Genomic DNA, 57252 nt, shown 5'->3' on the forward strand with positions numbered 1-57252 from the left:
AACAGCCTGTCAGCCATTTATACCTATTTTGACCCGGATGAAGAGAAGCGATCACTGGGAAATCTGATGGTGTTACTCCAGTGTCGGCTGGCCAAATTGTTGGATAAAGAGTTTCTTTACCTTGGATATCAAATCGATGCCAATGTGAAAATGTGTTACAAACGTCGTTATCAACCTTACCAGTTGTTAACCGGACAAGGTTGGCAATATGGCAGTTAAGCCAAAGCGTTACTCTTTACAGCACGTCAGATTTACGGCATGATACGGCAGTTTTTAGATTCGAGGCTAACGGGATTTATTATTAATGGCGAAAGAAGACAACATTGAGATGCAAGGCACCATTCTGGAGACCTTGCCTAACACAATGTTCCGCGTAGAACTGGAAAATGGTCATGTGGTTATTGCTCACATCTCCGGTAAAATGCGCAAAAACTACATCCGTATTCTGACTGGTGACAAGGTTACCGTTCAGCTGACTCCATACGATCTGACCAAAGGTCGCATCGTCTTCCGCGCGCGTTAATATTACCCAGTCCGAAAAACCCGGTTTTCACCGGGTTTTTTAGTTGGTAAGCGGATAAAAAATGGCTGCCCTGGGGCAGCCATTTTCATTTTGTGTTATCCAAACAACGGATTAATTGGTTACCGTTTCCAATGACTTGCTTTCGATAACAATCTCACCTTGCTTAACATCCACTTTGGCAATACCGCCTCGCTCAAGCTCGCCAAACAGAATCTCATCCGCCAATGGGCGTTTAATCAGATCTGTCACCACACGAGCCATTGGACGGGCGCCCATGGTCTTGTCGTACCCCTTCTCTGCGAGCAAGGTTCTGGCCTCATCGGTCACATCCAGGGTCACACTCTTGGAGTCCAGCTGCGCCTGCAGTTCAACCAGGAACTTATCAACCACCTTGGCAATCACTGTCATATCCAGGTGATTGAACCAGATGATGGAATCCAGACGGTTGCGGAACTCAGGAGAGAACACTCGGTTGATCTCTGACATGGCATCCTGACTGTGATCCTGCTGCTGGAAACCAATCGACTTGCGAATCGTTTCCTGGACACCTGCGTTGGTGGTCATCACCAGAGTCACATGGCGGAAGTCCGCCTTACGACCGTTATTATCAGTCAGGGTACCGTGGTCCATTACCTGCAGCAGCAGGTTGTACACATCCGGGTGAGCCTTTTCAATCTCATCCAGCAAGACCACACAGTGTGGGTTCTTAATCACGGCATCGGTCAGCAAACCGCCCTGATCATAACCAACATAACCCGGAGGTGCGCCAATCAAGCGGGATACGGTATGACTCTCCATATACTCCGACATATCAAAGCGTACCAGCTGCATACCAAGACAGGACGCCAACTGATTGGTCACTTCTGTCTTACCCACACCCGTTGGGCCCGCAAACAAGAAGCTACCGACAGGCTTCTTATCCGTCCCCAAACCGCTGCGAGACAGGCGAATGGCCGCACTCAGGGTCTCAATCGCCTTGTCCTGACCGAACACCACCATCTTAAGATTACGTTCAAGGTTCTTGAGCGTGTCCTTCTCAGTGGCGGATACCGATTTCTCCGGGATCCGGGCAATACGCGCAATAATAGACTCAATCTCAGACTGGCCAATGGTCTTCTTGCGCTTGCTCGGTGGCTGCATCGCCATTCGCGCACCAGCTTCATCAATCACATCAATCGCTTTATCCGGCAGTTGCCTGTCATTGATATGCTTGGCAGACAGGCTGGCTGCACTGGACAAGGCTGCGAGTGTGTACCTGACCTTGTGGTACTCCTCATACTTGCTCTTCAGCCCCTGCAGGATCTTGGTGGTTTCATCCACGCTGGGTTCATTGATATCCACTTTCTGGAAACGACGGGCCAGTGCCCTGTCCTTCTCAAAAATAGTCTGATATTCCTGGAAAGTCGTTGACCCCATGCATCTCAGACGACCGCTGGACAGCAAAGGTTTCAATAAGTTGGAGGCATCCATCACGCCACCGGAAGCCGCACCGGCACCGATAATCGTGTGGATTTCATCGATAAACAGAATACTGTTCTCGTCTGCCGCCAGCTCTTTAAGCAGGTTCTTGAATCGCTTCTCGAAGTCACCGCGGTATTTGGTACCGGCCAGCAGGGCTCCCATGTCCAGAGAATAGACAGTAGTCTGTGCCATCACCTCCGGCACCTGCTGATTAACAATACGGTAAGCCAGGCCTTCGGCTATCGCGGTTTTACCAACCCCGGCCTCACCCACCAGCAGAGGGTTATTCTTGCGACGACGGCAAAGGATCTGAATGGCCCGCTCGACTTCCTGTTCCCGACCGATAAGTGGATCAATATGTCCCTGCTCTACCATTTCGTTCAGATTGGCAGAAAATTGCGACAACATGCTGCGCTCTTCGCTCAACTCAGCGGAATCGTCATCCTCACGCTCCTGCTCCAGTGAAGACATATCCTCATCTTCAGATTTGCTGAAACCGTGGGAGATATAATTGACTATATCTAAACGGGTAATGTCACTGCGACGTAACAGGTATACAGCCTGTGATTCCTGCTCACTGAAAATGGCGACCAACACATTGGCGCCAGTCACTTCCTGACGACCGGATGACTGCACATGGAATACTGCGCGCTGCAACACCCGCTGGAATCCCAGTGTTGGTTGAGTCTCCCTTCCATCTTCAGGCTCTGGAAGAATAGGAGTGGTTTGACTGATAAATGTTGCGACTTCATCCCTGAGTTTATCGAGATTGGCACCACATGCGATCAGCGCTTCCTGCGCCGCCGGATTATCGATCAGTGCCAACAGCAAATGTTCCACCGTCATATACTCATGACGGGAATCTCTGGCCTGCTGAAACGCCAGGTTCAGGGTTACTTCAAGATCTTTATTCAGCATAGGCCCCCCTCAATTGTACTCAGCGCTGAAATCACGCCTTCTCCAATGAACACAGTAACGGATGTTGGTTTTCCCTTGCAAATTGATTGACCTGGATCACCTTTGTTTCTGCAATGCCAAACGGAAATACACCGCAAATAGCTTTGCCCTGATAGTGAATGGTCAGCATGATATCGGTCGCTTGCTGTTCATTCATGTTGAAGAACATCTGTAAAACCTCGACGACAAAATCCATCGGGGTGTAGTCATCATTATTAAGTACCACCTTATACATAGAGGGTGGCATCAACTCGGTTTCGGACTTTGACTCAACCCGTTCGATATTTCCTGTTTTACCCATGCGTTTATTTTAGCCTCTGAAATACGCCGCCACCAATTGACAACAAAAAATTAACCAAATGTTGTATTTATGTTAATTTACCCTTGACATCTAATTTGGCTGCTCTCATTCTGTTCAATGAGCGATGATTAGGGAATCGCTCATCAGGTTTTACTATCTTACTGGGAAGTAGACAACAGAAGGAAGTGGAAGTATGGCAAGCGGAACTGTTAAATGGTTCAACAACGCCAAAGGATTCGGGTTTATCTGCCCTGATGAAGGTGGTGAGGATGTCTTTGCGCACTATTCTACGATCGAAATGGAAGGCTATCGAACTCTAAAAGCAGGCCAGGCAGTTCAATTCGAAGTGGAACAGGGTCCCAAGGGCATGCATGCATCCGCCATCAGTCCGGTTAAGTGATTGAGCGAAGAAGATGTGAAAAGCAGGACACTGTCCTGCTTTTTTTTATGTCTGAAAACAACAGCGTACCTATGCGCTAACACCATTCACTCTGTTCAGATACACAAAGTGCAGATACAAAAAGAGCCGGCTTAACCGGCTCTTTGTCATTATCTAACCTCAGGCTTACTGAATAATGCTGTTCAGTGTCGCGCTTGGGCGCATCACAGTATTGGCCTTGGCGTCATTCAGACGGTAATAACCACCCAGATCCACAGATACACCCTGAGCTGCATTCAGCTCATCGACCACTTTAGTCTCATTAGCAGCCATTGCTTCAGCAACCGGAGCGAAGTGAGCGGCCAGCTCGGCATCTTCTGTTTGTGCCGCCAGCGACTGTGCCCAGTACAGACCCAGATAGAAGTGGCTGCCACGGTTATCCAGCTCACCTACACGGCGGGATGGAGACTTGTTCTCATCCAGGAACTTACCAATGGCCAGATCAAGGGCATTAGCCAGCACCAGAGCACGGGCGTTATCTGCATAACGGCTCAAATGCTCCAATGAAGCACCCAGTGCCAGGAACTCACCCAGAGAATCCCAACGCAGGTGGTTTTCCTGCTCTACCTGCTGTACGTGCTTCGGCGCACTGCCACCGGCGCCGGTTTCAAACAGGCCGCCACCGTTCATCAAAGGCACGATAGACAACATCTTGGCACTGGTACCCAGTTCCAGAATTGGGAACAGGTCAGTCAGGTAATCACGCAGCACGTTACCTGTCACAGAGATGGTGTCTTTACCCTCTTTGATACGGGCCAGAGAGAAGCGAGTCGCTTCAACCGGCGACAAAATACTCAGATCCAGACCATTGGTGTCATGGTCCTGCAAGTAAGCTTCAACCTTGCGGATCAGCTGAGCATCATGGGCACGGTTTTTATCCAGCCAGAACACCGCAGGAGTATCGGACAGGCGTGAGCGGTTTACTGCCAGCTTCACCCAGTCACGGATTGGAGCGTCTTTGACCTGACACATACGCCAGATATCACCTTCCTCTACCTGATGAGACATAAGCACATCACCGGCAGCATTCACCACTTTCACGGTACCAGCGGCAGGAATTTCGAAGGTCTTATCGTGGCTGCCGTACTCTTCAGCTTTCTGAGCCATCAGACCAACGTTTGGCACACTGCCCATGGTAGATGGATCGAACGCGCCATTGTCTTTACAGAAGTTGATAGTTTCCTGATAAACACCGGCATAGCAGCGATCAGGGATCATGCACTTGGTGTCTTTCAGCTTGCCATCCGGGCCCCACATTTGGCCGGAAGAACGAATCGCCGCAGGCATGGACGCATCAATAATAATGTCACTTGGTACATGCAGGTTGGTAATGCCCTTATCAGAGTTCACCATGGCAAGTGGTGGCTGCACGTCATAGACAGCATTCAGATCCGCTTCTACTTCGGCACGCTTGGCATCGTCCAGCGTCTGGATCTTGGCATAGGCATCGCCAATACCATTGTTCACGTCTACACCCAGCTCTTCAAACAGGGCGGCGTGCTTATCAAAAGCCGCTTTGTAGTAGGCCTTCACACAGTGACCAAACATGATGGGGTCAGATACCTTCATCATAGTGGCCTTCAGGTGCAGTGACAGCAGTACACCTTCTGCCTTAGCCGCCGCAATCTCTTTTTCGAAGAAGGCATTCAGGGCTTTCTTGCTCATCACTGCAGAGTCAATAATCTCACCGGCCTGCAGTGACAGACCCTGCTTGAGAGTCTGAGTGTTGCCATCAGCCCGCTCCAGCACAATTGAAACTTCTGTTGCAGCATCAACAGTCACAGACTGCTCGCTGCCATAGAAATCACCGGCTTCCATATGAGCCACGTGAGACTTGGAGTCAGACACCCACTTACCCATGGAGTGAGGATTCTTGCGGGCATAGTTCTTGACTGAACCTGGGGCGCGACGGTCTGAGTTACCTTCACGCAGTACCGGGTTTACCGCGCTGCCCTTCACCTTGTCATAGGTCGCCTTGATGGCACGTTCTTCATCAGTCTTCGGCTCATCAGGATACTCAGGCAATGCATAGCCTTTGTCCTGCAACTCTTTAATACAGGCTTTCAACTGAGGAATAGATGCAGAGATATTTGGCAGCTTGATAATGTTGGCGCCAGGCGTTTTCGCCAGTTCGCCCAGCTCTGCAAGGTGGTCACCGATACGCTGCTCTTCAGTCAGCAATTCGGGGAAGCAGGCAATAACACGACCTGACAGGGAAATGTCGCGGGTTTCGACATTAATACCCGCAACCTGAGTAAAAGATTTAATGATGGGCAGCAGAGAATACGTCGCCAGGGCTGGAGCTTCATCCGTCTCCGTATAGATAATAGTTGGGTTATCTTTCATTTCTCGTCCTACAGTACAGTGATTGTAATAAATTGTATGACTTGCGATTTTTATGTAGGAAGTGACGCAGCAGTCCTTCCATTATTATTGCTGGACCAGTCGGGAAAGGTTGCCTGAAGGCTATGGTGTCTGTGACCCCAACCTACCCTGGTCGAGTCTCGCAAAACAGCAGCTGTTCTCCACAGAGATCACATTTGTTGGCCGTCATCATAGAGCATTCAACGCCAGATTCAAATTCCACAACTTCAATCGTCATAAGAAAATGTTCTACTGCCCGTAACTTGCAGTATCCATGGGTTGGCTTCGCCCTGTATGACGGCCCGTAAACTCTAATTCAAATCCACGCCAGGGTAACTATGACCAAAGTGGAATCGAACAAGAGCAACTGCTTAGCGCCGAATACCCATTTGCTAAGGCCCAATAGACCAATAACTTTGGTATTCACACTATTGACGGGTAAACTGTACAACATTCCTGTTCATCACTCTTCGTCCAAACGTGCAACACTCTCCTCGAGACAAGCGCAGTCATCAAAATAAGCGCAGTGCCGGATTCGGCAATAAAAGTAACCAGTCCAAATCGCCAACAGGGCGTACCTCCAATACCAGCCGTCCTTCAGGCAACAGGACAAGCGGACCTCGCCGGGCAGTCAAACCCAGGGTAGAAAACCCTGTCATCGTGCTGTTTAACAAGCCTTTCGATGTACTTTGCCAGTTTACCGACGAACAGGGCCGCCAAACGCTGAAAGATTTTATCGATGTGCCAGGGGTTTATGCTGCGGGACGTTTGGACCGGGACAGTGAAGGTCTGTTACTGCTGACCAATGACGGTCTGTTGCAATCCAGGCTGACCGAGCCGAAAAAGAAAACCTACAAAACCTATTGGGTTCAGGTTGAAGGCATTCCCACCGAAGAGGATCTGGATAAACTGCGCCAGGGCGTCGAGCTGAAAGATGGTATGACGCTACCGGCGAAAGTACGATTGATGGATGAGCCTCAGGTATGGCTGCGCAACCCTCCTGTGAGGGAACGCAAGTCTATTCCCACCAGTTGGCTGGAAGTGCAGATATGCGAGGGCCGTAACCGCCAGGTCAGACGTATGACCGCCCATATTGGTTTCCCTACCCTCAGGCTTATCCGCTATGCCATTGGGCAGTACCGTCTCGATGCATTGGAAAATGGCCAGTATAAGGTGATAAATATATAAGTTGCTCACCCATTGCTACGAACGGAATCAACTCCAGCTGAGCAGATAAAAGGAACAGACCATGACTGACAGATACAGACCTAATGTCACCGTTGCCTGCGTGGTGCATTGTGATGGTCATTTCCTCATGGTCAAAGAGCTTATCGAAGGTCAGGTACGCTGGAACCAACCTGCAGGCCATCTCGAAGCCAATGAAAGTCTGGTTCAGGCCTGCCGCAGAGAGCTGTTTGAGGAAACCGGACTTGACCGTGAACCGGAGAAACTGATTGGGATTTATCAGTTTTCGGCAAAACAGAATTTAGCTTTTCTGCGTTTTACCTTTCTGGTGGAACTGGAATCTATGCCTGTCCCCTGCCCTCAGGATGCACAAATCCAGCAGGCATGCTGGTTATCGCTGGATGAACTGAATGCCTGCCGCGATCAACACAGAAGCATTTTAGTGACACAATCTGTTCAGGATTACCTCCAGGGCAAAGCAAGCCCATTAGATCTGCTCAACGCCGACTTCCTCCAGATAGCGACCCCTTCTAAAGCGTGATAGAATACGCACCCGCATAAACAGCCGGCGATTATTTAGGTCACCTCAAAAGCCTTGAACTTCCTGAGGAAAGCCCAATTGCCGGAAGCATTACTATTTTTTCAGGTTTAAAACTATCTATGACATCGATTGTTCCTGCTCATCAAGGCAAAAAAGTCATCGTCGGTATGTCCGGCGGTGTTGACTCCTCAGTATCAGCCTATCTGCTTAAACAGCAGGGCTATGAGGTGGAAGGCCTGTTTATGAAAAACTGGGAAGAAGATGACACGGACGAGTACTGTGCTGCTGCGGAAGACCTCAAGGATGCTCAGGCAGTTTGCGACAAGCTGGGCATAAAGCTGCACACAGTAAACTTTGCTGCCGAATACTGGGACAACGTATTCGAATACTTTCTGGCTGAATATAAAGCCGGTCGTACCCCAAACCCGGACATCATGTGCAACAAGGAAATTAAGTTCAAAGCTTTCCTTGAATTCGCCGATGACATTCTGGATGCCGACTATATCGCCATGGGCCACTATGTGCGCCGCCATGATACCGAGGACGGCCAGACGTTGATGTTGCGCGGTTTGGATGGAAACAAAGATCAAAGCTACTTCCTGTACACCCTGAGCCACGAGCAGGTTGCCCGCAGCCTGTTCCCGGTAGGCCACCTGGAAAAGCCGGAAGTGCGCCGCATTGCTGAAGAGCAAGGCCTGATCACTGCCGATAAAAAGGACAGCACAGGTATTTGCTTTATTGGTGAGCGTAAGTTCAAAGACTTCCTGGCCAACTACCTGCCAGCGCAACCCGGCAATATTGAAACTGCCGAAGGTGAAGTCATCGGTCAGCATCAGGGCCTGATGTACCACACTCTGGGCCAGCGTAAAGGTCTGGGTATCGGTGGTATGAAAAACAGCTCCGAAGACCCATGGTTTGTGGTGGATAAAGAGATGGACCGCAACGTACTGGTTGTGGGCCAGGGTCATAACCACCCTCGCCTGATGTCCAAAGGCATGACGGTAAACCAGTTGCACTGGGTAGATCGTAAAGGCCCAACCGAAGGTGCCCGCATCACAGTGAAAACCCGTTATCGCCAGAAAGATATCCCCTGTACCGTGCATATTGCCGGTGAAGGTGAGATCAGGGTGATTTTCGATGAACAGGTAGAAGCAGTAACACCGGGACAGTCCGCCGTATTTTACGACGGTGAAATCTGTCTGGGTGGCGGCATTATCGACACATTGATAAGAGAATAAATCTTGAGTAACCCATTGTATGAAAGGACCATGGCATTTGCCGGCATTTTGCAATGTCTGGCACAGGTCCAGAAACTGGCCCGGCACGGGGAAGCCGATATCGACGCCCTGGCGGCCAGTTTAAATACGATTAACGTCACCAACCCTGATGCCGCGGCAGATGTGTATCCGGATAAGTTTGCACTGCAGACCGGCTACCGACTGGTGTTGGATCAACTGGGTGACGGCAACCGCAAAGATATGGAAATCACCCGCTATTTGGTGGGCGTACTGGCGCTGGAACGTAAGCTGAGCGCTTCAGGCAATGCCATGGGCATGCTGTCTGAGCGAATTAATCAGGTACAGCGCCAGTTGAATCACTTCCAGATCACTGACGAGCAGGTTATCGCCAACCTCGCCAGTATCTACAGTGATGTGATCAGTGAGTTGGGGCCGAAAATTCAGATTACAGGTAATCCAACCTGTTTGCAGCGGCCACTGGTACAACAAAAGATTCGCGCCCTCTTGTTGGCCGCCATGCGCAGTGCAGTGCTTTGGCGTCAACTCGGCGGCAAACGCAGACATTTAGTGTTCTCGCGCAAAGCGATACTGGATACAGCTAAAAACAGCCTCACCCTATAAATATCAGCCAAGTTCATCAAGGAGCTTTTAATGGATCTTTCCGCACTGACTGCGATCTCTCCGGTAGACGGTCGTTATGGTAGTAAAACCGCCTCCCTGCGTGGGATTTTCAGCGAGTACGGTCTTACCAAGTATCGTGTTCAGGTCGAAATCAACTGGTTGAAACTCCTCTCCAGTTGCCCTGAAATCACCGAAGTCCCACCATTCAGCGAAGAAGCCCTGGCGCAGCTGGATGCCATCAAGGACAACTTCAGCGAAGAAGATGCGCTGCGGGTGAAAACCATTGAAGCGACCACCAACCACGACGTAAAAGCGGTTGAGTACTTTATTAAAGAGAAAATTGCAGACAATGCAGAACTGGCCGCTATCGGTGAGTTTGTGCACTTTGCCTGTACCTCTGAAGATATCAACAACCTGTCACACGGTCTGATGCTCAAAGAAGCCCGTGAGCAGGTACTGCTGCCATATTGCCAGCAGTTGGTTGACGGCATTAAGCAGCTGGCCCGTGACTACCGTGACGTACCACTGATGTCCCGTACCCACGGTCAGCCAGCCTCTCCTTCCACTCTGGGTAAAGAGATGGCTAACGTTGCCGTGCGTCTGGAACGTCAGGTCAAGCAGATTGAAGCTGTAGAGATCATGGGTAAGATCAACGGCGCAGTGGGTAACTACAACGCTCACCTGTCTGCCTACCCGGAAGTTGACTGGCATGCTCTGTCTCAGCGCTTTGTGACCAGTCTGGGCCTGACCTGGAATGCTTACACCACTCAGATCGAGCCACACGACTATATCGCCGAGCTATTTGACGCCATTGCCCGCTTCAACACTGTGCTGATCGACTTTGACCGTGATGTATGGGGCTACATTGCTCTGGGTCACTTCAAGCAAAAAACGGTTGCCGGTGAAATCGGTTCATCCACCATGCCGCACAAGGTTAACCCAATCGACTTCGAAAACTCCGAAGGCAACCTGGGTATCGCCAATGCCATCATGCAGCACCTGGCTTCCAAACTGCCTGTGTCCCGCTGGCAGCGTGACCTGACTGACTCTACCGTGCTGCGCAACCTGGGTGTGGGCATGGCTCACTCTTTGATTGCTTACCAGTCCACCCTGAAAGGTATGAGCAAGCTGGAAGTGAACCAGGAGCACCTGCTGGCTGAGCTGGATCAGAACTGGGAAGTACTGGCAGAGCCCGTACAAACCGTTATGCGTCGCTATGGTATCGAAAAGCCATACGAGAAGCTGAAAGAGCTGACCCGTGGTAAGCGCATTGACGGCGCCCAGCTGGCTGCCTTTATCGACGCTCTGGAACTGCCGGAAGATGTGAAGGTAGAGCTGAAGAAGATGACTCCGGCTAACTATATTGGCCGCGCCGCTGCTTTTGTAGACGACCTGAACTAATCACAGGTTGTAGCTAACAAGCAATTCTAAAATCGGCATCCTCAGGGGTGCCGTTTTTGTTTCCAACACGCTTGATTGAATCACCAGTTCACCACAATATCCATGCCTGCCTGTGTTACACTGCCGTCAATTTGTGCAGTGACAGGATGTAGCATGCCCTATTCTCTAAACCTTGATATCCCCGCCTTCCTCCAACACTACTGGCAGCAAAAGCCCCTGGTCATAAAAGGAGCCTATAGTGACTTTATCGACCCTCTATCCCCGGATGAACTGGCGGGTATGGCGATGGAAGCCGAGATCAGTTCACGCATCGTCGTCACCAAAGCGGACGATTGGCATGTCGATCAGGGCCCATTCGAGGACTTTGCTGAATATGGCGACAGCCACTGGCAACTGCTGGTGCAGGCAGTAAACCATTATTTGCCGCAAACTGACGAATTGATGGATAGCCTCAGGTTTCTGCCTGACTGGCGACTGGATGACCTGATGGTGTCTTTTGCCACGCCTCAGGGCGGCGTCGGTCCCCATATCGATAACTATGATGTGTTTATTCTGCAGGGGGAAGGTCGCAGACACTGGGTTGTAGGTGACAAGGGGAATTACAAACCCCGGGGCAATAACCCCCAGTCCCCACTGGTGGAAGACTTTGAGCCAATGATTGACGTGGTCTTGGAGCCTGGTGATCTGCTGTATATCCCCCCCGGTTATCCCCACAGAGGCAACACGCTGGAACCTTCCATGAGCTACTCCATAGGTTACCGGGCGCCATCACAGCAGGAACTGTTTGGCGAAGTTGCCGATTTTCTGCTGGATCACTCCCGGGGACAACAGCGCTTTACCTCTGCCATCAAAGAGGACACTCAGGGACAGGTGTCACTCTCTACTCAGTCCGGCATGGCGCAGCTGCTAACAGCATTAATCGAAGACAAGTCCACCTATAACGATATTCTCGGCAGGCTGCTCAGCCAAAACAGATTTGATTTGGATATCAGCCCTTCAGATCCCGCCTACAGCAGCGAAGAGTTGGCGAAGTTAATTGCAACCGACAACCACCTCAGCCGTATTGGTGGGCTTAAAGTGCTGCGACTGGAGCAGGATGTGCAACCAAGACTCTTTATCAATGGCGAAGCCTGGTTGTTTTCAGAATTGGACGAGGCAACACTAAGCGAGATAGCCAACAGCAAACAACTGTCTCCACAACTTGCGACAGCCCTTTGCAACAATCAGCATAACGCGGCAATCCTGCTTGACTGGGTTAACCAGGGACTCTATTACTTTGATGCAGACGAAGCGTAATTCTCACTGCGAGCCAGGCACATTATAGACAGAGTTTACTGAATACAAGAAAGGCACCCTCATAACAGGTGGGTGCCTTTTCAATTTGGTGCGAGCGCCTTGACTCTAAATCTTCAGGCTTGAGCTTGCTGTTCGCCCCACAGCTTTTCATCTTGCTGCATTTGGTACAGGCTCTGGGCACGGGAGACCAACATATTGGCGAATTTCGCCTGTGTTGGGTCTTTAACGGCTCCGGTCTGGATCAGGTTTTCTGCCTTTAATTGCCAGGTCAGAGAGAAGTGTTTAATGGCTTCACGTGCACTTGGCGCAACATCCGCAGGCACATAATCTGTTGGCAGGTCACCGGAAATCACCCAAAACTGCTTTTTCTTTGGTTGAGAGGATTCCATCTTCCATACGGCAACATAAGGCACCAGATAACGGCTTTGATCCGTTAATACCTTTCCGGGAATGACTCCCTTTTCTGCCAGGAATTTGTTGGCTTTCTGGAACTGTTCACGCACCCATTCCTGCTGCATCTGGGCAGCCTGTTCTGGTGTCAATTGAGGGGCTTCGGAGGTAGGTGGTACTGTCTGCTCAGTCATACTGCTTCCTAATTCTTGTGTTCTTATTGTTTCATGCTGCTTCACTGCTTAGAGCGGTCAGATTAGATTATTATTGTTTACCTCTGACATACTCATCGCCTGCCGAATGTTGCCGGGTCGTTTCAAGCTATATTAACTTGTCCGACCAGCTTTACGTTAACGTAAAGTGGAAAGCAAAATTGCCACACAGATCACATTCAATATACAGGCTGTCTTTGGTCGAGCTTATCCCGAAATGCTATGTTTTCGCAAACAATATCACTAAGTCCGGCCCCTAAGCACCGCGTTGCTGGCCAAGGACACACTCTCAGTGGGGACAAGCAAGTGGCTGTATTCAATCACCCTTCTTTTGACAATCACGAACATGTCATGTTTTGCCATGACGAAGAATCCGGCCTTAAGGCCATTATCGCCGTCCATAACACCAATCTTGGCCCTGCCGTTGGCGGCTGCCGCATGTGGCAGTACGAGTCAGACGATGAGGCCCTGACCGATGTGCTGCGCCTTTCGCGGGGCATGACTTATAAAAATGCCCTTGCAGGCCTGAGCATGGGTGGTGGAAAGTCAGTGATCCTGGCAGACCCTAAAACTGCCGACAGAGAAGCACTGTTCCGAGCATTCGGACGTGCCGTAGACAGCCTGGGTGGCCGTTACTACTCTGCAGAAGATGTGGGCGTGTCCACTTCAGATATCATGATTGCTCACCAGGAAACGCCTTATATGGCAGGTCTGGAAGGCAAGAGCGGCGACCCCTCTCCATTCACCGCACTGGGTACGTTTCTGGGTATTAAGGCCGCGGTAAAGCATCAGCGAGGTCTGGATACGGTAAAAGGTCTGAAAATCTCAGTACAGGGCATTGGCCATGTCGGTTATTACCTGTGTAAACACCTGCACGAAGAAGGTGCCGAACTTATCGTCACAGACATAAATCAAGAGGCATTGGACAGAGTTAAGAACGACTTTGGTGCCATTGTGGTTGCTCCTCAGGATATCTACACTCAGGATGTCGACATCTATGCCCCCTGCGCTTTGGGTGCGACCATCAATGACCATACCCTGCCGCTGCTGAAAGCCAGCATTGTGGCCGGTTGTGCCAATAATCAACTAGCAGAACGTCATCATGGTGAAGCGCTGAAAGAGATGGGTATTCTGTACGCGCCGGACTATGTGATAAATGCTGGAGGCATTATCAATGTTTCCTTTGAAAATGAATATGATGCGGCAGCTTCAACGGCCAAGGTTGAAAAGATTTATGATACCTTGAGCACCATTTTCAAACAGGCTGACGAACAGAACCGCACCACAGGTGATGTCGCAGATGAGATGGCCCGCACCATTATCAATGCAGCAAAATAAGGCACATCAAGACCTTATTTGATTCGATAACGGGAGCTTATTACAGCTCCCTTTTTTATTTCTTCTTGCTATAAAGTAATTTTCCCAATAGCCACAAAGCTATACCTACAATCCGGAATTTATACGCTGGAAAACTTCAACTTCCTTTGCTTAATTTAGTACTCCATCATCACGCAAAGGAAGGCACTAATGATCAGTTTTCTCCATCAGGATCGCGGTCATACATTTAAGTTGCAGGCAAGCAACTGGGCTGGATGGGAGAAACTGTGGGTCGACGATAAACTGGTATCACAGCGATTTAATATTTCCGGTCAGACTGAATATCAGGTCAGTACGGAAAGTGGTAATGATTATCGCCTTACGACTTTGGTGGAGCCGGACAGCCAATTGATAATTTGCCGCTTGTACCGCCACCATAACCGGGACTTTGAGCATGTATGCTCACTGAAACAGGGAAAAAACCACCAGCAAAGGCAGGCTCGCCGACTCTATCTGCTGTCAGCGGCTGCCATGGGTTCAGCACTTACACTACTGATCTGGTAACTCTGGAAGAATGGGCCCTTTGCCGGGCGAATGTTCAGATTGTCACTCCAAACCGGCATCACACAAGTTAAGGGACGCTTTGCCAATGCAGATATAGTATTCCTGCAAGTAACTGCCGCTGCCGGCGCTGGTTGTCGTCACTTTTACCTTTCCCGGTTGTTGCAGTACAGCGTCAGTCACAAAGCCTTCCCGGGCAAAACTCAGGCCCGTTTCAAAGTCGCCAACGTCCAGATTACGGTATAACAGCGCCGTCACGCTGCCGATAGATCTGGGCTCATCACTCCCTTCTGTAATCACCAGGTCGCGACCATCATCAAGCTTGATCACCTGACTGAATATCCCTGACCCATGGGTCGATATATTAGATTGCGAAAGAGCTGGACTGCTCGCTGACACGTTAATGGCTGACGGGTCAGATGTCAGATGACCACAACCACTCAACAGAATTGTCGTGAAAACCGTGATCAGGGGGAGTTTGAAGCTGTACATATCCAGCACCATAAGTAAGCCAGTGACACTATTTGCACTGTATCACTGGCAACAGAATAATGTGAGGTACAGTTTAGTCAGGAAGACGATTGATTTTATTGAGCAAGCGCATAAACACTGCCTGCTCGTCCTCAGAAAGCTCCTTCAGGAACTTGTCGTTCACCCGCTCAGCTTCCCGAATAACGTCCTGCTCCATGGCTTTGGCATTATCGGTGAGGAATATTTTGAATACCCGACGGTTGTCGGCAACCTGGTTGCGGGTAATAAGGCCCTGACTTTGCATTTGGTCCAGCAGACGGGTCATTGTGTAGCTGGCAACATCACAGCGTTTGGAGAGCTCAGTTTGAGTCAGCCCTTCCTCCTGCCACAGCGAGAAAAGGACAGGCCAGACTTTAATATCAAGGTCATAACGGTGCAAACGCTCGTTCAATTCATTTTGCAACGAGACGTTAAGGTGACTGACCAAATAACCCAGGCTTTCAGAACAATCCAAACTACTACTCCTCTTCCAGCGAATGCCTGCAAAACCAAGGAATCTTGCAGGGCACTATTTAATACTACCACCTATTTGCCATTACTCTAGTTGAGGTCCACTTTAATTTTGACCGTGGCAGCCGGGTTTTAGTTGCAGCCAGCTTGTCGTTAACTCTCCCCCAACACAAAGTCATTGATGAAGCGGTAATAACTGGCCCGGTTAAACCTTGCACTCAAACCATCAGGCAAACTGCAAATGATGTTCTCATCAAGACAGCTTATCGCCTGCTCCTCCACGATGAACTCAGTTCCCAGGGAGGTCATCACTTTGAACTGACTCCCCTGCTTGTCATAATCCACCAGGATCAGAGGATACAGCTCGACCTCAACCAGCACTCTTTCAACCGGAGTCACCAGTTGATAGACCCCATCCACACACTTAAGGATGGAGGAGAACAAACGCGCAAACTTAACCGGCAGCGGGGACTCCAGATACTGCCACCGGCCTTCGGCATCAATATGAAACATAGGTTTGTCTGCATCACACCACTCGGGTAAAGCACCACCGGAAACGCCGGCTCCCTGTCGGAATGAAGAGAGTGTTTCTGATGCCAGATCGCTTTTGCTCATTCTGCTTTCCTCAAGCTGACTATCAGCTGAATCAATCACAGGAAGGTCGAAGCAATTCAAGTAACGCCTCGACCGGATGTTTGGGGCGGAAACGGGATAAACGCTTCACCTGACTGCGACAGGAGTACCCTGATACCAGGATCTGCTCTCTGGGTAAGGCGTCTATTTGCTTCTCCCATGACATCTTATACAGCGTCTTTGAACGTTCGATATTCTCCAGCTCATGACCATAAGTACCTGCCATTCCACAGCATCCCAGATTTGCTGTTTTTAAAGAAGCGCCCAAATGACTGAATATTTTCTGCCATTCTGCCCCTGTCGATGGTTTGGCTGTGGACTCAGTGCAGTGGCTGAACCAGGTGAACTGCTTGCCTGATGCCGGTTGTGCATCGGTATCAGCCAATACGGTCAGCAACCATTCGTTAATAAGACTGACTTCAAACTGACCACGTTGCAGTTCCAGCACATGGCGATATTCATCTCTGTATACGAGTACCAGCGCAGGATCGATCCCAACCATAGGCATGCCCAGGCGGTGAACCTCATTCAGGAACCCGGCACTGGTTGCTGCCTGGCTGGCGAACTTTTCCAAAAAGCCTTTAATATGTGCAGGCTTACCATTTGGCTTGAATGGGAGGAGCACTGGCTTATAGCCCAATGCTTCAATCAAATTCACCAGTGCCAGAATTAAAGGTGCATCATAGAAGCTGTTAAATGGATCCTGCACCACCAGCACATATCGGCTGCGTTCCTCTTCGGCAATGGCTTTCAAGTCTTCCAGTTCATAGCCCAGACAGGCATGATTCTCCAACTGTTGCTTCAGCGTTGGCACAGACAAGAGCGGCGCATCCACATAACCCAGAGCCTTTTTCATCACCCACTGACTCAGCTTGTTGCCACTAAGGGCGTTAGTGGCTCTGGGCATTTTTGCCATCAATGGCAAAGAGTCTTCCAGACCGGCCACCAGATAATCTTTCACCGGCCGCAAATATCTTTGATAGTAAGCCTGATAGAACTGGGCCCTGAACTTGGGCACATCCACTTTGACCGGGCACTGACCGCTACATGCCTTACAGGCCAGACACCCTTTAAGAGACTCCATCACCTCATGGGAGTAGTCGTAATCCCGCTGGGCATGGTAGGAGTTACGTGCCCGCGCCAACCAGCTTTGAGGTTTTTGTGTGCTCAGGGAGTTGGCGTCTACGCCCTGTTGCTCCAGCAGTCTTAGCCACTCGCGCATCAGGCCTGCCCGTCCCTTGGGAGATTGAACCCGGTCGCCGGTCACTTTAAATGATGGACACATGGGCGAGTAGTGACTGTAGTTGAAGCACAAGCCGTTACCGTTACAGTTCATGACATCAGGGAAGGCCTCTCTGACACTCACCGGGATCTGGCGGTCGAAACTTCCGCGCTTGGCACTGTCGACGTCGTAGCACAGTTCATGGTCCCTGGGAGCAACCAACTTGCCCGGATTGAGTTTGTTGTTGGGATCGAACCAGGTCTTGATATCCCGCAACATGTCATAGAGTTCGTCACCAAATACAGACGGCGCATACTCACCACGAACCCCCTTGCCATGCTCGCCCCACATCAGACCACCATATTTACGGGTTAACCCAGCCACTTCGTCAGACAATGTGCGCAGCAGTTTTTCATCATCAGGGTCACACATATCCAGCGCCGGACGCACATGCAATACCCCCGCATCCACATGGCCAAACATGCCGTACTGTAGCTGCTTGTCATCCAGCAGCGCACGGAACTCCATAATAAAGTCGGCCAGATGCTCAGGGGGGACTGCCGTGTCCTCAGCAAAGGCGATCGGCTTACGGCTGCCCTTGGTCGCACCCAGCAGACCCACCGCCTTTTTACGCATGGCGTAGATACGGTTAATGCTGGCGGCATCATGGGTAAACTGAAAGCCCACCACGCCGCTGCTGCCTGATGTTTCACCGCTGGCAATTTCAGTTTCAAGTCTCTGTATCAGGGCAGACAGGCGACCGCGTACATCCGCTTCTTCACCGGCGAATTCCACCATGTTGAGCCCCATGATGGTTTTACCCTCAACCTCTTCAATCAAGGCTGACACCGAGTGCCAGATAATGTCTTCCCGGGCAAGGTTAAGCACTTTGGAGTCAATGGTTTCCACCACGGTGGCATTGGCCTTGACCAGCTCTGGAGCATGACGCAAGGCAGACTCAAAAGAGTCATACTTGATGTTCACCATGGCACGGCATTTTGGCAGCGGCGTGATATTGAGTTTCGCCTCGGTAATGACTGCTAAAGTCCCCTCTGAGCCCGCCAGAATACGGGACAAATCAAAACTGTCGAGTCCATCATTCCACACGTGCTTGAGGTCATAGCCGGTTAGAAAACGGTTGAGCGGAGGAAAAGTCTCAATAATCTGCTCTCGTTTGGCCCTGGTCGCCTCTGAGATTTGAGTAATGATACTTTGGCCCAGCGAGCTGCTGGCAAGCGCCATAGGGTGATGCAGCTCTTCGATTCCCACAGGCCGGGTGTCCAGCTGACTGCCATCCACCAGCACAGACTTAAGTTCAAGCACATGATCAGAGGTCTTGCCATACACCAAAGAGCCAGCACCCGATGCATCGGTATTAATCATGCCTCCCAGCGTCGCCCGGTTGGAAGTGGACAGATCCGGGCTGAAAAAGAAACCGTGGGGACGCAGCGCATCATTCAATTGATCTTTAACCACACCGGCTTCCACCCTGACCCAGCCCTCCTCGGCATTGACCTCTATCACCCGGTTCATATGGCGCGACATATCCAGGATCAAACCATGGGTAAGCGACTGACCATTGGTGCCGGTGCCGCCTCCCCGGGCGGAAAAGACAACCTTTTCAAATTCAGGTTTGGCCGCCAGCTTCAATGCCGTTTGCACGTCAGCCGTGGTTTTGGGGTAAAGCACAGCCTGAGGCAGAAACTGGTATACAGAGTTATCAGTCGCCTGCGCCAAACGGGCGTTGTAGCGAGCATCGATATCGCCGGAAAAAGAGGAGGATTCAAGAGCCTCGAGGAACGCCAGATAGACAGGTTCCAGGGTCTGTTCATGGGTAATACGGGGCAGCATAGGGTGGCAGCTCGACTTCTAATTCGTTGTAATAATGTTGAATATGATACCAGTAATACGCTGCCAGTGATCAGTAGGTAAGACAAGTTTCATATTGGCCACAAAATCGAAAAACTGAAGCCATAAAAAAACCGCCCTGAGGCGGTTTTTAATTTATCTACTGAGTAGATTAAGCGTGCTCTTCAGCCAGATACAACCAAGTATCAATCACGGTATCAGGGTTCAGCGATACAGTGTCGATGCCCTGCTCAACCAACCAGGCCGCGAAATCAGCATGGTCTGAAGGGCCCTGACCACAGATACCTACATAGGCACCTTTAGCCTTGGCTGCCTTGATAGCCATCGCCAGCAGCGCTTTCACCGCTTCGTTACGCTCATCAAACAGGTGGCTGATAATGCCAGAGTCACGGTCCAGACCCAGAGTCAGCTGAGTCAGGTCGTTGGAGCCGATGGAGAAGCCATCGAAGTGCTCCAGGAACTGATCTGCCAGCAGGGCGTTGGATGGCAGTTCGCACATCATGATAACGCGCAGACCGTCTTTACCACGCTCCAGACCTTGCTCTTTCAGCAGTTCAATCACCTGCTCAGCTTCAGACAGAGTGCGAACGAATGGGATCATGATTTCCACATTCTTCAGACCCATGTCGTTGCGAACACGCTTGATGGCTTCACATTCAAGTGCGAAACAATCGCGGAAAGACTCGGAGATGTAACGACTGGCACCACGGAAGCCCAGCATTGGGTTCTCTTCCTCTGGCTCGTAGCGGTCACCACCGACCAGGTTGGCGTACTCGTTTGACTTGAAGTCAGACATACGCACAATCACCTTCTTCGGATGGAAGGCTGCCGCGATAGAAGCAATACCTTCCACCAGACGGGCTACATAATACTCAACAGGAGAGTCGTAACCGGCGATCATCTCGATGATCTCTTCCTGCAGCGCTGGCGTCTGCTGGTCAAATTCCAGCAGGGCTTTAGGGTGAATACCGATCATACGGTTGATGATGAATTCAAGACGGGCCAGACCCACACCTTCGTTTGGCAGACGGGCGAAGTCGAAGGCACGGTCAGGGTTACCCACGTTCATCATCACCTTCATAGGCAGTTCAGGCATGGAGTCCACACGGCTGGAAACCACTTCGAAATCCAGCTTGCCGTCATAGATGTAACCAGTATCACCTTCAGCACAGGATACCGTGACTTCCTGACCATTCTGGATACGGTCAGTCACATCACCACAACCCACTACCGCAGGTACACCCAGTTCACGGGCGATAATCGCAGCGTGACAGGTACGGCCACCTCGGTTGGTCACAATGGCGCTGGCGCGCTTCATGATGGGTTCCCAGTCCGGGTCAGTCATGTCGGTAACCAGTACGTCGCCTGGCTGGATCTTGTCCATCTCGTCGATGGATTTCAGTACCTTGGCAACACCAGAACCAATCTTGTGACCGATTGCACGACCTTCAGATACCACTTCAGTCTTGGCACTCTTCAGGTGGTAGCGCTCAATCAGCTGAACATCTTCGCGTGAGCGTACAGTTTCAGGACGGGCCTGAACAATGTACAGACGGCCATCGTTGCCATCTTTGGCCCACTCGATGTCCATTGGACGACCATAGTGCTTTTCAATGACCATCGCCTGCTTGGCCAGTTCCATCACCTCTTCATCAGAGATGGAGAAAGTACGGCGCTGCTCGGCGGCTACATCTTCAATTTTCACCTGCTTACCGTGAGAGGCATCGTCTGAGTACACCATCTGGATCAGCTTGCTGCCGATGTTGCGGCGTACCACAGCCTTGTGGCCTGCAGTCAGGGTTGGCTTGTGAACATAAAATTCGTCAGGGTTTACTGCGCCCTGTACCACCATTTCACCCAGACCGAATGAAGAGGTCACAAATACCACGTCATCGTTACCGGATTCAGTGTCGATGGTAAACATCACACCTGAGGCAGCTTTGTCGGAACGAACCATGCGCTGCACGCCAGCGGACAGAGCCACACCACGGTGGTCATAACCCTGGTGCACACGATAGGAGATAGCACGGTCGTTAAACAGGGAGGCAAATACGTGTTTGATGGCAACGATAACAGAATCGTAGCCTTTCACGTTCAGGAAGGTTTCCTGTTGGCCGGCAAAAGAAGCATCCGGCATATCTTCGGCAGTCGCGGATGAACGAACAGCGAAGGAAGCGTCGAGGGTTTCAGAGGACAGCTTGTCGTAGGCTTCGTGAACGGCCTTTTCTAATTCTGGCTGGAAAGGGGTATCGATAACCCATTGTCTGATCTGTGCACCGGCCTTGGCGAGTGCGTTGACATCATCCACATCCAGGGTGTCAAGCGTCTCGTAAATCTTTTGGTTAAGTCCACTTTGTTCCAAAAACTCATTGAACGCATGGGACGTTGTCGCAAAGCCACCAGGTACTTGAACACCGGCATTGGAGAGATTGCTGATCATCTCACCCAGAGAAGCGTTTTTACCGCCAACAGTGTTGACGTCGCCCATGCCTAATTCCTGATACCAGAGTACATATTGCTGCACAGTTCTATCTCCGCAAGTTTTTATTTCAATGGCCCCTTCACACGAGGGCACGGGCATTCTACACTCCCGAAAAGTTAGCGTAAATGCATAATTTTATTTGTAATTTTATTACTACAAGAGGTCAGAATGGCTCGCAATGTGTTTTATATTTCCGACGGTACCGCCATCACAGCCGAGGTGTTTGGCCACGCAGTTCTCTCTCAATTTCCGATGGAATTTGAATCACTTACCATCCCTTTCGTGGAGACAATCGATAAGGCTAATGCTGTAAAAAAACAGATCAATGATTGTTTTATTACAACAGGAGAACGCCCTTTAGTGTTCCATTCCATTGTTCAACCGGAAATCAGGGACATTATCTACTCAAGTGAGGGCCTGGATTACGACTTCCTCAACACCTTTGTTTCGCCACTCGAACAACAACTGGGTATAAAAGCAACGCCTGCACTGCATAGAACTCATGGTATGGCCAACGCAGGTTATGAGTCCCGAATCAACGCCATCAACTTTACCCTGGATAATGACGACGGCCAGACCATGAAGAATATGGACAGTGCAGACATTATTCTTATTGGAGTATCCCGTTGTGGCAAAACCCCATCCAGCCTGTACCTCTCAATGCAGTTTGGTATAAAAGCAGCGAATTATCCATTTACCGAAGAGGATATGGATAACCTCAAACTACCCGAAGCGCTCAAGCGTAATAAACATAAGCTGTTTGGCTTAACGATCGACCCGGCCCGTCTGCATGAGATCCGCCAGACCCGCATGGAGAACAGTCGATACTCCTCCATGCGCCAGTGCCGTATCGAAGTGAAAGAAGTGGAGATGCTATATAAGAAGGAACGTATCCCCTATGTGGATACCTCCAACCACAGCGTGGAAGAGATTGCCGCAAAAATCATCGATATTGCCGGCCTGAAACGCCATATGTTCTAAATTTTCAGAACTCTCCCCAGGGCATAAAGGTAACTTTTTGCCCTTTTTTATGCTGATTGGCCCTGAATCCGCTGGCTAATCACTAAAAATTCCAAGTTAAAACAAAATCATTAGCCAGTTGGTGAATATTAGTGCACTTGCCCCTGTGCACACTGACTGGATTCGTTATAATCCTTCTCAAGTTGGCGAAAAAGCGCCTGATAACGAATGCTCCGGTACAGTGAATGACCATTAAAACCGACGAACTACGTACATCCTTACTCTGTAAAGTGATCTCTCCTGCCCAGTTGGCAGCGGAATATCCACTCACTCAGGAAGCTGCCGACTACCTGGTGCAACAACGCCGGGAAGTGGAAGCGATTCTGGAAGGCAAAGATCAGCGCTTGCTGGTGATTGTTGGCCCCTGCTCTATCCATGACACCAAAGCTGCGTTGGAATATGCCGAACGCCTATCTGCTATGCATCAGGAATTGAAGCAGGATCTGTGCATTCTGATGCGTGTGTACTTTGAAAAGCCACGCACTATTGTTGGTTGGAAAGGCCTGATCTCTGATCCGGATCTGGATGGTTCTTTCAGCCCCAATAAAGGACTGCGTCTGGCCCGTCAGTTGCTGCAGCAAATCACTGAGCTGAAACTGCCAATCGCCACCGAGTTCCTCGATATGGTAAACGGTCAGTACATTGCAGACCTGATCACCTGGGGCGCTATTGGTGCCCGCACCACAGAAAGTCAGGTTCACCGCGAAATGGCATCTGCCCTGTCCTGCCCGGTTGGCTTTAAGAATGGTACCGACGGCAATATCAATATTGCTGTTGATGCTGTGCGCGCATCCCGCGTCCCCCATATATTCTACTCACCCGACAAAGATGGCGCTATGGCGGTGTACCGTACTCACGGTAACCCTCATGGTCATATCATTCTGCGCGGTGGTAAAAAGCCGAACTACAGTGCGGAAGATATCGCCCGTACCCGTGAGCAGTTGCAAGAGGTTGGCCTGAACCCACGCATCGTCGTGGACTTCAGCCATGGCAACAGTCAAAAGCAGCACAAACGTCAGCTGGATGTGGCCGACGATGTGATGGCACAAATTGCCACAGGTGATACCACTATTGCCGGCATTATGGCTGAGAGTTTTATTGAAGAGGGCAACCAGAAAGTGGTTGAAGGTCAGGAACTGGAATACGGTAAGAGCATCACAGATGCCTGCCTGCACTGGGCTGACTCAGAAGCCCTGTTGCGTAAGCTGGCTCAAGCTTCCCGTGCCCGTATGGATAAGCTGAAATAGCCAAGACCTCAGCTGCCATTAAGGCAATAAAATGCCCCGCCAACTCTGTTGCGGGGCATTTTTTATGACGACATAAAGGTTAAATCACGGCATCGCTGCACAATTAAATACCTGCTTGCCACCTGAGAAATACTTCACCTTGTTTTCCAGACTAAAGCCCTCATCAGTCACTTGTCCAAGGGATTGCAGATAAGCTTTCAGCATTTCAGCGTCGGTTTGCTGCATATTGACTGAGTTGATTTTCGGATAGCCATCGCCACCGGCGGCACTGAAGCCTGAAATAGCAAATGTATATTGGCCGTCACGGGAGAAGCCTTTCCCGGCGATATCATGAATGTCCACTGTTCCTGCGTCACAATTAACATCCAGCCTGATATTACTCAACTGTGCGAAACCGCCGCCTGTCAGGCCCGTCAACTTACCCAGATAGCTCTCCAACTCGGCACCGGACATGCTGGCACGAGTAATAAAGTTGCCAAACGGCTGAACCGTCAGCACATCACGGTAGCTAATCTCTCCTTGCTGAAGCGAAGCCCGAATCCCCCCGGAATTCACCACGGCAAAGTCAGCATTGATAAGCTTGTGAGTGCGGAAAGCCTCTCCCAACAGGTGTCCAAGATTGGTTTGACGACTACGGACACTGGCACGCTCGCCATCAAAGAATGTCGTCGATTGAGCAATACGTTTATCCAGCAGCTCCTGACCGGTTTGCTGATAAGGAGACAGGGTTGCCAACACATCGGCATCCTCCGGGATCTCAGCCGTTGCCAGCACCGTATTTCCCGAGGCGTCTTTAACCTTAAGGTTTACCGGGATCAGGCGATAATTCAGCAGCTCCACCTTTCCCTGATAAAACCCAAAATCGGCGCGTCCAACATACTTACCCCATTCTTGGGCCTGCATAATCCAGGTGCCATTCTGGTTATCCGGCAAGCAATCATCCCCGGGTTTAAAATCGGCATAGCGATTGCCCTCAGGCTCCATACAAACAGGGTTTTGAGAGTGGCCACCAATGACACCATGCAAGTGTCCGACAGGCAGCGCTCTGGCCATCATCACATCTCCGGGCGCTTCGCTGCCGTGGTTACCGTCGGCGTAATGCCCCATATGCGTCAGAGCGAAGACCAGATCCACCTGTTCACCGGACGCCTTGAGCTCATTCAGTACCTTAGGCATTTCCGTGATGGGGTCGGCGAAATAAACTGACGCAACATTGTCCGGATGCACCAGATGCGCAGTGTCCTTGGTGGTCATGCCGACAACTGCGACTCTGACGCCATTCAAGTCAAATATCCGATACGGCTCGAAGTAACGTTCAGCGCTGATAAGCCCATGCTCATCACGACGGTAGATATTGGCCGCCAGCATGGGAAAGGTCGCCAACTCCTGCTGCATATTCAATACATCAAGGTCGTTGTCAAACTCATGGTTGCCCACCGCCATTGCGTCATAACCAATCAGGTTCATGCCAATAAAATCCGGGACGGCGTCCTGCATGTCTGACTCGGGCACCCCGGTATTGATATCGCCGCCCGACAGTAACAAGCTGGCACCACCACTGGCCTCAATCGCGGCACGCTGCTGCGCAACCAGCGTCTTGCGGGCAGCCATGCCGTACTCATCATCTTTATTTCGCCAGAAGCGACCATGATGGTCATTGGTATGCAAAAGAGAGAACTTCACACAGGCGTCACCGGCCTGGGCGCAATTTTGGGGAGATGGTGCTGACTGGCATCCGCCCAGCAGAGCTGCAATAAGCAGCCCCAGCCCGGTACCGGCAACACGAGGGGAAAATACTGACATAAATCCTTTTCAAACGACGTTAACGTCCCATCAAAGTGGGCTCTCCTTTATTTGAAGCAGATGATAACAGGATTCCTCTCAACGCCCCACAATTCAGCCTTGAATATGAGCAGAAAATCGACAAAAAGTGAACAAACAAAAACGCCTGCTTTCAAAAGCAGGCGTTTGATTATTGAGCATGAAAGATCAGCTCAGCAGAGCGTTCAAAACCGTGTCATTAACCAGTTACGGATGGCCACTATCTGCTCAGGATGCACACTGTGCCCCATAGGGTAGGTTAACCAGCTGGAGCGATAGCCTCCCTGAACCAGCGCATGGTTAGCCAACAGGCCAGCTGACTTGGGGACCACATCATCCTGCTCACCGTGCATCTGCAGGATTGGCGTTTCTTTATTGGCTTCATGCAAGCTATCCGGCAGCTTGTCGCCACCCGGCAAATAGCAGGATAGAGCCAGAACACCCGCCAACTTGTATTCCAGACGCAACGCAGTAAACAGCGTCATCACCCCACCCTGGCTGAAACCAGCCAGAATAATGCGTTCAGACGGAATGCCCTTGGCAATTTGGTCTTCAATCAGCGCCCGTACCCGCTTCTCTGACTCAAGCACACCGGCCAGATCAGCTCTTTCCAGCAGGTTCATACTCTTGATGTCATACCAGGACCGCATGATGTAACCGTTATTAATGGTTACCGCTTGCTCAGGGGCATTGGGGAAAACAAAGCGAATACCGTGGGCACCGCCAAGATTAAATGCCGGAACAATCGGGGCAAAACCATCACCTGAATCTCCCAGTCCATGCAGCCAAATTACCGCAGCATTCGCCTCTGCCGGCGGCTCAATCACTACCGCATCTATTGTCATTCAAAGCTCCTGAAATGTTATCTTGTCCCAATCATGGGAGTGGCAAGGATACGCAAATTCTCTGTTATCAGCAAAAGCGAATAACTTTGTCGATATTTTCGCATTTACCCCAAAAGCCCCAGATACCAATATAAAGTCAATCACGCATCCAAAGAGGCAGCAACAATGGGTTTATTGCAAAATGGTCAATGGGTTGACCAATGGTACGACACTAAAAGTAACCAGGGAAAATATGTGCGGGAAGATGCCAGGTTCAGAAACTGGCTGACGGCAGATGGCTCACCCGGTCCGGATGGTCAGCAGGGGTTCCCGGCTGAAAGCGGACGCTATCACCTCTATGTATCGCTGGCATGCCCCTGGGCCCACAGAACCCTGATTTATCGTAAGCTCAAAGGACTTGAATCTCACCTGGATATCACTGTGGTGGAGCCTCATATGCTGGCGAATGGCTGGGAATTTGCGGGCCCAAATCAAAGTGAAACAGCCAGACATATTGAGGGCGCAAACAAAGAACCGCTATACGGTTTTGACTTTTTGTATCAGGTGTATACCAAGGCAGCTGCTGACTATTCCGGTCGTGTCACCGTGCCGGTGCTCTGGGATAAGCAAACCCAAACCATAGTCAGTAATGAGTCTTCAGAGATCATCCGTATGTTCAATACTGCCTTTAATGGGATTACAGGTAACACTATGGATCTTTATCCTGCAGAGTTAACCGATGAGATTGATGCTCTCAATGATTGGATCTACCCCAATATCAACAACGGCGTTTACCGGGCGGGTTTTGCGACGACCCAGGAAGCTTATGAGCACGCATTTGATGATCTGTTCGATGCTCTGGATAAGCTGGATACCCTGTTGCAAACCCGGAGATATTTGACCGGCAATCAGATTACCGAAGCTGACTGGCGCTTGTTTACCACACTAATCCGTTTCGATTCGGTTTACGTGGGCCACTTTAAAACCAACAAAAAGCGCATTGAAGATTACCAGGCTGTTCCGGGCTACCTGAGAGATCTGTACCAACAACCCGGCATTGCCGAAACGGTCAACTTTGAACATATCAAGCAGCATTACTATTTCAGCCATAGCCAGGTCAATCCAACCCGGGTAGTCCCCAAAGGACCAGAGGTGGATTACAACTCACCCCATGGCCGTACTGACAATTAGGCTCTGCCGACCTTTGCTGGTTGAATTTCGCTCGCTTTCAAAGAGCGACAGCCCCTGGATAGTCACAGAATAATAGTCACAGAAGAATTTGCTCGCCAATAAAGTCCACTAGGTCGTCAGCCTGTTGCTGGTTATCCAGCTTCAGGCTCCACCTGACCGCACCAGCATCCGCACTTAACACCAGCACCTCCTTGCGCAACTTAAGATCTTCTACCATGGCACTTAACACAGTGCCGGACGGACTCATTCTGATCTGGATTTCAAAAGGCGTCAGAATCAACTTACTATGAGACAGTTCAATGATCATTTTGTGAATTTAATACTGGAAGGGGCAGCTATTGTATCAGGGAGACGAGCTTTGCAGTAAATTGGTCAGGCAGCAAATCAGTCTGTGGATAGAAGAACCTGTTACCCACCTGCAGGTCAACACCAGTGGCTGGTCCAATAATATTCTTAAGGTTAATCACCGCTGGGTATTAAGAATCCCTAAACCCCTCACCCACAAGCACACTCACCAGATCTTACGTCCCAGACTACCACTGGAAAAATACGTGCTGGACAGGCTGGCCGACACTGACGTGGGCGCATTGCTTCCCAAAGCAGAGCTTTACAAACTGCAACTTGGCGAAGCGCACCTCGAGGTAATGCTTTATCCCCGCCTGCCCGGTGAGCACCTTAAGGCTGGTAGCAAGGTCTCCACAAGCGCCGCAACGCAATTGGGGCATTTTCTTGCCCGGTTGCATAGCCTGAATAATCTGTCACCCAGGATCACAAGTTATCCCTATGGCGATGAAGATCTGCCTGGCGAATTGCTGTCAGCAGTCTCAGCGTTATTACCCAAAAGCACTGTCGATTCGGCAAGACGCTATTTTACTGAATGGTATCCACAGTGGGAGCAGCACCAACATTTTTTAGTCTGCTGTCACAATGACCTGGGAAAGGCAAATCTGTTGTTTGAGCCGGATCAGCAACGCGTGGCTGGCGTGTTGGACTTTTCTGATATCTGTCTTGCAGAGCCCGCCAGGGATTTTGCTGCACTGGCGCGGATAATGACTCCTGAGACATTTAAGCGTGCTGTTGCCGCTTACAGAAAAACCGGCTCTGACTCGCTTTGGCAGGCGCTGCAACCTGATTCATTACCCAGAAGAATGCAGTACTATCAGCGACGCAAAGCAATATTTGTTGTCTGGTATGCGGTGACATTCGGCCAGCCCTATGGATTTACCAGCCAGATATCCAATCATCTGGCCTGGCTAAGCGCCGAGTTCGGTGAATAGCGTCATCGGCACTTACGGCAAGCCCTCTGCTCAACTTCCCCGCCTTAATGGCAGTTCAAGCCACACCTCCATGACTCCCTGACGATTCTTTTTACCTGCATAAGATGAAAAGTCGGCCAGTGTCACCCGGGTAACGTATCCCCCAAGGGCCAGGCAGGCATTGAGTTCCTGAACCAGATCTTCAGCTATAGGCTTATCAGATTCATGAAAATAACGGATCTCCTTCTTATCAATCGCAGAGGTCGTCCTTTCCTCTCCGGGAACAATATAACCACCGGCTTTCAGACACCTGGATAAAGCAACAGCTTGCTCCCTGGCTCCACCTGCAAATTGGAAATAAACCGTCTCCCTGTTCTTTGCCTGCTCCAGTGACTGCTCAATTCGTTCAGAATGTTTAATCACAGCGCTGATATTATCTCTGATTTTTGTTTGCGCACTTTGGTCTACCGAAGGGGCGCTCGACAACAGGGCATTGAGAGCGTTCAATTGCGAAGCCAAAGCTGCAAGTTGCTCGCCAAGTGCATCTACTTTCTGCTCCAGGGGCTGAATGTCACGTTGGTAAGTTTCGCTCAGGTTATTGGACATATCGTGCACATACTCAATTCTATCCAGTGTGCTATCCAACTGGTCCGCCTTGGGTCTGAACCGCTCAAGCTGCTCACTGGTTTCAGTGATTAGCGACTTCGCCGTGTTGGCCCTTACCTGACTATCAATGAACAATTCATCAATCTTACGCCGCTGTTCTTCAAATTTGCCACGGGCCAACTCCTTTATATGACCTTCCACGGAGGAAAGAACACTGACGCCCAAAATCCCCAGCACAGCGATTACCGCCAAACCTGCAGTGGTATACACCCTGAATAATTGGGATTGGACTCTTTTGGTTATGTTCTCTGCAAGTCGTCTTTCTATAAGTTCCAGCTTTTCATCATCCATGTCAACGCTCCACAAGTAAGCCTTAACTGACGAAGCTAGCAGGTCTCGGTGAATAAGACCCTTACCCGAAATAGTTAACAGACACAAAAAGGCCCGGCGATTGCCGGGCCTAATAGAGCGAATATCAGATTAGTCGTGGTGATGACCACCAACGCCATGGGCATGACCATGGGCAATCTCTTCATCTGTCGCTTCACGCACACCAGCCACTTCCAGTTCAAATGTCAAAGTGCGGCCTGCCAGCGGGTGGTTGATATCAATATCTGCCATAAACTTACCCACTTTAACCACAGTCACCTGACGCTGGCCCTGATCTGTGTGCACTATGGCTGCCATACCTGGCTTCCACACTTTGGCTCCCATCAGGTGCTTAACAGGTACCCGTTGAATAGCATCTTCAATCACTTCGCCATAGGTGTCGGCTGGATCAGGGGTTACTGTCAGCTTGTCACCCACAGCTTTGCCTTCCAGCTCATTCTCAATACCCGGCATCATATTGTCATTGCCATGCAAATAAGCGATGGGGTCCTGACCAAGATTGCTTTCCAGCACGTCGCCGTTTTCATCTTTCAGGGTGTAGTGGAACTGCACCACCATATTGTCCTGTACTGTCATCTCTGTATCTCTTTTCTCAATCTGCTTACAACAGGCCCATCACCTGTAAAGTTTGCTGCTGAGGGAAACCATCAGCCACCAATCCTTTACTGAGCTGATAAGATCTCAGGCCTGCTATGGATTTGGGGCCGAGGATACCATCAGGCTTACCGACGTCATACCCCAAATCATTAAGTTTGGACTGCATCTGTTTAATCGTTTCCCGGGACAGAGCTTGCTGCTCTGGCGCAGGCACCTGTAGATGACCTGCACCTGCAATCCGATCGGCAAGGTGACCTACCGACAGCGCATAAAATACAGAGCGATTCCAACGCATCATCACATCAAAGTTCTGATAAGTGATGAATGCCGGTCCAGTGTGACCCGCCGGTACATGTAATGTCGCCTGCATATCCAGAGCGGGAAGCTTGCCGCCATTGGCCTGAGTCAGGCCCAGCTTTGCCCAATCTGCCAGTGTCTTGGTTTTGCCATCACTCAGATGGGCGTAGTCAAAATCTTTCGGCAGAGTGACTTCACGTCCCCAGCGCTCATTACGATGCCAGCCCAGTTGCTGTAGAAAGTAAGCGGCTGATGACAGTGCATCATCTGTGCTGTTCCACAGGTCCGCTTTACCGTCGCCGTCACCATCAACGGCATAGTTGGCGTAGGCTGTTGGCATAAACTGTGTGTGCCCCATGGCACCGGCCCATGAGCCCACCATTTTGTCGTCACTGAAGCCATATTTTTGTTTAAGCTTCAGTGCCTGCATCAGCTCCTGGGTAAAGTAGGCACTGCGTCTGTGATCACAGGCCAGCGTCGCCAGCGAATCCAGCACAGGCATTTTGCCTTTGTAACCGCCAAAGTTGGTTTCCATTCCCCAGAAAGCAACCAGATACTGGGGAGGAACACCATACTCTTTGGTGAGTTTATCAAGCAAAGGGCGATGCTCTTTTAACAACTTTCGCCCCTGCTGTACCCGCCAGTCAGTCACTCTTTTATTGAAGTAACCGGCGAAGGTCTGAGTAAATTCCGGTTGCTTGCGATCCAGCTGAATCACCCGATTGACAATCTTCAGATTGCCCAGAGTGTCAGTCACTATGGTTTCATCGATCCCTTCTGCTCTGGCCGTTTCCTGTAAACTGACCAGACAGCGCTTGAACCCGGCTTCATCAAGCGGGGTTTGTGTGCCAGCACTGGCGCCACCGGCTACCAGCATGATGGCGAAAAGCGAATGGTACTTCTTCAATTCCGCTGCTCCGTACTTGTCCGTCCCTTGTCGAACTCTATGTTCGAATTCAATGAGCTTCATCCTGACCCATAGTGACCGTGATAACAATCAAGATTTTGGAGGAGAAGCACTGATTTGCTTAATTTTGACCAGTTAAAGTCAAAATGGTGCCCTTTGTAACCTGGATTTCATTGACCCCCGCCATTAATGACACGTTATAATGCCGGGGCTAATAAACCAAAGGGGATAAGCATGTCTGAATTAACGCCAGCTCTGGCAGCATTTATTGAAAACGTCAAAGACAGCCAGTGTGTTTGGGGACTGCAGGACCAGACTGGTGAAGGTTGGGTAGTATGTGACTCTGTTGAGTTCGAAGAGACAGATGTTATGCCGCTTTGGTCTACTGAAGAAAAGGCCAAAACCCACTGTACAGACGAATGGGCTGACTACCAGCCTGCAGCGATCCCGCTGGTCGACTTTCTGGAGTACTGGGTTTCTGACTTCAACGATGATGGTGTACTTGTGGGTGTAGACTGGGACGGCGAAAACGACTGTCTGGAGATGGACCCAATCGAACTGGCCAAAGAACTGGCTCACGTCGAAGAAGAAAGTAAGTAATCCCGGATTACCTGAAACAGGGCAGCCATCGCTGCCCTTTTGTTTATGACGCCAATTGATATTCCTTTCGAGTTCAGACACACCTGCTGGTTTTGCGGTGAACCCGGCAACAGAGAATTCAGCCTCAAAGGCGGCTCCAACTCTGTTCATCCTTCATTAAGCGTACCTTGCTGCAGTGAATGTAAGCCGATCGCAGCCAAGGCACCGTCGACATCTATCTGGGAATGTCAAACCTATGTAAAAGACGCCCTGATCAAACGTTATGCATCACACCTCGCCATTGGTGACAACTGGACCCGGGAAGAGCTGGAAGAATCAGAGTTCTCCTGCAAAATCCTTTCGGGTTTCAGGGAAAGTGGCTGGATGATGTATGAAATCGCCAGAGACAGGGTAAACTTTCGCGGCTGGGCACTGAGTCTTGATGGAGTCGCTCTGGATGAGCACTGGGATACCAGTTTCAGTTTCAATGGTCTGACATTTGCCAGCCTTGGCCGGGCGGTAGATTATTACCGGCAGCTTTATGGTTTGGACAGAGACTTTATGACCTCTTTGCTTAACCTGCTGGGACAAAGCCGATTTGGCTACGCCCTCAAGTTGGCCAAGCTTTACCGGACGTCGCCATCAAGAGACAAACAGAGATTACTGCGGGAGTTGGCTGACGAAGAGGACTGAGTTACACCTCACCCTCCTCCACCATTTTAATCCGTTCCTGCACCAGAGTGACCAACATATCCGGCTGAAATTTGGAGATAAATCGGTTACAACCCACCTTTTCAGCCATGGCATTGTTAAAGCTGCCAGACAGCGAAGTGTTGAGCACGACATACAGGTGCTTAAGTAAGGGGTCCTGCCTGATTTCATAGGTCAGCTTATAACCATCCATCTCAGGCATCTCGGCATCGGTAATCAGCATCAGCAGATTGTCATGATCTACCCGGCCCTCATCGGCCCACTGCTTTAACAGCTTGTACGCATCCAAGCCATCATTCACTGTGGTGATTTTTACTCCCAACGGCTCGAGTGTGCCCTTCACCTGGCGTCTTGCAGTCCCTGAATCATCGGCAACCAACACATGGGTTCCCACCATACGCGCGGCTAAATCAGACTCCAGCAACTCCTGAGAGACCTCAGTGTCATAGTCCACTATCTCTGCCAGCACCTTTTCCACATCGATAATGGAAACAATAGTGGTTTTTTTATCCATCTCCAATCTGGTGATAGCGGTGAGATAATTGTTGGCACCGGAATTTTTGGGCGGAGGCAGAATATCGTTCCAGGTCAGGTTAACGATATGCTCCACTTTACCAACCAGAAATGCCTGAATCGTCCGGTTATATTCGGTAATGATTAGATTACACTCCTGATTCAGTTCCATAGGCCGAAAACCTATAGCCCCTTTCAGGTTGATGACAGGAATAGACTGACCGCGAATATTGGCTACCCCACAGATGTGAGGGTGAGCTCCGGGCATCTGATTCAGACGGGGAACCTTAACCACTTCCCTGACCTTGAAGACGTTGATCGCAAAGACCTGTGTCGCATTGACGCGGAACAACAGCAGTTCCAGGCGGTTTTCGCCCACCAGCTGCGTTCTTTGATCAACGGCTTCCAATACTTTAGACATACGCTATCCCGTGCACTTCAGTGAATGATATGTGTCTGTAATTCCTTGTCCTTTATCGAGTATAACGACTTTACAGTCCCCTGAGGGCATGGCTGAAAATATTCGTTTTCAACAGCTTAAAATATAACCAGCAATGGGTTTACTCTTTCATTCGGCGAACATTACACCCAAAGCATAGCAAAGCCTGTAAAACTTGAGCGCCAGATTTATCTCAACTTATCCGGGGTTTGCGCGCCAGTATCATGCCGCTGAGATTGAACAGGTTGTGAGCCTTAATGATCTCAAATCCACACTGCTGGAGTTGCGCCACCATTTCACCGTGATCAAATCGATTTGTCTGGGGATGCTCGAACAAGCGTTTGCTGATGGGATTGCAGATGGCACTGCGGTATAGCTCCTCAATCAAAAACACGCCACCAGGCCTTAACACCCGGAACACTTCCAGTACCGCCGCCTGCCAGTCAGGAATATGGTGGAAAACCGCAAAGTTACACACCAGGTCAAAACTATCATCCGCAAACTCAAGGCCAGTGGCATCGCCAATAGCCACTGTGACGCTATCATCCATCTCATACAGTTGGCCTGTCGCCGCCACATGCTCACTGTCGAGATCAACCGCCGTCACTCTGGCCGCACCAAACCGCGACTTGATAAGCTTTATCCCCTGGCCATAACCGCAACCGATCTCCAGCGCGTCCTGAATATCGCCGGGGCCTGATTCGAACATGGACAATAACAGTGGCGCTTCAATTTTTTGTTGCACCCAAAACCTGAGCGGATGACTGACAATCGTTTTTTCTAATTGATTCAATTTCATCTGACTTGCATCCTGTGACATATAAGGTGATCACTCATATGGGCCAATACGTAAAATGAGCAACATAAGTTTATAAGAGGTACTCATGCAAATTCCCTTGTTCCCACTTCCGATATGTTTACTGCCGGGAGGCATGACTCAACTGCGGATCTTTGAGCCCAGATATCAGCGTTTGGTGGCAGAATCGATGAGGTCAGGCAGTGGCTTTGGGATGTGCATGCTGTCTGATGACCAAAAAGATATCCTGCCTATCGGGACACTGGCCCGCATAGAAGACTTCGAAACATTGGATGATGGTTTGCTGGGTATCAAAGTGCGTGGGAAACACAGGTTTGTTATCAATTCAATGGAAACTGAGTCCGACGGCCTGAGACAGGGAAAAGTCACCCTGCTGCCGGACTGGCCATCTGCACAACTTGAACGCCATGATGCCCTGATTGGCGATACTCTGAGAACGCTGCTTGAGCAACATCCGCAACATCTGGATCAATACGGAGAGGAAGATTTTGCCGACTCAAGCTGGTTATGCCAGCGCTGGTTGGAAATCATCCCAGTCAGTGCCATGGACAAACAGGCCTGTATCCGCAGTCCTGATCACACCAAAGCACTGGATTTTCTAAGAACGCTATTTAATGAGTGATCGATTTCCCCTTGTATGCCGTATACAGATTTGAATGGAACAAATCCGGTCAGAATTATGCAAAAACAAACGGCAAAAAGTGTCGGAAGTCGCTACCATCAAAGCAGTTATCACCCATCAGGGACAAACATGGAAGCGAAAGAGCAGTCGATGCAGGCACAGGAGCAAAAACAGCTATTGTTGCGGGTTGCCCAGCACAGGGATAGACAAGCCTTTGGCGACTTGTTCAAGCTTTTCTCTCCCAAGATCAGGGCATTTGGCGTTCAACGTCTTGGGCAGCAAGGTCTGGCGATGGACTTGCTGCAAGAAACCATGACAACTGTCTGGACCAAAGCGCACCTGTTTAATGCCGAAAAAGGCGCGGTAAGCACCTGGATATTTACCATCATGAGAAACCAGTGTTTTGACATGTTGCGTAAAGTTCAGCACAACCGCGAAGACGCCTTTGGCGATGATATCTGGCCGTTATTTGAGGACGTGGAAGCTGGCGACGGACTGGCTGACCACAAGATGTCGGACAAGCTGCTGGAAAACATGGATAAACTCCCCCCTCTTCAACGCCAGATTGTACAGGGAGTTTACCTGCAAGAGCTCAGTCAACAGGAGCTTGCCGAACGTTTGGGTATTCCCATAGGAACTGTAAAATCAAGGTTACGGCTTGGGCTCGAAAAACTGAGAAGCTATCTGGAGAAGCATCATGATTAAGTATCACCCCAGCGACGCCCTGCTGCAGGCACATGTAGCCGGAGAGCTTCCTTTGTCCATGAGCATTGCAGTCTCAGCACACTGCGAAATGTGTCAGGTATGCCAGGATAAAGTCCACAAAATGAACGCGGCGTTTGCCCAGGAGACCCTTGAGGCCGAAGCCTGTACAGAAACCGACCTGTGCGAGTTTAATTTCGACGGTATGTTGGAAGAGATCATGTCGAAACCTACAGCCCCGCAAGAGGTAACGCCAGATGCTATGGTTGAGGTGAACGGGGAGCAATACAAGCTACCCAAAGCCTTCCGCCACCAACTTCAGGACAGTTGGAGCGGCATCGGCAAGGTGAATCGAATGCGTTTCGACACTGCCGAGAATAAAGCCCGGGCCAGCCTGCTGCACATAGGTGCCGGAGGTGAAATCCCTGCGCATACTCACAAGGGTCAAGAGATTACCTTACTGTTGTCCGGCGACTTTTGCGACGAGTATAACGAATATCATCCCGGAGATTTCATCGTGATGAGCAGCGAACATGAGCATTCTCCCAGAACCCACTCAGGTTGCCTGTGTTACACAGTGGTAGATGCGCCGCTCTACTTTACCAAAGGAATAAGCAAGCTGTTGAATCCCATTGGTGAACTTATTTATTGAAAATTGTGGCACGGGCGACACATTGTCGCCCGATTGTTATCTAAACAGAATTGACAATCCCAAAACCATTGCTAATATTACTGCGGGTCGGGCATTTATTAACCGTCTGATCTCTCGCCAGGATTGACCTCTCAGGGTTTTCCCAGACAAAACCAAGTTCTTCAAGGCTTCACATTTTCGTCATATGAATGTGGTTGACTTGCTGAAACTGGATTTTGGGTCAATGCTTGAACCAACACACCATCACTGTTCCGTGGCTGCCGGAACTGAGGATATGTTTATTGAACCTATTTATTCGCCCCTAAGGCGAAATAAAGAAGAATAAAGGAGTGTGACTATGTCATACAAAATTGATAACCACGAAATTAACGTCTGTTTTCCGGTAGATTCCATCTCCATCAATAAAAATTCTATTGCTTTTACAGACAAACAGGGAAAGAACAAGCAAACCTTCTCGAAGCGCACTGAAGCGCTGAAGTTTATGAAGTGGTTGCTTAATCCAAACCAACGCTAATCAAGAAAAACACTCTTATCACGGCTCTGCCTCACCCTAACATCAGAGCGAGTGTTACCTCTCAAGATGCAAGAAACTCAAAAACGGTCAGGATGACATCTGCAACAAAAAGCAGATGAGCCTGACCGAAGAGCATCACCCCACAAACAACCCCGGGAATTTCCGCCGATACCTTGGCAACATGGTCTCGTTCCCAAGTACGCCCCCCTGATGAATGTAGATCCAGGTAGCATCAGGCTCTGCAGCAAAAGCCTGTTGAAGTGCCATCAAACCGACAGGATCGTAAAGCAGTTCAAATTCAACACCGCAGGCACAGGCCTGCTGCCAAAGAGTAAAAAACTCAGGATACAGCTTACCGAAATGATACTTACGGCCCAGCTCAACAATATCCGGATGCAAACTGCTATCAGGCTCAAGCTCATTGAATTGCAGCCTGAGGTAGTCCTCTCCTCCCACAGCCGGGACAGTTAATACACGGATATCCAACTGCTGACTGAAAAAGAACCTGGAAAGAAACAGCGCAGTCGTGCCGGTACCGGATGGCAACACTACCCGGACCTTATCTTTTGACTGAGCCTGTTGCCACTCAGCCAGTTCCAGTGCCAATTGCTCAACCCCGGAAGCCGCCAGATGACATCGTCCCCCTTCAGGCACAAACAGAGCCCCTTGTTTATACGGCAGCACCTTTTGGGCAATATATTCAGCGACACTGAGTCCTTCCCTGTCGTCCAACTCACCCACCTCAATAATCCGAGCCCCCAGTTCCAATGCAGCCCGATAATTACCATTGGGATTGTTCTTAAGCCATTGGCTGATGTGGTCGACATAAAACTCAAGCTGGCAACCTTTAAGCTGTGCCAATGACGCCATGGTAAAGAGAGAGTTTGCCTGGGCAGAGCCATAACCTATTAACGTATCTACATCGGAAAAATCCATCTCCAACAACGCCGAAAACTTGCGGGCCTTGTTGCCTCCGAATGCGGGATGAAGAAGGTCGTCCCGTTTGATAAAAACGTCGAGTCCCAGTAACTGTTTTTGTTCAATGGGAGAGTTTGCCAGCAGCATATTGAAATCAGAAAATGGAAATAGAGGGCAATTCTATACCAGATGACTCATTTGGCTGATATCTTGGTGAAAAATATCAATAAACAGTGATTCTCTTCATCAAGCCCCGTAAGCAGGCACAACTTTCCATTAAATATCATTAAGTTAACTTGTGGCATAGAAACTGCTTATATCCGAAGTTACTATAGCGATAATTTTGTGGGAGCGCTGATTTATGCCTGTTATTCGTTTAATCCTGAACATATTGTGGTTGGTTACCGGAGGCCTGGTGATGGGGCTGGCATGGTGGCTGGCGGGAGTGCTTTGTTTTATCAGTATTATTGGTATTCCTTTTGGTCGAGCCTGCTTCGTGATCGGCGAACTGGCGTTCTGGCCATTTGGACAGGATATCGCCAATCGTGAACAGGTCACGGGTCATGACGACATTGGAACAGGAACTGCAGGAATGATAGGTAACATTATCTGGTTCCTGCTGTTTGGACTTTGGTTGGGTATCGGCCATCTGACGCTGGCGGTAGGATGCTTCCTGTCTATTATTGGTATTCCATTCGGCCTGCAGCATCTTAAACTCGCCATTCTCAGCTTGATGCCCATAGGTCAAACTGTCGTCGCGAGAACTTAAGCTTAATCGCGAGAATTTGAGCTTAGTTGTTCAACTCTCGCCAGTAGGCATCCAGCAGGGCCTGAGTATCCAACGTATTCAGGCCCTGATTCAGTATATCCAACCATAGGCGTCCCTCTTCACTGCGTTGAAACGCCACAAATAAACTGGGCTCTGCCAGCAAGCGCCGACCAAACTGAAGTTTACTGCTCACCCCGGGTAAGCTGTCGGACTTCAGCAGGTATTCAGCTACATTCATATCCATTACGGCGCCATCAACCCGGGCCGTCGCCACCATTCTGATATTCTGTAAATCCGATGTGGCCTCACGTTTGGGCTGTTTATCACTTTCAAGCCAAGGCGATACTTCAGGTATGCCCAACACCTGAGGCCCAACCCCCAGAGTAAAGTTCCGCAGATCATCCATTTCCAGCCAGCTTAATGGGTGCAGTTTCATCTCAACCAAGCCAATAGGGCTGGTTGCTACAGGCTTTGAAAATACAAAGTCGCTGTTTTGATATTCGTAAACAGGAAGATAACCCAAATATTTACTGCCTGATTTACCCACCAGCTTGCTGGCTCGCCCAGCCCCATAGAAGTCTACTTTGACTTCATGACCCATTGCAGACAGCGCCTTTTTGATGACATACACAGCCGCGCCCTGTTCCGGTAGCGTCGGCCCCGCATAGGGAGGCCAATACACAGCAGTCAAATGGAGTGTGTCAGCCTTCGGAGTAAATGGTGTCAGCAGCAGACATGCTAAGATCAGCACAGAAAGCTGCCAGTTTCTCGTTCGTCGCATCTTATCCTCCCGCGATGACAATCCTGGATTGTCCTGCTTACCCCAACCCGGATTCAGTCTTCTGAGTATAGTCAGCAACCGATTTCCGAATAACGTAACTGGGTGAATTCTGCTTGAAGCTGTTTTGAAAATATTATTGGAAGGGTGAAGCTATCGGCTTGCCACAATAGATAAACGAAACGCCCGTAATTAAAACCGATAAACCCTGCTCGCGATAAATGTAAATACCGCAAATAGAATCGTGACCGTTATCACGCATGAGGTGTCAACTATACCCGCATGAGTAAAACAATTCACTATTCCTACCAGTATTACGCTATTTGTACAGAGATAATGGTCACAGTTAACTAATCCAAAGCTACGATAGAACCAATCTAAACATTTACTTTTCAATATCTTACAAACACCATTAAACTCCCGTCATATCCTTACAAATAATATGGTTACCAAGGAAGCTACAGATGAAAACCGTCACTTTGACCTCTCTATGCATCAGTATTGCATTGAGCGCCCCGGCTTTTGCCGCTGAGCCGATTCAAGTTATTGAGCCAGCTAAAATCACACAACCTGAAAAGGTGGAGCTGGGCAAAATGCTGTACTTTGAACCACGTCTGTCGAAGTCAGGTTTTATCTCCTGTAACTCTTGTCACAACCTGTCAATTGGCGGTGTTGATGCCATTCCAACCTCTATCGGTGACCAATGGCAGGAAGGCCCGATCAATGCGCCGACTGTTCTGAACGCTGACTATATGCTGGCGCAATTCTGGGATGGTCGTGCCAAGGACCTGAAAGAGCAAGCTGGCGGCCCTATTGCCAACCCTAAAGAGATGGGTTTCACCCATGAACTGGCTATAGACACTATCGCCTCTATGCCTGCTTATCGCGCAGTATTTAAAGAGGTCTATGGTGATGACAAAGTGGATATGGACCGAATCACTGACGCCATCGCGGCCTTTGAAAAGACTCTGGTGACGCCGAACAGTCCGTTCGATCTGTATCTGAAAGGTGATAAGCAGGCTATCACAGCCGATGCCAAAGCCGGTTACCAACTGTTTAAAGACCGTGGTTGTATCGCATGTCACTCCGGTCCGGCAGTGGGCGGTACCATGTATATGAAGATGGGTCTGATTAAGCCTTACCACACAGATAATCCGTCAGAAGGTCGTAAGGCTGTAACCGGCAAAGAAGCTGACAAATTCGTCTTTAAGGTGCCAACCCTGCGTAACATTGAGTTGACCTACCCCTACTTCCACGACGGCAGCGTATGGACTCTGGAAGAAGCGGTAAACACCATGATTGATATCCAGTTGGGTCAATCTCTGACTGAACAGGAAACCGCTCAGATGGTGAGTTTCCTGAAGTCACTGACCGGAGAGCAGCCACAGATCACTCTGCCTATTCTGCCGCCGTCCAACCACAAGACGCCTCGTCCACAGCCATTTGTGGCGGACTAAGTCAGAGAGTCAGGCCTTAGCCCAACTGAGCTCAGGACAAGCATCAACAAGCGCCGCAATTCGCGGCGCTTTTCTTTTGCTATCAATAGACTGCTTGTTACTATGCAGATGTTAAAGCAAGGAAATTAAAACAATGAACTATTGGCTGATGAAGTCTGAACCCGATGAGTTCAGCATTGATGATTTACAAAAAGTGGGACAGGAACCCTGGACAGGTATACGTAATTACCAGGCCCGCAATTTTATGCGTGACAGCATGCAGATTGGCGATCAGATTCTGTTTTATCACTCCAGCTGCAAAGTCCCTGCGGTTGTGGGCATCGCCAAAGTGGCATCCCAGCCCTATGCAGATTTCTCAGCATTTGACCCTGAGTCAAAGTACTTCGATCCCAAGTCATCACCGGAAAATCCACGCTGGCAGATGGTTGATATCAGCTTTATCAGCAAGCTGGCTAAGCCTGTAACCCTGAGCAGTATCAAAGCCTGCCCCGAATTGAATACCATGGCGCTGGTCAATCGCAGTCGGCTGAGCATTCAGCCAGTCACGGAGCAGGAGTGGCAGCAAGTGCTCGCTATGGGTACCTGATCACTGCATCATGATGTGCCTCTACCCAAGCGCATCATGATAAAACCCGGGCCGGCTGAACTCTTCCAGTATCAGTTGGGTGAAGAGCTGCCCTGCGCGCCCCAAAGGCCGCTCCCGGGTAGACACCAGCCTTGGAGTGAAGGTAAACCGATTTCCTCCGGCATAATCTACCCTGGCCAGCTTTCCGGCTTTGAGCTCCTCTTCTACCAGATAATCCGGCATCCAGCCAAAACCCAACCCTTTAAGCAGTGCGCTTTTTTTCATCACAAAGCCAGACAGATAAAACACCTTATCGCCACCGAACTGCATATCGTCCTGATAACCAAGATCCGGTGACGAGTCTTCAATAGTCAGCTCTACATGCTGCTGCAGCTCGTGCAATTGCACCTGTTTCATCCCGGCCAACCTGTGAGCTGGTGACACCACCAACACACTGGCTATTTCAGGCAGGTCTCTGGGGTCATACTGAGGTGCACCTCGAAAGTCTTTTACCAACATCAAGTTAGCTTTATCCCGTTCGAATCTGTGTTGCACGCCCCCCAAAAACTCAACCGACAACTGGATTTTTGTCGGCACCTTGTGCTCTGCCATACGTTTAAGAGCGACCAGGATCGGCTCCATGGGCAAAGCACCATCGATGACCATCTCAAGTCTTGGCTCCCAGCCATCGCTGTAACTTTGTGCCAAATGTTCAATATTGGCCATTTGCGCCAACAGCTTTTGTCCTTCCGCCAGGATAGCCCTGCCCTCAGGGGTCAGTTCAGCCCGGTATTTATCGCGACAAAAAAGTGTGACTCCCAGATGTTGCTCCAGCTTTTTAACCTGATAGCTGATGGCAGACTGAGCCTTATGTAACTTCTCAGCTGCAGCAGCAAAACTGCCGCACTCCACCAACACCTGCAGAACTTTAAAGCTCTCAATATCGATTTTCACTACTGCTCCCTGTCACGCTGCCGTGACACACCAAGTCACTGATATCACAATTAGCCGTATCTGCTGCGGGTTACGGCCGCCGACGCTGCCAGTCCTATGGCTCAACTCTTGTAACGCCAACATTACCATCTATTTTTTTGATTGAGTTGACCCATTTATTATTCTTTTCTTTGTTAATCCGTGCAACTAGATTGTTAACAAGATCACAGAATCAGCTTTGCCTGCCCATAAAGATAAGCAACGAACGCAATGCAAACTGAGTAAGGAAAAGGAAGACTGATATGCCGTTTTATGTAAAGCAGGGACAAGTGCCCTCCAAAAGACATATAGCGTTTGAGAAACCAGACGGAGAGCTTTATCGGGAAGAGCTGTTCTCCACCCATGGTTTTGCCAATATCTACTCCAACAAGTATCACCACAACATGCCCACCAAGGCGTTGGAAGTAGAAGCGCTGAACATTGGCCATGGTGACAGCTGGCAGGACAGCCTGATCCAGAACTATAAACTGGACTCCCGTAAAGCGGATAAACAGGGCAACTTCTATAGCGCCCGTAATAAGCTGTTCTTCAACAACGATGTCGCCATGTATACCGCGTCAGTCACTGAAGATACCGACACCTTTTACCGTAACGCCTATGCTGATGAAGTGATTTTTGTCCATGAGGGCGAAGGTAAGCTTTACAGTGAGTATGGTGTGCTGGAGGTAAAGCGTTGGGACTATCTGGTTATCCCTAGAGGCACCACTTACCAGCTTAAATTCGACAGCTATGACAATGTTCGCCTGTTTGTGATTGAAGCCTTCTCCATGGTGGAGGTGCCCAAACACTTCCGCAACGAATATGGTCAGCTATTGGAGTCAGCACCTTATTGTGAACGTGACATCCGGGTACCGGAACTGCAGGACGCCATTGTAGAGAAAGGCAGCTTCCCACTGATTAGCAAGTTTGGTGATAAATACCAGCAAATTCAGCTGCAATGGCACCCCTTTGACCTGGTTGGCTGGGATGGCTGTGTCTATCCATGGGCATTCAACATTCAGGAGTACGCTCCCAAGGTAGGCAAAATTCATCTGCCACCGTCTGATCATCTGGTGTTTACCGCTCACAACTTTGTGATTTGTAACTTTGTGCCGCGCCTGTATGACTTCCATCCCAAGGCGATTCCGGCCCCTTACTACCACAACAATATCGATAGCGACGAGGTGCTTTACTACGTCGACGGCGACTTTATGAGCCGCAAAGGTATCGAAGCCGGGTATCTGACCCTACACCAAAAAGGTGTACCCCATGGCCCGCAGCCAGGTAAGACTGAAGCCTCGATCGGCAAGACAGAAACCTATGAATATGCGGTGATGGTAGACACTTTTGCACCACTGAATCTGACAGACAATGTACGTGACTGCATGAGCCAGGACTATAACCGCTCCTGGCTGGAAGAGTAACGTCGATTTTTGAAAACCAATTTGAACAAACGGCCAATAGAGCCGGCAAACTATTGAAAGAGGACACAACCATGGCAAGCGAACAGAATCCACTGGGCCTGATGGGCATCGAGTTTACCGAATTTGCCACGACCGACACGGATTTCATGCACCAGGTGTTTATCGACTTTGGTTTCTCCATGTTAAAAAAAGCCAAAGATAAAGAGATCTACTACTACAAGCAGAATGACATCAACTTTTTGTTGAACCGCGAACGTGCCGGTTTCTCTGCAGAGTTCGCCAAGAGCCATGGTCCCGCTATCTGCTCAATGGGCTGGCGTGTAGAAGATGCTGAGTTCGCCTTTAAAACAGCAGTAGAGCGTGGTGCCAAACCTGCCAACGATTGCCACAAGGATATGCCTTATCCGGCCATTTACGGTATTGGAGACAGCCTGATCTACTTTATTGATACCTTTGGTCCGGACAACAACATCTACACCACTGATTTTGAAGATCTGGCCAAACCACAAATCGTGGCTGACAAAGGCTTTATGGAAGTCGATCACCTGACCAATAATGTCTACAAGGGCACTATGGAGCACTGGGCCAAGTTCTACAAAGAGATCTTTGGTTTTACCGAAGTACGTTACTTCGACATCAGTGGTGTGCAGACAGCGCTTCTCTCGTACGCTCTGCGCTCACCGGATGGCAGCTTCTGCATCCCGATTAACGAAGGTAAGGGTAACGACAACAACCAGATTGATGAGTACCTGCGCGAATATGACGGTCCAGGCGTGCAGCACCTGGCGTTCCGCAGCCGCGACATCGTCGGCTCTCTGGATGCGATGGAAGGTACCTCAATTGAAACTCTGGATATTATCCCTGAGTACTATGACACCATCTTTGACAAGGTTCCTCAGGTTACCGAAGACAGAGATCGCATCAAGCATCACCAGATCCTGGTAGATGGAGATGACTCAGGCTATCTGCTGCAGATTTTCACCAAGAACCTGTTCGGTCCTATCTTTATCGAAATCATCCAGCGTAAAAACAACCTGGGCTTCGGTGAAGGTAACTTCCAGGCACTGTTCGAGTCTATCGAACGTGACCAGATGAAGCGCGGTGTGCTGTAACTCTCACTGTCGTTATTCAGCTTGAAAAAACCGGCATTCCCTCAGGGAGTGCCGGTTTTCTTCATCACAGGAATCCACTAAAATCCGGCCACCCTAACATTGTATAAAATAGACATAACTTTCTATGCCTGATATCGCACTGCTCGCGGTGTTTATCCCGACTTTCTTCTTTGTAGCCATCACCCCTGGAATGTGCATGACCCTGGCCATGACATTGGGGATGAGCATTGGCGTTCGCCGTACCCTGTGGATGATGCTGGGTGAACTGGTCGGTGTCGCTGTGGTTGCCATTTCCGCTGTGATTGGCGTGGCGGCACTGATGCTAAAGTACCCTGTGATATTTGAATTCCTCAAATGGGTCGGTGGCGCTTACCTTATCTATATAGGCATCAACATGTGGCGCTCACGTGGCAAAATGGCCATTGTGGAAGGCGCACCGCCGGAAGTATCCAACATCGCATTAATTTCGCAGGGATTCATCACCGCCATTGCTAACCCCAAAGGTTGGGCCTTTATGGTGTCATTACTGCCCCCCTTTATTAATGTGGAGCAATCTGTAGCACCGCAGTTGGCAGCTCTGGTTTTGATTATTCTGATGACAGAGTTCAGCTCTATGCTGGCCTACGCTTCAGGTGGTAAAACGCTTCGAATATTCCTGTCCCGTGGCGACAATATTCGTTGGCTGAACCGTATTGCGGGCACTCTGATGGTAGGTGTTGGACTGTGGCTGGCTCTGGGTTAACCCCCTGCTCTCCTCTCCATAAATACAGAAGCCGGGATATCCCGGCTTTTTGTTTCGCGAAAAGCAAACTAACTCTCCGTCGCAAATATCCATTCCCGTCAGTGATCATGCTCAGCGTTTCTATTACTGATGGTGGTCAGCTTAATCTTGCTGTGCTGTTATCCATGTATTATCAGAGAGATAAAGTCCAATTAGCGACAGGGGGGTTAGACCATGCTTAGACAAATATTCGCCAGCCTGACCGTCAGTCTTGCAGGCCTGCTTCTCACTGCCTGTAGCTTAACCTCTGAGTCAGACTCAGGGCAGGTGCAGCTCACCACAAGTGAACGGCAATTACCCGGACCATGTGAGCATCTGGGCTTTATTGAGGTCAGTGAGAGTGGTTTAAGCATTGAGAGTGCACACGCCAACGCCGAATATGCTCTGAGCTCGAAGGCAGCCGAACGCAAAACCAGCCATGTCTCTCTCAATCAACAGGAACACACTGAAGGAATATTGCTCTATACCCAAAATCTGGGTGGCAATATCTACCGCTGCAATCCCTGAACATTGCCGCACTTCGACACCAGTCTGATCACGCAATTTATCGAACGCTGATCTCTTTGCTGCTAAATAAACGCCTACGGATATCTCATCAGTCAGCACCCCAGACTGCCATCAAACGCAGGCCATATCGCGTTGACAAGACACTCATCCTCCCTAACCTCAAACAGGCGATTGCTGAATAGCTCGAAGCCGGGTTGGCTGAAGTGAGCAGACAAGGGGTTCATAAAACCGTGCAGAAAAGGAACCTGCTGGAGGGTCAGGTTAGTTTTGCCTTCCAGCTTCAGCATCAACTCTTCGACACTGAAGTGAGATTCTAATGCAGGAAAAATACAGTGAGTAGGAACAACCGGATTAATCCGGGAATAGTGACGTATCTGCCCGCCATAAAAGAGCACTGCACCAGACACCTTGCCCATCACCTTATGCTCACTTAAGGCCCAGATAGCGGCTGCTCCCGCGCTGAAGCCGACAAGAGAGATCTTGTCATCACCACAACTCATCAGCTCTGCTTGCAAAAGCGCAATATAGCCCTCCATACCAACCTCAGAGCTGAACGCCCCATAGGCCTGGGCTTCATTCATAAATTGCCGATAGATACCAGCATAGGGGTCGATAATCTGCACCTGAGCGTGTTCCCCTGTTAACTTTTCAGCAAAGGCTTCCAGTTCCGGAGTGCGCCCAAAAATGTCAGTAACCAGTATCCGTTTCATGACTATCCCTGTTTCTGATAAGTGGGTAATAAAAAAGGACGCCGTGGCGTCCTTTCTCAATCAAATGCTGACTAGCCCTGGGAGACCATTACCATAGCCGGACGCAGCAGGCGGTCGTTCAGCATGTAACCTTTCTGCATCACCAGCATCACGGTATTGGCTGGGTGCTCAGCACTCGGCTGCATACCGATTGCCTGATGCTGCTCTGGGTTGAAAGCTTGACCCATAGGATCGACTGCGGTGATACCGAATTTTGCCACGGCTGTCATCAGTGACTTCAGAGTCAGCTCCACACCTTCGATAATGGCTTTGGCGGCGTCGTCTTCCACAGAGCCCAACAGTGCGCGCTCCATATTGTCGATGACCGGCAGCAGTTCGTTGGCAAACTTTTCCAAAGCGAACTTATGTGCTTTTTCTACGTCCAGCGCAGCACGACGACGGATATTTTCCATTTCGGCCACGGCGCGCAGTGCAGCGTCTTTCTCTTCTTTGGCTTTGTTTTCAGCTTCTGCCAGTGCCTGCTCAAGCTCTTCAATTCGGAAATTGGCCTGGGTCAACTCATCCACCAGTGCAGCGTCTTCCTGGGAAACCTGGGTCTCAACCACTTCTTCAACCTGGTCCTGCGGTGCTTGCTTGTGTTCGTTGCTCATTGTTACTCCAGCTAAAAATGCTTTGTTTCTGCATACTCTGGGGGATATTATGGGGACTAAATTTGACGTTTCAAGGCCTTTCCAAGGGAAATATGACAAGCGAGTTCCGCACAATTGGTCTTATCGGAAAACCCCATCATAAGGGGACCAATTTAACTCTCAAACGCCTGCATCACTGGTTATCGATGCAGGGGTACGAAATTCTGGTGGAAGAGCGTGTCGCCTCGGAACTGGGAAACCATGTAAAAGCCGCGGATATGCTGGAGATTGGCCAGCATTGTGACCTGGCAGTTGTGGTCGGTGGTGACGGCAATATGTTAGGCGCAGCCAGAGTTCTGGCCCGCTTCGATGTCGGTGTTATTGGCGTAAACCGCGGAAACCTTGGTTTTTTAACCGACTTACCACCGGATGCGTTTGAAGAAAAACTGGCCGCTGTACTGGATGGTGAATACGAAACCGAGCACAGATTCCTGCTTGAGGCCGAGGTGCACAGACACGGCAAGCTTAAAGCCAGTAACACAGCAGTTAACGAGGCTGTTCTGCACCCGGGTAAAGTGGCCCACATGATTGAGTATGAGGTCTATATCAACGACCAGTTCATGTACAGTCAGCGCGCTGATGGCATGATAGTCGCGACTCCTACCGGCTCAACCGCTTATTCGTTATCTGCCGGCGGCGCGATTCTGACCCCCAAGCTGCAGGCGATGATTCTGGTCCCCATGTTCCCACACACCCTGTCCTGCAGGCCGATAGTGGTAGATGCCGACAGTGTCATTAAGCTGAAAGTCGCTCCCCACAATGGTGAGAATCTGGAAGTGAGCTGTGACGGTCACGTTACCCTGGCGGTTCTTCCCGGCGATGAAATCATCATTCACCGCAGTCCGGAAAGGCTGAGGCTAATTCATCCCAAGGGTTACAACTACTTTCATGTACTTCGTAACAAATTGGGCTGGGGCAGCAAGCTGTTCTGAATACTCCCCATCCAAGAATTTGAAGCGCTCCTTATGGGGCGTTTTTTGTTTTTACTCAGTCTGTTAGTCAAAAGACTTAGTTTAAGCATGTGTACTTTAGCCAGGCCTCAATGCTAAAGTGCCTCCTTGGCGTGACATTGAAGGTGCCATCCTATGGCCTCTTTTCAATGGCAGTACACCCAAGACACTACCCGGCAATCGCTGTGGGTTTGTCCGTGTCTGTAACTGCATTGTCAGAGGTTCCCATGAGCATTATCCAAATTCTTGCCAGCCTGTCTCCCGTTATCAGTGTAATGGTTTTTCTGGTGTTGTTACGAATGCCTGCGTCCAGAGCCATGCCCATCTCCATGGTAATAACAGGTCTTGCGGCCGCTTTCGTGTGGCAAATGGATACCCAAATTCTGGCCGCTTCTATTGTGGAAGGCCTGCTCTCTGCCCTCACCCCTCTGACTATTATTTTCGGCGCAGTGTTTCTACTTAATACTCTGAAATACTCTGGCGCTATGGATACCATACGCGCAGGTTTTACCAATATCAGCGCAGATGCACGGGTGCAGGTAATCATTATCTGCTGGTTGTTTGGTGCCTTTATTGAAGGGAGTGCAGGCTTTGGCACCCCTGCCGCCATTGGAGCCCCCTTGCTGGTGCTGCTTGGGATCCCGCCAGTCGCCGCAGCCGTGGTTGCGCTGATTGCCGATTCAGCTTCAGTTTCCTTCGGTGCTATTGGCCTGCCTGTCCTCTTTGGTATGGAGCAGGGGCTACTGCAAGGTGGTGAGAGCATGGCCACAGCACAGATTGCACACCATGGTGGAGACTTTGCCGACTACGCCCAATTTATTGCCATGCATATGATTACTATAGATCTGGTCACAGGCACACTGATACCTCTCGTTATCGTCAGCGTACTGACCGGATTTTTTGGCCGTAACCGCTCCTTTAAAGAAGGTCTGGCAATCTGGCCATTTGCCATCTTTGCCGGCTTTGCCTTCACAGTCCCGGCATGGTGTATCAACTACCTGGCGGGTCCCGAGTTCCCCTCTGTTATCGGTGCTCTTATCGGTATGGCTATTGTGATCCCGGTTGCCCGTAAAGGCTGGCTGCTGCCATCACCCCCCTGGTTCGACTTCGACAACAAAACATCTGATACCGATGATCAGGAAGGCTCCGTAAGCACCAGTAATCATGCTGCCCAGTTCAGTCAACTTACGGCCTGGACACCTTATCTGGTGATGGCCGCACTCCTGGTGCTATCCCGCACCTTACCGCCGTTAAAAGACTGGCTGACCAGCTTTAACCTCAACTGGACCGGGCTGTTGGGGACTGAACTTAAAGCAGGCTTTGCCACCCTGTATGCCCCGGGTGCCTTCTTTATACTGGTGTGCTTACTCAGTTTTGGCCTGTTTAAGATGAAAGGTTCAGCCATAAAGACCTCTGTGGCTACATCCCTTAAATCTATGGTGCCTACGCTAATCTCATTGGGCGCATCTGTGCCCATGGTAAAAATCTTCCTGAATTCAGGGGAGAACCACGCAGATCTGGTCTCCATGCCCGTCGCCCTTGCGGATATGCTGGCCTCCAGTATGGGCAACATCTGGGACTGGATCGCCCCTGTGGTGGGCATATTCGGCGCCTTCCTGTCAGGCTCCGCCACTTTCTCCAATATGATGTTCTCTGGTCTGCAATACAGTGTGGCCGACAATATCGGCGCTAATCCGGCATTGGTGTTGGCTCTTCAGGGAATTGGCGCCAATGCCGGCAATATGATGTGCGTGATGAACGTGGTTGCTGCAGCTACTGTAGTGGGCATGGCTGGTAAAGAAGCAGACATTATCCGCAAGACCATGCCGGTGGCGTTGGCCTATGCCATGCTGGCGGGCACCATTGCCTGGGTTTGGGGTGGGTTTTAACAAGTCATATATTGACTGTTATTGAGCAAACATCAGGCATCCCTTATCGACCTTTGATGTTTCTGCTGGAAGGGATTCACGCCTACCAGAGCAATAATGACAAATACAGCTTCTCATTTTTGAGAAAGTGAACATTTGGTTTTACTGAAATACCCCTATATCTGGCGTGGGGATGAGCCTATATTGGGGAGAGTTTGTCCGTATCGTGAGCTGGGTCACTGCTGGCTCACTGAACCGCGGTTCTTCCTACCGATAGAGAAAACCAGATGAAGATAGCACTTTTCATCCCTTGCCTGGTAAACCAGTTGATGCCGGATGTGGCTGTAGCCACCTTGGAGTTGCTGGAGAAGCTGGGGCATGAGGTCATTTTTCCCAAAGGCCAAACCTGCTGCGGCCAGCCAATGACCAACTCAGGTTGTTACAACGAAGCCAGAAATACCACAATGAAACTGCTGAATAGTTTCAAAGGGGTGGAATGTGACGCCATTGTCTGCCCAGCGGCCAGTTGCCTGGTGGCTGCCAAAGAGAACTTTCACGAGTTCGACAACAGTCCTGAAGCTCAAGCCGTGATTGCCAAGCTGTATGAGTTGACCGAATTCCTGCACGACGTTGCACCTATTCCCGCTTTTTCAAAAGCCTTTCCCCATCGCATCAGCCTGCAGATGAGCTGTCACGGCGTGCGTATGCTGGGGCTGGCCAGTGGCAGCGAATTTATGGGCAAGCCATTTAACAAGGTAGAAGCCATTCTGGAAAAAATCCCGGGTATCGAAATTCGTTATCCAGAGCGCAAAGATGAGTGCTGTGGCTTTGGTGGGACCTTCGCTATGGATGAAGGTGCTGTGTCTGCCAAAATGGGCAAAGACAAAGCCTGGTTTCACGCCAATACCGGTGCCGAATATGTAGTGGGGTATGACCCATCCTGCATGATGCATCTGGATGGCATGATCCGCCGTCAGCAATTGCCGGTGCAAACCCGCCATGTTGCTCAAATCATTAACGCCGCGCTGTAAGGAGGAAGCCTGATGTCACATTCCAGTTCCGCCACCCATGCCCAGCAGGCAGAAATCTTTTGCCGTGATGAATCCCGGGTCGATTGGCACTCCAAAGCCCTGTGGCTGATGCGCGAAAAGCGTGACCGTGCCGCTGGCAGTATTCCAGAGTGGGAGCAATTACGCCAGTTAGGCAGTGAAATCAAACTGCATACCCTCACCAATCTGGCAGATCTGCTGCAGCAGTTTGAAGCCAATTGTCAGGCCAATGGTATTCAGGTTCACTGGGCTCGCGATGGTAAAGAGCATAACCAGATAGTGCATGAGATCCTGGCCCGTCATCAGGTGAAAAAGCTGGTGAAGTCCAAATCCATGCTCACCGAAGAGTGCCACATGAATCCTTATCTCGAGGAGCGTGGTATTGAGGTGATTGATACCGATCTGGGTGAACGCATTATCCAGCTGGCCGGCCAGCCCCCTTCCCATATCGTGGTGCCCGCCATTCATATGAAGAAGGAAGAAGTGGGAGATCTCTTCCATGAAAAAATTGGAACCGAGGCTGGCGCATCCGATCCCACCTACCTGACCCGTGCCGCCCGTCAGCATCTGCGCGAACAGTTCCTCAGTGCCGATGCAGCGATGACAGGCGTAAACATGGCTGTTGCCGACAAGGGCGCAGTGGTGGTGTGTACCAACGAAGGTAACGCTGACATGGGAGTGAACCTGCCTGCGGTGCAACTGCACTCCATGGGGATCGATAAAATCGTGCCCAACCTGGACTCAGCCGCTGTGCTTTTGCGAATGCTGGCCCGCAATGCCACAGGTCAGCCGGTAACCACCTATTCCAGCATGTACCGCGGCCCCAAAGCCGGTGGCGAAATGCATGTGATCATTGTGGATAACGGTCGCACCGCCATGTTGCAGGATAAGATTCTGGCAGAGTCGCTCAAATGTATCCGTTGTGGTGGCTGTTTGAATACCTGTCCGGTATACCGCCGCAGCGGTGGTCACAGCTACAGCTACACCATTCCGGGTCCTATCGGTATTGCCGTCGGTGGCAGTAAAGATGACACCAACAGTATCCCCTGGGCTTGCACCCTGTGCGCCTCTTGCTCAGGTGTTTGCCCGACCAAGGTACCGCTGGACAAGATTATTCACCACCACAGACGCCTTAAAGCGGAAGCGGGTCAGTTGCCCTACGGCAAAGCCAACTATATGCCGTTGGTGGGCAAGTTGATGGGCAGTCAAACCGCCTTTAACTGCTCGATGAGCATGGCTCGTGGCGCGCTGAAAATCCTGCCAGGCAGCCTGTTGAAGCCCTTTGCCGGTGCATGGGGCAAATACCGTGAACTGCCGGTGGCACCCAAGTCCAGTTTTGAACACTGGTACAAAAACAACAGGAGCGAATAATGCCGGGAAGAAATGAAATTCTCAGCGCTCTGGCAAAGTCAGCGCTGGACAAACAACCTATGCCGGCGATTGATATCGCGCCCAATATGCAGGATCTGACCGGTCAGTTCGAAACCAATCTGGCCATGGTTGCCGGTACCCTGCACAGAAATGCCACTCTGGAACTGGTGCAGGAAAAGGTTAACAGCCTGGTTGCCGAAGGTTTGCAGGTATTGTCTCTGGTGGAGGGCGTGACCGGTAATCGTACCCTTCCTGCAACACCCCATGAGCTGAAAGATATCGACTATGCGGTAATTTCAGGCGAGCTGGCGGTGGCCGAAAATGGCGCCATTTGGGTAACAGAGCAACATCAGCACAGAGTCACGCCTTTTATCTGTGAAAACCTGCTGTTGGTAGTAGCTGAAGAGGATCTGGTTGCCAATATGCATCAGGCGGTAACTAAGTTGACACTGGAATCCGGCTCCTGCGGTGCCTTTATCGCTGGCCCATCCAAGACTGCCGATATCGAGCAGTCACTGGTTGTGGGTGCCCACGGTGCATGCAGCCTGGGAGTGTATCTGGTTTAGCCGGATTACAATGCCAGTTCTTTTGTACAAAAAAAGCCGCTTTTCTGCGGCTTTTACAGCTTACTTTGAGTTACTTAGCCTTATAATCAAACTGTACCGTTGTAGAAGCTTCAACGGGCTGACCATTTTCAAACTTAGGTGCATAACGCCACTCTTTAATGTTGGCTAACGCAATTTTCTCAAAACTATTTCCATTTTTTGAGTCAATGACTTTTGGATCTCTTACAAACCCCATTTTATCGACAGTAAAACTCATTTTTACCCACCCACTTTTACCTCTTCTCAAAGCGGCCACTGGATAGTCAGGGAGCTTTTGATAGATGGGTTCCTGCTGCTGTGAATCGCTCCAAGGCGTCATACTCCCAATTGCCAGACAGTGCTGGGTCGCAGCTTCAGGTTCACCCTTGTTTTCATAGATCTTGACCAGAAATGCATGCGCCACCAACTCGACATTACTGGTATGCTCAAGCTTCTGGAATTGTTCCACAACACTTACTAACAGGTTTTCTGCGGCACTATATTTACCATCGGACATATAATATTTTGCAACCTGAAATGCCGCTAAATTCCTCTCTATCGAATCGACCGGTGCATGCTCTTCATACAACTCATAAGCATTTAAAATATGTCGCCTGGACTCACTTCTGTACTTGGGAACGCTTTGCAACACCGTACCGGCCTCTGTGTAGACTTTCGCTCTGAAAAGAGGACCTTGCTTCTCTGACAATTCAACAGCCCTGTCGACTGCCGCCTTTTTCTTACGGTCATTGCGGTCGGGATATCTGTAACTGTTTGCGAGTTGCATTAAAGGGTCAATAAGCTCCAACGCCTCCTTACCATATTCAGCCTCATAGATCCCCAGAGCCAGCGCCCTCAACTCAGAAGGCTTGAGGAATTCTTCCCCCGAAGCGTTACGAATTGAAAAGTTTTCTCTCAATTCAATTGCCTTGGCATAATTCATCGCCAGATTGGCGCTGTTGATATGAGATTCGCCAAATTTGGCTTTTCCCAACTCAAAAGCGAGTTTTGCTTGCTTCAATTGCTCAGCGGCATCACTGTTTTCTACCGCTGATTGATAGGCAGCATAAGCATCGGAAAAAGAGGTTTCCGCCTGCACAGTGCAGGGCAAAGTGGCGATTGCCACCGCCAGAATAATGGGCTTCAAAGTCATTGTTTGTCCTTAAACAGTTTCCTTTTGAAACGGAATCATAACAACTCAAATGACTTTGTCTATCACCCATCCTTCTGGCTTATAGCTCACATATGCTGTCTATCAATACGTTTGATGGCGAACCACATCCAGATAAACAGAAGTGTCGAAGTAATTGACAATGATAGCCAAACTCCTGTGGTCCCGAACTGCCAGGACATAAGCCAGAGCAGAACCGCTATCAACAGCAGTTTTGCCGCCGTTAAAATAGAAGCTTCGCGGCTGCAGTTGATAGCCTGACAGAAACTGGCGCCCACCAGCAATAAACCTTCCATTGGCAATCCCCAGAAGTAGAAGTACATACCTTCTATCGCAACGGGAGCCAATTCCGGATTGTCTCCGGCAAACATATACACCAGCCAATCTGGTTTTGAATAGATAAACACCAGACCTATTACCGCGATAATAGCGGTAGAGATAAAGCCAATGCGGCGAGCCTGTTTCACCCTGTCATATCGTTTGGCACCGGCATTGAAACTCAAAATGGGCTGGGCACCAAAGGCGATGCCTTCGAAAATAAGATAAAACAAAGCCTCTGTGTAACTGACAATACCGTAAGCGGCAACATGAATTGGGCCTCCAACCCAAAGGAACGCCATATTGTGCAGAGTCAGCACAATCGACAGATAGAGATTCATCAAAAAACTGGGCAACCCAACTCTGGCAATATTGAAGCAGTTGTCCAGGGTTAGCTTCATCTGCTCCAGATCAATCCGCAGCCGGGTGCGGTCGGAGAAGAAGTGATACATGCAAAGACCGGCTGTGGCCGCCTGGGACATCATGGTGGCGACAGCTGCACCTGCCAATCCATAGGGCCAAACAACGATGAATAACCAGTCGAGAAAGATATTGAGTACGCCACCAAAAATCAGCACCCCGGTAACAAACTCCGGGCGGCCATCATTTCTGAGCAAAGTAGTGAAAGTTAACGAAAGAATGGGAAATACACCTAGGGCGAAATACCAAAACAGATAACTGTTGGCACTCTCCAGCACGGCTCCTTCTGCCCCAAGCGAGTTCAGGATATGTGGCGAAAGTGTCGTCCCCAGAAGGGCGAAAAGCACGCCTGATAGCAGTGCCAGCGTAAAAGCATTACCGACAAAACGCCTGGCTTTGTCTCTGTCCCCCTGCCCCAGATTAATGGAAACCAGTGCTGCTGCGCCCATACCAATGAGGGAACCGACGGCGTACAAAATCGCCCCAACAGGGTAAGCCAACATCATGCCAGCCAGTCCCTGCTCTCCCAGATAGTGCCCGACGAACATGCCATCAACGGTCACATAAATGCCGGTGACCAACATGGACAGCACTGTGGGCAAGGCATAACGCCAGAAGAGTTTCGGAACCGGATCTGAGAGCAAACGCTGCTCGGTTTCCGACACTGAGTGAGTTTGCTCTGTCATTGGATTTACAAAGGAGTGATAAAAATTGCGCGGATTCTACCTAAGTTCCGCGCAAAAATCATGACATCAGAAGATGTTAGCCAGCAAAGAGTGTAAACCGACTCACGTTCAGAAAAGCTCAACACTCCGAAGCACGACATTGCAGCAGTTGCTGTTGCCACAAACTTTGTTCAATGGGTTGGTCGCTGATGATTTCGATTCTGGAGTCCATGGCATCATCAAGCTCATTGATACTCAAGTCGCCTTCCACCAGATTAAATGCAGCGATACCGTCCAGAGTGATCATTACCGCCTTGAGCCGGGTCAAATTGGCGTCCCTGATCAGGTGAACCAGTTTGTCGAAATCAAAACAGTAATCCGGGGTAAACACCCAACCATGACTGACAAACCCATCCCCCTGATTGGACTTCTCACATATCCCCTGTTCGTTGAACTCCAAGGGCTCAGGCTCATC

The 57252-nt window shown here is 50.0% G+C and carries 58 protein-coding genes (2 of these 58 running past the window's edge); 33 read left to right on the forward strand and 25 right to left on the reverse strand.

The features are described from left to right. Window positions 1–219, forward strand: partial view of an arginyltransferase gene (locus tag ACFOE0_RS09475; protein WP_248935648.1) — the final stretch only. 483 nt of this gene lie to the left of the window's left edge; 219 of the gene's 702 nt are visible here — the last part of the coding sequence; its start codon lies off the left edge, out of view; it ends in the stop codon at window positions 217–219. Window positions 220–304: 85 nt separating this feature from the next. Further along, the gene (gene infA, locus ACFOE0_RS09480; protein ID WP_006081934.1) at window positions 305–523 is read left to right on the forward strand and encodes a translation initiation factor IF-1; all 219 of its coding nucleotides are present in this window, start codon (window positions 305–307) and stop codon (window positions 521–523) included. 111 nt (window positions 524–634) lie between these two features. Here the strand turns inward: infA and clpA are convergent, their stop codons facing one another. Both clpA and clpS read right to left on the reverse strand, forming a co-directional pair. After that, window positions 635–2902 carry an ATP-dependent Clp protease ATP-binding subunit ClpA gene (gene clpA, locus ACFOE0_RS09485; RefSeq protein ID WP_248935649.1) on the reverse strand — a complete coding sequence of 756 codons (2268 nt, stop codon included), beginning with the start codon at window positions 2900–2902 and terminating at the stop codon, window positions 635–637. Between the two features lie 31 nt (window positions 2903–2933). Further along, entirely contained in the window at window positions 2934–3242 is a 309-nt protein-coding gene (clpS, locus tag ACFOE0_RS09490) for an ATP-dependent Clp protease adapter ClpS (RefSeq protein ID WP_248935650.1), read from the reverse strand. A gap of 193 nt (window positions 3243–3435) precedes the next feature. On the opposite strand from clpS, the gene cspD reads away from it, so the two are divergent. Next, the gene (gene cspD / locus ACFOE0_RS09495; protein ID WP_115138985.1) at window positions 3436–3642 is read left to right on the forward strand and encodes a cold shock domain-containing protein CspD; all 207 of its coding nucleotides are present in this window, start codon (window positions 3436–3438) and stop codon (window positions 3640–3642) included. A 165-nt stretch (window positions 3643–3807) separates the two neighbouring features. Here cspD and ACFOE0_RS09500 read toward each other — a convergent pair whose 3' ends face one another. Continuing rightward, the gene (locus ACFOE0_RS09500) at window positions 3808–6027 is read right to left on the reverse strand and encodes an NADP-dependent isocitrate dehydrogenase (protein ID WP_248935651.1); all 2220 of its coding nucleotides are present in this window, start codon (window positions 6025–6027) and stop codon (window positions 3808–3810) included. 498 nt (window positions 6028–6525) lie between these two features. Here ACFOE0_RS09500 and rluE point away from each other — a divergent pair, with 498 nt between their 5' ends. From rluE to ACFOE0_RS09530, 6 genes are all read left to right on the forward strand, one after another. Next, window positions 6526–7233, forward strand: a complete 708-nt coding sequence (gene rluE, locus ACFOE0_RS09505; protein WP_248935652.1) for a 23S rRNA pseudouridine(2457) synthase RluE — start codon at window positions 6526–6528, stop codon at window positions 7231–7233. 61 nt (window positions 7234–7294) lie between these two features. Continuing rightward, window positions 7295–7771 (forward strand): NUDIX hydrolase, encoded by a 477-nt coding sequence (locus ACFOE0_RS09510; RefSeq protein ID WP_248935653.1) that lies wholly within the window; start codon window positions 7295–7297, stop codon window positions 7769–7771. A gap of 119 nt (window positions 7772–7890) precedes the next feature. Next, entirely contained in the window at window positions 7891–9009 is a 1119-nt protein-coding gene (gene mnmA, locus ACFOE0_RS09515) for a tRNA 2-thiouridine(34) synthase MnmA (RefSeq protein ID WP_248935654.1), read from the forward strand. A 3-nt stretch (window positions 9010–9012) separates the two neighbouring features. Next, window positions 9013–9630, forward strand: coding sequence for a high frequency lysogenization protein HflD (hflD, locus tag ACFOE0_RS09520; protein ID WP_248935655.1), 618 nt, complete (start codon window positions 9013–9015; stop codon window positions 9628–9630). A gap of 30 nt (window positions 9631–9660) precedes the next feature. Next, window positions 9661–11031: an adenylosuccinate lyase gene (gene purB / locus ACFOE0_RS09525; protein WP_248935656.1), complete on the forward strand. Its 1371-nt coding sequence runs from the start codon at window positions 9661–9663 to the stop codon at window positions 11029–11031. Between the two features lie 153 nt (window positions 11032–11184). Next, window positions 11185–12327, forward strand: coding sequence for a ribosomal protein uL16 3-hydroxylase (locus ACFOE0_RS09530; protein WP_248935657.1), 1143 nt, complete (start codon window positions 11185–11187; stop codon window positions 12325–12327). A gap of 113 nt (window positions 12328–12440) precedes the next feature. Here ACFOE0_RS09530 and ACFOE0_RS09535 read toward each other — a convergent pair whose 3' ends face one another. Beyond that, the gene (locus tag ACFOE0_RS09535) at window positions 12441–12911 is read right to left on the reverse strand and encodes a DUF4826 family protein (protein WP_248935658.1); all 471 of its coding nucleotides are present in this window, start codon (window positions 12909–12911) and stop codon (window positions 12441–12443) included. Between the two features lie 324 nt (window positions 12912–13235). Between ACFOE0_RS09535 and ACFOE0_RS09540 the strand changes: the two genes are divergently transcribed. Continuing rightward, a complete protein-coding gene (locus ACFOE0_RS09540; protein WP_248935659.1) occupies window positions 13236–14267 on the forward strand; it encodes a Leu/Phe/Val dehydrogenase in 1032 nt (343 codons plus the stop codon). A gap of 189 nt (window positions 14268–14456) precedes the next feature. After that, window positions 14457–14810, forward strand: a complete 354-nt coding sequence (locus ACFOE0_RS09545; RefSeq protein ID WP_115137652.1) for a hypothetical protein — start codon at window positions 14457–14459, stop codon at window positions 14808–14810. A 42-nt stretch (window positions 14811–14852) separates the two neighbouring features. Here ACFOE0_RS09545 and ACFOE0_RS09550 read toward each other — a convergent pair whose 3' ends face one another. The 5 genes from ACFOE0_RS09550 to ppsA form a co-directional block, all read right to left on the reverse strand. Next, window positions 14853–15137 (reverse strand): PliI family lysozyme inhibitor of I-type lysozyme, encoded by a 285-nt coding sequence (locus ACFOE0_RS09550; RefSeq protein ID WP_248935660.1) that lies wholly within the window; start codon window positions 15135–15137, stop codon window positions 14853–14855. A gap of 235 nt (window positions 15138–15372) precedes the next feature. Then, window positions 15373–15792 carry a MarR family winged helix-turn-helix transcriptional regulator gene (locus tag ACFOE0_RS09555; RefSeq protein WP_248935661.1) on the reverse strand — a complete coding sequence of 140 codons (420 nt, stop codon included), beginning with the start codon at window positions 15790–15792 and terminating at the stop codon, window positions 15373–15375. Window positions 15793–15941: 149 nt separating this feature from the next. Then, window positions 15942–16403, reverse strand: a complete 462-nt coding sequence (locus tag ACFOE0_RS09560) for a DUF1285 domain-containing protein (RefSeq protein WP_248935662.1) — start codon at window positions 16401–16403, stop codon at window positions 15942–15944. Window positions 16404–16434: 31 nt separating this feature from the next. After that, window positions 16435–19494, reverse strand: coding sequence for a D-2-hydroxyglutarate dehydrogenase YdiJ (gene ydiJ, locus ACFOE0_RS09565; RefSeq protein ID WP_248935663.1), 3060 nt, complete (start codon window positions 19492–19494; stop codon window positions 16435–16437). A 169-nt stretch (window positions 19495–19663) separates the two neighbouring features. Then, on the reverse strand, window positions 19664–22036 hold the full coding sequence (gene ppsA, locus ACFOE0_RS09570) for a phosphoenolpyruvate synthase (protein WP_248935664.1): 2373 nt from the start codon (window positions 22034–22036) through the stop codon (window positions 19664–19666). Between the two features lie 126 nt (window positions 22037–22162). Between ppsA and ppsR the strand changes: the two genes are divergently transcribed. Both ppsR and ACFOE0_RS09580 read left to right on the forward strand, forming a co-directional pair. Further along, complete coding sequence (gene ppsR, locus ACFOE0_RS09575) at window positions 22163–22975, forward strand: posphoenolpyruvate synthetase regulatory kinase/phosphorylase PpsR (RefSeq protein ID WP_115137646.1); 813 nt, start codon at window positions 22163–22165, stop codon at window positions 22973–22975. A gap of 224 nt (window positions 22976–23199) precedes the next feature. Then, the gene (locus ACFOE0_RS09580) at window positions 23200–24261 is read left to right on the forward strand and encodes a 3-deoxy-7-phosphoheptulonate synthase (RefSeq protein ID WP_248935665.1); all 1062 of its coding nucleotides are present in this window, start codon (window positions 23200–23202) and stop codon (window positions 24259–24261) included. An 84-nt stretch (window positions 24262–24345) separates the two neighbouring features. On the opposite strand, the gene ushA is transcribed toward ACFOE0_RS09580, so the two are convergent. Both ushA and ACFOE0_RS09590 read right to left on the reverse strand, forming a co-directional pair. Further along, window positions 24346–26064, reverse strand: coding sequence for a bifunctional UDP-sugar hydrolase/5'-nucleotidase UshA (ushA, locus tag ACFOE0_RS09585; RefSeq protein WP_248935666.1), 1719 nt, complete (start codon window positions 26062–26064; stop codon window positions 24346–24348). Between the two features lie 203 nt (window positions 26065–26267). Then, entirely contained in the window at window positions 26268–26927 is a 660-nt protein-coding gene (locus tag ACFOE0_RS09590; protein WP_248935667.1) for an alpha/beta hydrolase, read from the reverse strand. A 165-nt stretch (window positions 26928–27092) separates the two neighbouring features. On the opposite strand from ACFOE0_RS09590, the gene ACFOE0_RS09595 reads away from it, so the two are divergent. Further along, window positions 27093–28097 (forward strand): glutathione S-transferase family protein, encoded by a 1005-nt coding sequence (locus ACFOE0_RS09595; protein ID WP_248935668.1) that lies wholly within the window; start codon window positions 27093–27095, stop codon window positions 28095–28097. 76 nt (window positions 28098–28173) lie between these two features. Here the strand turns inward: ACFOE0_RS09595 and ACFOE0_RS09600 are convergent, their stop codons facing one another. Continuing rightward, window positions 28174–28404, reverse strand: a complete 231-nt coding sequence (locus ACFOE0_RS09600; RefSeq protein ID WP_115137641.1) for a DUF3389 family protein — start codon at window positions 28402–28404, stop codon at window positions 28174–28176. 31 nt (window positions 28405–28435) lie between these two features. Between ACFOE0_RS09600 and ACFOE0_RS09605 the strand changes: the two genes are divergently transcribed. Then, window positions 28436–29374, forward strand: a complete 939-nt coding sequence (locus ACFOE0_RS09605) for an aminoglycoside phosphotransferase family protein (protein ID WP_248935669.1) — start codon at window positions 28436–28438, stop codon at window positions 29372–29374. Between the two features lie 30 nt (window positions 29375–29404). Here ACFOE0_RS09605 and ACFOE0_RS09610 read toward each other — a convergent pair whose 3' ends face one another. From ACFOE0_RS09610 to ACFOE0_RS09620, 3 genes are all read right to left on the reverse strand, one after another. After that, window positions 29405–30310, reverse strand: a complete 906-nt coding sequence (locus ACFOE0_RS09610) for a hypothetical protein (RefSeq protein ID WP_248935670.1) — start codon at window positions 30308–30310, stop codon at window positions 29405–29407. A 129-nt stretch (window positions 30311–30439) separates the two neighbouring features. Next, window positions 30440–30925, reverse strand: a complete 486-nt coding sequence (locus ACFOE0_RS09615) for an FKBP-type peptidyl-prolyl cis-trans isomerase (RefSeq protein WP_248935671.1) — start codon at window positions 30923–30925, stop codon at window positions 30440–30442. 25 nt (window positions 30926–30950) lie between these two features. Further along, on the reverse strand, window positions 30951–32120 hold the full coding sequence (locus ACFOE0_RS09620; RefSeq protein WP_380711989.1) for a lytic murein transglycosylase: 1170 nt from the start codon (window positions 32118–32120) through the stop codon (window positions 30951–30953). A gap of 264 nt (window positions 32121–32384) precedes the next feature. On the opposite strand from ACFOE0_RS09620, the gene ACFOE0_RS09625 reads away from it, so the two are divergent. Then, window positions 32385–32750, forward strand: a complete 366-nt coding sequence (locus ACFOE0_RS09625; RefSeq protein ID WP_115134590.1) for a DUF2750 domain-containing protein — start codon at window positions 32385–32387, stop codon at window positions 32748–32750. Window positions 32751–32795: 45 nt separating this feature from the next. Continuing rightward, window positions 32796–33422, forward strand: a complete 627-nt coding sequence (locus tag ACFOE0_RS09630) for a hypothetical protein (protein WP_248935673.1) — start codon at window positions 32796–32798, stop codon at window positions 33420–33422. 1 nt (window position 33423) lies between these two features. On the opposite strand, the gene ACFOE0_RS09635 is transcribed toward ACFOE0_RS09630, so the two are convergent. Then, a complete protein-coding gene (locus ACFOE0_RS09635; protein WP_248935674.1) occupies window positions 33424–34374 on the reverse strand; it encodes a chemotaxis protein CheV in 951 nt (316 codons plus the stop codon). A gap of 211 nt (window positions 34375–34585) precedes the next feature. Continuing rightward, window positions 34586–35191, reverse strand: a complete 606-nt coding sequence (locus ACFOE0_RS09640; RefSeq protein ID WP_248935675.1) for a class I SAM-dependent methyltransferase — start codon at window positions 35189–35191, stop codon at window positions 34586–34588. Window positions 35192–35276: 85 nt separating this feature from the next. Between ACFOE0_RS09640 and ACFOE0_RS09645 the strand changes: the two genes are divergently transcribed. From ACFOE0_RS09645 to ACFOE0_RS09660, 4 genes are all read left to right on the forward strand, one after another. Next, window positions 35277–35831: an LON peptidase substrate-binding domain-containing protein gene (locus ACFOE0_RS09645; protein WP_248935676.1), complete on the forward strand. Its 555-nt coding sequence runs from the start codon at window positions 35277–35279 to the stop codon at window positions 35829–35831. 129 nt (window positions 35832–35960) lie between these two features. Continuing rightward, entirely contained in the window at window positions 35961–36536 is a 576-nt protein-coding gene (locus tag ACFOE0_RS09650) for a sigma-70 family RNA polymerase sigma factor (protein WP_380711877.1), read from the forward strand. Further along, on the forward strand, window positions 36529–37185 hold the full coding sequence (locus ACFOE0_RS09655) for a ChrR family anti-sigma-E factor (RefSeq protein WP_248935678.1): 657 nt from the start codon (window positions 36529–36531) through the stop codon (window positions 37183–37185). The genes ACFOE0_RS09650 and ACFOE0_RS09655 overlap by 8 nt, the downstream gene beginning before the upstream one ends. A 337-nt stretch (window positions 37186–37522) precedes the next feature. Continuing rightward, a complete protein-coding gene (locus tag ACFOE0_RS09660) occupies window positions 37523–37699 on the forward strand; it encodes a hypothetical protein (RefSeq protein WP_115134603.1) in 177 nt (58 codons plus the stop codon). 135 nt (window positions 37700–37834) lie between these two features. Here the strand turns inward: ACFOE0_RS09660 and ACFOE0_RS09665 are convergent, their stop codons facing one another. After that, a complete protein-coding gene (locus tag ACFOE0_RS09665; RefSeq protein WP_248935679.1) occupies window positions 37835–38764 on the reverse strand; it encodes a pyridoxal-phosphate dependent enzyme in 930 nt (309 codons plus the stop codon). Window positions 38765–38978: 214 nt separating this feature from the next. Between ACFOE0_RS09665 and ACFOE0_RS09670 the strand changes: the two genes are divergently transcribed. Further along, window positions 38979–39386, forward strand: a complete 408-nt coding sequence (locus ACFOE0_RS09670; RefSeq protein WP_248935680.1) for a YccF domain-containing protein — start codon at window positions 38979–38981, stop codon at window positions 39384–39386. A 22-nt stretch (window positions 39387–39408) separates the two neighbouring features. On the opposite strand, the gene ACFOE0_RS09675 is transcribed toward ACFOE0_RS09670, so the two are convergent. Beyond that, window positions 39409–40167 (reverse strand): ABC transporter, encoded by a 759-nt coding sequence (locus ACFOE0_RS09675; RefSeq protein WP_248935681.1) that lies wholly within the window; start codon window positions 40165–40167, stop codon window positions 39409–39411. A gap of 461 nt (window positions 40168–40628) precedes the next feature. Here ACFOE0_RS09675 and ACFOE0_RS09680 point away from each other — a divergent pair, with 461 nt between their 5' ends. Both ACFOE0_RS09680 and ACFOE0_RS09685 read left to right on the forward strand, forming a co-directional pair. Then, window positions 40629–41621: a cytochrome-c peroxidase gene (locus ACFOE0_RS09680; RefSeq protein WP_248935682.1), complete on the forward strand. Its 993-nt coding sequence runs from the start codon at window positions 40629–40631 to the stop codon at window positions 41619–41621. Between the two features lie 133 nt (window positions 41622–41754). Continuing rightward, window positions 41755–42207: an EVE domain-containing protein gene (locus ACFOE0_RS09685; RefSeq protein WP_248935683.1), complete on the forward strand. Its 453-nt coding sequence runs from the start codon at window positions 41755–41757 to the stop codon at window positions 42205–42207. Window positions 42208–42228: 21 nt separating this feature from the next. Here ACFOE0_RS09685 and ACFOE0_RS09690 read toward each other — a convergent pair whose 3' ends face one another. Further along, window positions 42229–43140, reverse strand: coding sequence for a LysR family transcriptional regulator (locus ACFOE0_RS09690; RefSeq protein ID WP_248935684.1), 912 nt, complete (start codon window positions 43138–43140; stop codon window positions 42229–42231). A 281-nt stretch (window positions 43141–43421) separates the two neighbouring features. Here ACFOE0_RS09690 and ACFOE0_RS09695 point away from each other — a divergent pair, with 281 nt between their 5' ends. The 4 genes from ACFOE0_RS09695 (at window position 43422) to ACFOE0_RS09710 (ending at window position 46982) form a co-directional block, all read left to right on the forward strand. Beyond that, a complete protein-coding gene (locus ACFOE0_RS09695; RefSeq protein ID WP_248935685.1) occupies window positions 43422–44582 on the forward strand; it encodes a homogentisate 1,2-dioxygenase in 1161 nt (386 codons plus the stop codon). 71 nt (window positions 44583–44653) lie between these two features. After that, on the forward strand, window positions 44654–45694 hold the full coding sequence (hppD, locus tag ACFOE0_RS09700; protein WP_248935686.1) for a 4-hydroxyphenylpyruvate dioxygenase: 1041 nt from the start codon (window positions 44654–44656) through the stop codon (window positions 45692–45694). Between the two features lie 124 nt (window positions 45695–45818). Beyond that, the gene (locus ACFOE0_RS09705; RefSeq protein WP_248935687.1) at window positions 45819–46436 is read left to right on the forward strand and encodes a LysE family translocator; all 618 of its coding nucleotides are present in this window, start codon (window positions 45819–45821) and stop codon (window positions 46434–46436) included. Window positions 46437–46649: 213 nt separating this feature from the next. Continuing rightward, window positions 46650–46982, forward strand: coding sequence for a hypothetical protein (locus tag ACFOE0_RS09710; RefSeq protein WP_248935688.1), 333 nt, complete (start codon window positions 46650–46652; stop codon window positions 46980–46982). Window positions 46983–47074: 92 nt separating this feature from the next. Here the strand turns inward: ACFOE0_RS09710 and ACFOE0_RS09715 are convergent, their stop codons facing one another. Together ACFOE0_RS09715 and grpE are read right to left on the reverse strand one after the other, a co-directional pair. After that, on the reverse strand, window positions 47075–47692 hold the full coding sequence (locus ACFOE0_RS09715; RefSeq protein ID WP_248935689.1) for a dienelactone hydrolase family protein: 618 nt from the start codon (window positions 47690–47692) through the stop codon (window positions 47075–47077). 71 nt (window positions 47693–47763) lie between these two features. After that, a complete protein-coding gene (gene grpE / locus ACFOE0_RS09720; protein ID WP_115138995.1) occupies window positions 47764–48342 on the reverse strand; it encodes a nucleotide exchange factor GrpE in 579 nt (192 codons plus the stop codon). A 92-nt stretch (window positions 48343–48434) separates the two neighbouring features. On the opposite strand from grpE, the gene nadK reads away from it, so the two are divergent. From nadK to ACFOE0_RS09745, 5 genes are all read left to right on the forward strand, one after another. Continuing rightward, entirely contained in the window at window positions 48435–49313 is an 879-nt protein-coding gene (gene nadK, locus ACFOE0_RS09725) for an NAD(+) kinase (RefSeq protein ID WP_248935690.1), read from the forward strand. 245 nt (window positions 49314–49558) lie between these two features. Then, window positions 49559–51220, forward strand: a complete 1662-nt coding sequence (locus ACFOE0_RS09730) for an L-lactate permease (RefSeq protein ID WP_248935691.1) — start codon at window positions 49559–49561, stop codon at window positions 51218–51220. A 266-nt stretch (window positions 51221–51486) separates the two neighbouring features. Then, window positions 51487–52230: a (Fe-S)-binding protein gene (locus ACFOE0_RS09735; RefSeq protein WP_248935692.1), complete on the forward strand. Its 744-nt coding sequence runs from the start codon at window positions 51487–51489 to the stop codon at window positions 52228–52230. Between the two features lie 12 nt (window positions 52231–52242). Then, window positions 52243–53619: a lactate utilization protein B gene (locus ACFOE0_RS09740; RefSeq protein ID WP_248935693.1), complete on the forward strand. Its 1377-nt coding sequence runs from the start codon at window positions 52243–52245 to the stop codon at window positions 53617–53619. Next, window positions 53619–54185 carry a LutC/YkgG family protein gene (locus ACFOE0_RS09745; RefSeq protein ID WP_248935694.1) on the forward strand — a complete coding sequence of 189 codons (567 nt, stop codon included), beginning with the start codon at window positions 53619–53621 and terminating at the stop codon, window positions 54183–54185. The genes ACFOE0_RS09740 and ACFOE0_RS09745 overlap by 1 nt, the downstream gene beginning before the upstream one ends. 70 nt (window positions 54186–54255) lie before the next feature. Here the strand turns inward: ACFOE0_RS09745 and ACFOE0_RS09750 are convergent, their stop codons facing one another. The 3 genes from ACFOE0_RS09750 to ACFOE0_RS09760 form a co-directional block, all read right to left on the reverse strand. Further along, entirely contained in the window at window positions 54256–55356 is a 1101-nt protein-coding gene (locus ACFOE0_RS09750; RefSeq protein ID WP_248935695.1) for an energy transducer TonB, read from the reverse strand. A gap of 86 nt (window positions 55357–55442) precedes the next feature. Continuing rightward, window positions 55443–56798, reverse strand: coding sequence for an MATE family efflux transporter (locus ACFOE0_RS09755; protein ID WP_248935696.1), 1356 nt, complete (start codon window positions 56796–56798; stop codon window positions 55443–55445). A 118-nt stretch (window positions 56799–56916) separates the two neighbouring features. Then, window positions 56917–57252, reverse strand: the 3' end of a protein-coding gene (locus ACFOE0_RS09760; RefSeq protein ID WP_248935697.1) for a CobW family GTP-binding protein. It continues 750 nt past the right edge of the window; the window shows 336 of its 1086 coding nt (coding positions 751–1086); the start codon falls outside the window, past its right edge — the gene reads right to left on this strand; it ends in the stop codon at window positions 56917–56919.

Origin of the sequence: Shewanella submarina (assembly GCF_042646185.1) — a bacterium.
In the GTDB taxonomy this organism is placed as follows: domain Bacteria; phylum Pseudomonadota; class Gammaproteobacteria; order Enterobacterales; family Shewanellaceae; genus Shewanella; species Shewanella corallii.

Coding starts and splice junctions, on each gene's coding strand:
- infA (WP_006081934.1), top strand. CDS start 305: ATGGCGAAAGAAGACAACATTGAGATGCAAGGCACCATTCTGGAGACC.
- clpA (WP_248935649.1), bottom strand. CDS start 2,902: ATGCTGAATAAAGATCTTGAAGTAACCCTGAACCTGGCGTTTCAGCAG.
- clpS (WP_248935650.1), bottom strand. CDS start 3,242: ATGGGTAAAACAGGAAATATCGAACGGGTTGAGTCAAAGTCCGAAACC.
- cspD (WP_115138985.1), top strand. CDS start 3,436: ATGGCAAGCGGAACTGTTAAATGGTTCAACAACGCCAAAGGATTCGGG.
- ACFOE0_RS09500 (WP_248935651.1), bottom strand. CDS start 6,027: ATGAAAGATAACCCAACTATTATCTATACGGAGACGGATGAAGCTCCA.
- ACFOE0_RS09510 (WP_248935653.1), top strand. CDS start 7,295: ATGACTGACAGATACAGACCTAATGTCACCGTTGCCTGCGTGGTGCAT.
- mnmA (WP_248935654.1), top strand. CDS start 7,891: ATGACATCGATTGTTCCTGCTCATCAAGGCAAAAAAGTCATCGTCGGT.
- purB (WP_248935656.1), top strand. CDS start 9,661: ATGGATCTTTCCGCACTGACTGCGATCTCTCCGGTAGACGGTCGTTAT.
- ACFOE0_RS09530 (WP_248935657.1), top strand. CDS start 11,185: ATGCCCTATTCTCTAAACCTTGATATCCCCGCCTTCCTCCAACACTAC.
- ACFOE0_RS09535 (WP_248935658.1), bottom strand. CDS start 12,911: ATGACTGAGCAGACAGTACCACCTACCTCCGAAGCCCCTCAATTGACA.
- ACFOE0_RS09545 (WP_115137652.1), top strand. CDS start 14,457: ATGATCAGTTTTCTCCATCAGGATCGCGGTCATACATTTAAGTTGCAG.
- ACFOE0_RS09560 (WP_248935662.1), bottom strand. CDS start 16,403: ATGAGCAAAAGCGATCTGGCATCAGAAACACTCTCTTCATTCCGACAG.
- ydiJ (WP_248935663.1), bottom strand. CDS start 19,494: ATGCTGCCCCGTATTACCCATGAACAGACCCTGGAACCTGTCTATCTG.
- ppsR (WP_115137646.1), top strand. CDS start 22,163: ATGGCTCGCAATGTGTTTTATATTTCCGACGGTACCGCCATCACAGCC.
- ACFOE0_RS09580 (WP_248935665.1), top strand. CDS start 23,200: ATGACCATTAAAACCGACGAACTACGTACATCCTTACTCTGTAAAGTG.
- ushA (WP_248935666.1), bottom strand. CDS start 26,064: ATGTCAGTATTTTCCCCTCGTGTTGCCGGTACCGGGCTGGGGCTGCTT.
- ACFOE0_RS09590 (WP_248935667.1), bottom strand. CDS start 26,927: ATGACAATAGATGCGGTAGTGATTGAGCCGCCGGCAGAGGCGAATGCT.
- ACFOE0_RS09595 (WP_248935668.1), top strand. CDS start 27,093: ATGGGTTTATTGCAAAATGGTCAATGGGTTGACCAATGGTACGACACT.
- ACFOE0_RS09600 (WP_115137641.1), bottom strand. CDS start 28,404: ATGATCATTGAACTGTCTCATAGTAAGTTGATTCTGACGCCTTTTGAA.
- ACFOE0_RS09610 (WP_248935670.1), bottom strand. CDS start 30,310: ATGGATGATGAAAAGCTGGAACTTATAGAAAGACGACTTGCAGAGAAC.
- ACFOE0_RS09615 (WP_248935671.1), bottom strand. CDS start 30,925: ATGACAGTACAGGACAATATGGTGGTGCAGTTCCACTACACCCTGAAA.
- ACFOE0_RS09620 (WP_380711989.1), bottom strand. CDS start 32,120: ATGCTGGTAGCCGGTGGCGCCAGTGCTGGCACACAAACCCCGCTTGAT.
- ACFOE0_RS09625 (WP_115134590.1), top strand. CDS start 32,385: ATGTCTGAATTAACGCCAGCTCTGGCAGCATTTATTGAAAACGTCAAA.
- ACFOE0_RS09630 (WP_248935673.1), top strand. CDS start 32,796: ATGACGCCAATTGATATTCCTTTCGAGTTCAGACACACCTGCTGGTTT.
- ACFOE0_RS09635 (WP_248935674.1), bottom strand. CDS start 34,374: ATGTCTAAAGTATTGGAAGCCGTTGATCAAAGAACGCAGCTGGTGGGC.
- ACFOE0_RS09640 (WP_248935675.1), bottom strand. CDS start 35,191: ATGAAATTGAATCAATTAGAAAAAACGATTGTCAGTCATCCGCTCAGG.
- ACFOE0_RS09645 (WP_248935676.1), top strand. CDS start 35,277: ATGCAAATTCCCTTGTTCCCACTTCCGATATGTTTACTGCCGGGAGGC.
- ACFOE0_RS09650 (WP_380711877.1), top strand. CDS start 35,961: ATGGAAGCGAAAGAGCAGTCGATGCAGGCACAGGAGCAAAAACAGCTA.
- ACFOE0_RS09655 (WP_248935678.1), top strand. CDS start 36,529: ATGATTAAGTATCACCCCAGCGACGCCCTGCTGCAGGCACATGTAGCC.
- ACFOE0_RS09660 (WP_115134603.1), top strand. CDS start 37,523: ATGTCATACAAAATTGATAACCACGAAATTAACGTCTGTTTTCCGGTA.
- ACFOE0_RS09665 (WP_248935679.1), bottom strand. CDS start 38,764: ATGCTGCTGGCAAACTCTCCCATTGAACAAAAACAGTTACTGGGACTC.
- ACFOE0_RS09670 (WP_248935680.1), top strand. CDS start 38,979: ATGCCTGTTATTCGTTTAATCCTGAACATATTGTGGTTGGTTACCGGA.
- ACFOE0_RS09675 (WP_248935681.1), bottom strand. CDS start 40,167: ATGCGACGAACGAGAAACTGGCAGCTTTCTGTGCTGATCTTAGCATGT.
- ACFOE0_RS09680 (WP_248935682.1), top strand. CDS start 40,629: ATGAAAACCGTCACTTTGACCTCTCTATGCATCAGTATTGCATTGAGC.
- ACFOE0_RS09685 (WP_248935683.1), top strand. CDS start 41,755: ATGAACTATTGGCTGATGAAGTCTGAACCCGATGAGTTCAGCATTGAT.
- ACFOE0_RS09695 (WP_248935685.1), top strand. CDS start 43,422: ATGCCGTTTTATGTAAAGCAGGGACAAGTGCCCTCCAAAAGACATATA.
- hppD (WP_248935686.1), top strand. CDS start 44,654: ATGGCAAGCGAACAGAATCCACTGGGCCTGATGGGCATCGAGTTTACC.
- ACFOE0_RS09705 (WP_248935687.1), top strand. CDS start 45,819: ATGCCTGATATCGCACTGCTCGCGGTGTTTATCCCGACTTTCTTCTTT.
- ACFOE0_RS09710 (WP_248935688.1), top strand. CDS start 46,650: ATGCTTAGACAAATATTCGCCAGCCTGACCGTCAGTCTTGCAGGCCTG.
- ACFOE0_RS09715 (WP_248935689.1), bottom strand. CDS start 47,692: ATGAAACGGATACTGGTTACTGACATTTTTGGGCGCACTCCGGAACTG.
- grpE (WP_115138995.1), bottom strand. CDS start 48,342: ATGAGCAACGAACACAAGCAAGCACCGCAGGACCAGGTTGAAGAAGTG.
- nadK (WP_248935690.1), top strand. CDS start 48,435: ATGACAAGCGAGTTCCGCACAATTGGTCTTATCGGAAAACCCCATCAT.
- ACFOE0_RS09730 (WP_248935691.1), top strand. CDS start 49,559: ATGAGCATTATCCAAATTCTTGCCAGCCTGTCTCCCGTTATCAGTGTA.
- ACFOE0_RS09735 (WP_248935692.1), top strand. CDS start 51,487: ATGAAGATAGCACTTTTCATCCCTTGCCTGGTAAACCAGTTGATGCCG.
- ACFOE0_RS09740 (WP_248935693.1), top strand. CDS start 52,243: ATGTCACATTCCAGTTCCGCCACCCATGCCCAGCAGGCAGAAATCTTT.
- ACFOE0_RS09745 (WP_248935694.1), top strand. CDS start 53,619: ATGCCGGGAAGAAATGAAATTCTCAGCGCTCTGGCAAAGTCAGCGCTG.
- ACFOE0_RS09750 (WP_248935695.1), bottom strand. CDS start 55,356: ATGACTTTGAAGCCCATTATTCTGGCGGTGGCAATCGCCACTTTGCCC.
- ACFOE0_RS09755 (WP_248935696.1), bottom strand. CDS start 56,798: ATGACAGAGCAAACTCACTCAGTGTCGGAAACCGAGCAGCGTTTGCTC.